Annotated in this window: 55 protein-coding genes (2 of these 55 only partly in view); 34 read left to right on the top strand and 21 right to left on the bottom strand. The window is 68.5% G+C overall.

The window, feature by feature from the left end; genetic code table 11:
- Positions 1-807 carry the 3' portion of a quinone-dependent dihydroorotate dehydrogenase gene (locus tag ACK4SC_RS01935; protein WP_409614295.1) on the top strand. 240 nt of this gene lie to the left of the window's left edge, so the window shows 807 of its 1,047 coding nt (coding positions 241-1,047); the start codon falls outside the window, past its left edge; it ends in the stop codon at positions 805-807.
- Here the strand turns inward: ACK4SC_RS01935 and ACK4SC_RS01930 are convergent.
- Positions 804-1,409 carry a DUF3043 domain-containing protein gene (locus ACK4SC_RS01930; protein WP_409614293.1) on the bottom strand — a complete coding sequence of 202 codons (606 nt, stop codon included), beginning with the start codon at positions 1,407-1,409 and terminating at the stop codon, positions 804-806. The genes ACK4SC_RS01935 and ACK4SC_RS01930 overlap by 4 nt on opposite strands.
- A 45-nt stretch (positions 1,410-1,454) precedes the next feature.
- Here ACK4SC_RS01930 and ACK4SC_RS01925 point away from each other — a divergent pair, with 45 nt between their 5' ends.
- The 7 genes from ACK4SC_RS01925 to ACK4SC_RS01895 all read left to right on the top strand — a co-directional run bounded on the left by ACK4SC_RS01925 (position 1,455) and on the right by ACK4SC_RS01895 (position 7,474).
- On the top strand, positions 1,455-2,882 hold the full coding sequence (locus tag ACK4SC_RS01925; protein WP_409614292.1) for a dipeptidase: 1,428 nt from the start codon (positions 1,455-1,457) through the stop codon (positions 2,880-2,882).
- A gap of 31 nt (positions 2,883-2,913) precedes the next feature.
- Positions 2,914-3,267, top strand: a complete 354-nt coding sequence (locus tag ACK4SC_RS01920) for a HesB/IscA family protein (protein ID WP_409614290.1) — start codon at positions 2,914-2,916, stop codon at positions 3,265-3,267.
- A 162-nt stretch (positions 3,268-3,429) separates the two neighbouring features.
- Positions 3,430-4,299, top strand: coding sequence for a cytochrome c oxidase subunit II (gene coxB / locus ACK4SC_RS01915; RefSeq protein WP_409614288.1), 870 nt, complete (start codon positions 3,430-3,432; stop codon positions 4,297-4,299).
- Positions 4,300-4,307: 8 nt separating this feature from the next.
- Positions 4,308-6,044, top strand: coding sequence for a cytochrome c oxidase subunit I (gene ctaD, locus ACK4SC_RS01910; RefSeq protein WP_409614286.1), 1,737 nt, complete (start codon positions 4,308-4,310; stop codon positions 6,042-6,044).
- Between the two features lie 4 nt (positions 6,045-6,048).
- Complete coding sequence (locus ACK4SC_RS01905) at positions 6,049-6,465, top strand: cytochrome c oxidase subunit 4 (protein WP_409614284.1); 417 nt, start codon at positions 6,049-6,051, stop codon at positions 6,463-6,465.
- Positions 6,466-6,475: 10 nt separating this feature from the next.
- Complete coding sequence (locus tag ACK4SC_RS01900) at positions 6,476-6,907, top strand: GNAT family N-acetyltransferase (protein ID WP_409614282.1); 432 nt, start codon at positions 6,476-6,478, stop codon at positions 6,905-6,907.
- Positions 6,908-6,916: 9 nt separating this feature from the next.
- Positions 6,917-7,474, top strand: coding sequence for a GNAT family N-acetyltransferase (locus ACK4SC_RS01895; RefSeq protein WP_409614280.1), 558 nt, complete (start codon positions 6,917-6,919; stop codon positions 7,472-7,474).
- Here the strand turns inward: ACK4SC_RS01895 and ACK4SC_RS01890 are convergent.
- A complete protein-coding gene (locus ACK4SC_RS01890; protein ID WP_409614278.1) occupies positions 7,471-8,187 on the bottom strand; it encodes a DUF4191 domain-containing protein in 717 nt (238 codons plus the stop codon). The genes ACK4SC_RS01895 and ACK4SC_RS01890 overlap by 4 nt on opposite strands.
- Before the next feature lie 117 nt (positions 8,188-8,304).
- On the opposite strand from ACK4SC_RS01890, the gene ACK4SC_RS01885 reads away from it, so the two are divergent.
- Positions 8,305-9,657 carry a hypothetical protein gene (locus tag ACK4SC_RS01885; protein WP_409614277.1) on the top strand — a complete coding sequence of 451 codons (1,353 nt, stop codon included), beginning with the start codon at positions 8,305-8,307 and terminating at the stop codon, positions 9,655-9,657.
- A gap of 20 nt (positions 9,658-9,677) precedes the next feature.
- On the opposite strand, the gene sucB is transcribed toward ACK4SC_RS01885, so the two are convergent.
- From sucB to ACK4SC_RS01870, 3 genes are all read right to left on the bottom strand, one after another.
- Complete coding sequence (sucB, locus tag ACK4SC_RS01880; RefSeq protein ID WP_409614275.1) at positions 9,678-11,066, bottom strand: 2-oxoglutarate dehydrogenase, E2 component, dihydrolipoamide succinyltransferase; 1,389 nt, start codon at positions 11,064-11,066, stop codon at positions 9,678-9,680.
- Between the two features lie 55 nt (positions 11,067-11,121).
- Complete coding sequence (lpdA, locus tag ACK4SC_RS01875; protein ID WP_409614273.1) at positions 11,122-12,495, bottom strand: dihydrolipoyl dehydrogenase; 1,374 nt, start codon at positions 12,493-12,495, stop codon at positions 11,122-11,124.
- 105 nt (positions 12,496-12,600) lie between these two features.
- Positions 12,601-14,097, bottom strand: a complete 1,497-nt coding sequence (locus ACK4SC_RS01870; protein ID WP_409614271.1) for a leucyl aminopeptidase — start codon at positions 14,095-14,097, stop codon at positions 12,601-12,603.
- 87 nt (positions 14,098-14,184) lie between these two features.
- On the opposite strand from ACK4SC_RS01870, the gene ACK4SC_RS01865 reads away from it, so the two are divergent.
- The 5 genes from ACK4SC_RS01865 to ACK4SC_RS01845 all read left to right on the top strand — a co-directional run bounded on the left by ACK4SC_RS01865 (position 14,185) and on the right by ACK4SC_RS01845 (position 19,035).
- Positions 14,185-15,099 carry a proteasome assembly chaperone family protein gene (locus ACK4SC_RS01865; RefSeq protein ID WP_409614269.1) on the top strand — a complete coding sequence of 305 codons (915 nt, stop codon included), beginning with the start codon at positions 14,185-14,187 and terminating at the stop codon, positions 15,097-15,099.
- Positions 15,100-15,259: 160 nt separating this feature from the next.
- Entirely contained in the window at positions 15,260-16,702 is a 1,443-nt protein-coding gene (locus ACK4SC_RS01860; RefSeq protein WP_409614267.1) for an RNA polymerase sigma factor, read from the top strand.
- Between the two features lie 43 nt (positions 16,703-16,745).
- Positions 16,746-17,444, top strand: coding sequence for a coenzyme F420-0:L-glutamate ligase (locus tag ACK4SC_RS01855; RefSeq protein ID WP_409614265.1), 699 nt, complete (start codon positions 16,746-16,748; stop codon positions 17,442-17,444).
- Between the two features lie 9 nt (positions 17,445-17,453).
- Positions 17,454-17,990, top strand: a complete 537-nt coding sequence (locus ACK4SC_RS01850; protein ID WP_409614263.1) for an alanine racemase C-terminal domain-containing protein — start codon at positions 17,454-17,456, stop codon at positions 17,988-17,990.
- A complete protein-coding gene (locus ACK4SC_RS01845; protein WP_409614262.1) occupies positions 17,980-19,035 on the top strand; it encodes an alanine racemase in 1,056 nt (351 codons plus the stop codon). Before ACK4SC_RS01850 ends, ACK4SC_RS01845 begins: the two co-directional genes overlap by 11 nt.
- Before the next feature lie 35 nt (positions 19,036-19,070).
- Here ACK4SC_RS01845 and ACK4SC_RS01840 read toward each other — a convergent pair whose 3' ends face one another.
- Together ACK4SC_RS01840 and ACK4SC_RS01835 are read right to left on the bottom strand one after the other, a co-directional pair.
- A complete protein-coding gene (locus ACK4SC_RS01840; protein WP_409614260.1) occupies positions 19,071-20,099 on the bottom strand; it encodes a sugar-transfer associated ATP-grasp domain-containing protein in 1,029 nt (342 codons plus the stop codon).
- Positions 20,100-20,108: 9 nt separating this feature from the next.
- Positions 20,109-20,336 carry a hypothetical protein gene (locus ACK4SC_RS01835; protein ID WP_409614258.1) on the bottom strand — a complete coding sequence of 76 codons (228 nt, stop codon included), beginning with the start codon at positions 20,334-20,336 and terminating at the stop codon, positions 20,109-20,111.
- A gap of 194 nt (positions 20,337-20,530) precedes the next feature.
- On the opposite strand from ACK4SC_RS01835, the gene ACK4SC_RS01830 reads away from it, so the two are divergent.
- A complete protein-coding gene (locus ACK4SC_RS01830) occupies positions 20,531-22,612 on the top strand; it encodes a type IIA DNA topoisomerase subunit B (RefSeq protein WP_409614256.1) in 2,082 nt (693 codons plus the stop codon).
- A 5-nt stretch (positions 22,613-22,617) separates the two neighbouring features.
- Here the strand turns inward: ACK4SC_RS01830 and ACK4SC_RS01825 are convergent, their stop codons facing one another.
- Positions 22,618-25,086: a DNA topoisomerase (ATP-hydrolyzing) subunit A gene (locus ACK4SC_RS01825; protein ID WP_409614255.1), complete on the bottom strand. Its 2,469-nt coding sequence runs from the start codon at positions 25,084-25,086 to the stop codon at positions 22,618-22,620.
- Positions 25,087-25,098: 12 nt separating this feature from the next.
- Between ACK4SC_RS01825 and ACK4SC_RS01820 the strand changes: the two genes are divergently transcribed.
- Positions 25,099-26,229, top strand: a complete 1,131-nt coding sequence (locus tag ACK4SC_RS01820) for an alkaline phosphatase family protein (protein WP_409614253.1) — start codon at positions 25,099-25,101, stop codon at positions 26,227-26,229.
- Here ACK4SC_RS01820 and sepH read toward each other — a convergent pair.
- Complete coding sequence (gene sepH / locus ACK4SC_RS01815; protein ID WP_409614251.1) at positions 26,226-27,347, bottom strand: septation protein SepH; 1,122 nt, start codon at positions 27,345-27,347, stop codon at positions 26,226-26,228. The two genes, ACK4SC_RS01820 and sepH, sit on opposite strands and share 4 nt — an antisense overlap.
- 163 nt (positions 27,348-27,510) lie before the next feature.
- Here sepH and ACK4SC_RS01810 point away from each other — a divergent pair, with 163 nt between their 5' ends.
- Complete coding sequence (locus ACK4SC_RS01810; protein WP_409614249.1) at positions 27,511-27,798, top strand: DUF4193 domain-containing protein; 288 nt, start codon at positions 27,511-27,513, stop codon at positions 27,796-27,798.
- A gap of 3 nt (positions 27,799-27,801) precedes the next feature.
- On the opposite strand, the gene ACK4SC_RS01805 is transcribed toward ACK4SC_RS01810, so the two are convergent.
- Complete coding sequence (locus ACK4SC_RS01805) at positions 27,802-28,263, bottom strand: DUF3093 domain-containing protein (protein ID WP_409614247.1); 462 nt, start codon at positions 28,261-28,263, stop codon at positions 27,802-27,804.
- Between the two features lie 53 nt (positions 28,264-28,316).
- Here ACK4SC_RS01805 and dut point away from each other — a divergent pair, with 53 nt between their 5' ends.
- The 5 genes from dut (at position 28,317) to dxs (ending at position 35,117) form a co-directional block, all read left to right on the top strand.
- A complete protein-coding gene (gene dut, locus ACK4SC_RS01800; RefSeq protein WP_409614327.1) occupies positions 28,317-28,757 on the top strand; it encodes a dUTP diphosphatase in 441 nt (146 codons plus the stop codon).
- A gap of 11 nt (positions 28,758-28,768) precedes the next feature.
- Positions 28,769-29,404 (top strand): DUF3710 domain-containing protein, encoded by a 636-nt coding sequence (locus ACK4SC_RS01795; RefSeq protein ID WP_409614325.1) that lies wholly within the window; start codon positions 28,769-28,771, stop codon positions 29,402-29,404.
- Entirely contained in the window at positions 29,401-30,108 is a 708-nt protein-coding gene (locus tag ACK4SC_RS01790) for a DUF3159 domain-containing protein (protein WP_409614246.1), read from the top strand. Before ACK4SC_RS01795 ends, ACK4SC_RS01790 begins: the two co-directional genes overlap by 4 nt.
- Positions 30,109-30,202: 94 nt before the next feature.
- Complete coding sequence (gene acnA, locus ACK4SC_RS01785) at positions 30,203-33,025, top strand: aconitate hydratase AcnA (RefSeq protein ID WP_409614244.1); 2,823 nt, start codon at positions 30,203-30,205, stop codon at positions 33,023-33,025.
- Positions 33,026-33,167: 142 nt separating this feature from the next.
- Complete coding sequence (gene dxs / locus ACK4SC_RS01780) at positions 33,168-35,117, top strand: 1-deoxy-D-xylulose-5-phosphate synthase (RefSeq protein WP_409614242.1); 1,950 nt, start codon at positions 33,168-33,170, stop codon at positions 35,115-35,117.
- Here the strand turns inward: dxs and ACK4SC_RS01775 are convergent.
- The 5 genes from ACK4SC_RS01775 to ACK4SC_RS01755 form a co-directional block, all read right to left on the bottom strand.
- On the bottom strand, positions 35,114-35,668 hold the full coding sequence (locus tag ACK4SC_RS01775; protein ID WP_409614240.1) for a dihydrofolate reductase family protein: 555 nt from the start codon (positions 35,666-35,668) through the stop codon (positions 35,114-35,116). The genes dxs and ACK4SC_RS01775 overlap by 4 nt on opposite strands.
- A gap of 111 nt (positions 35,669-35,779) precedes the next feature.
- On the bottom strand, positions 35,780-37,942 hold the full coding sequence (locus ACK4SC_RS01770) for a 3-hydroxyacyl-CoA dehydrogenase NAD-binding domain-containing protein (RefSeq protein WP_409614238.1): 2,163 nt from the start codon (positions 37,940-37,942) through the stop codon (positions 35,780-35,782).
- 2 nt (positions 37,943-37,944) lie between these two features.
- On the bottom strand, positions 37,945-39,144 hold the full coding sequence (locus ACK4SC_RS01765) for a thiolase family protein (protein WP_409614236.1): 1,200 nt from the start codon (positions 39,142-39,144) through the stop codon (positions 37,945-37,947).
- 77 nt (positions 39,145-39,221) lie between these two features.
- Positions 39,222-40,433, bottom strand: a complete 1,212-nt coding sequence (locus ACK4SC_RS01760) for an HRDC domain-containing protein (RefSeq protein WP_409614324.1) — start codon at positions 40,431-40,433, stop codon at positions 39,222-39,224.
- Positions 40,434-40,464: 31 nt separating this feature from the next.
- On the bottom strand, positions 40,465-41,052 hold the full coding sequence (locus tag ACK4SC_RS01755) for a DUF3000 domain-containing protein (RefSeq protein WP_409614234.1): 588 nt from the start codon (positions 41,050-41,052) through the stop codon (positions 40,465-40,467).
- A gap of 35 nt (positions 41,053-41,087) precedes the next feature.
- Here ACK4SC_RS01755 and ACK4SC_RS01750 point away from each other — a divergent pair, with 35 nt between their 5' ends.
- Complete coding sequence (locus tag ACK4SC_RS01750) at positions 41,088-42,299, top strand: alpha/beta hydrolase family protein (RefSeq protein WP_409614233.1); 1,212 nt, start codon at positions 41,088-41,090, stop codon at positions 42,297-42,299.
- Here the strand turns inward: ACK4SC_RS01750 and ACK4SC_RS01745 are convergent.
- Complete coding sequence (locus tag ACK4SC_RS01745) at positions 42,265-42,981, bottom strand: dihydrofolate reductase family protein (protein ID WP_409614231.1); 717 nt, start codon at positions 42,979-42,981, stop codon at positions 42,265-42,267. The two genes, ACK4SC_RS01750 and ACK4SC_RS01745, sit on opposite strands and share 35 nt — an antisense overlap.
- Positions 42,982-43,080: 99 nt before the next feature.
- Between ACK4SC_RS01745 and zapE the strand changes: the two genes are divergently transcribed.
- The 9 genes from zapE to ACK4SC_RS01700 all read left to right on the top strand — a co-directional run bounded on the left by zapE (position 43,081) and on the right by ACK4SC_RS01700 (position 52,629).
- Positions 43,081-44,055: a cell division protein ZapE gene (gene zapE / locus ACK4SC_RS01740; protein WP_409614323.1), complete on the top strand. Its 975-nt coding sequence runs from the start codon at positions 43,081-43,083 to the stop codon at positions 44,053-44,055.
- A 200-nt stretch (positions 44,056-44,255) separates the two neighbouring features.
- Entirely contained in the window at positions 44,256-47,111 is a 2,856-nt protein-coding gene (locus tag ACK4SC_RS01735) for a DUF4040 family protein (protein WP_409614229.1), read from the top strand.
- Positions 47,108-47,461, top strand: a complete 354-nt coding sequence (locus ACK4SC_RS01730) for a sodium:proton antiporter (RefSeq protein ID WP_409614227.1) — start codon at positions 47,108-47,110, stop codon at positions 47,459-47,461. Before ACK4SC_RS01735 ends, ACK4SC_RS01730 begins: the two co-directional genes overlap by 4 nt.
- Positions 47,458-49,089 carry a monovalent cation/H+ antiporter subunit D family protein gene (locus ACK4SC_RS01725; protein ID WP_409614226.1) on the top strand — a complete coding sequence of 544 codons (1,632 nt, stop codon included), beginning with the start codon at positions 47,458-47,460 and terminating at the stop codon, positions 49,087-49,089. Before ACK4SC_RS01730 ends, ACK4SC_RS01725 begins: the two co-directional genes overlap by 4 nt.
- A complete protein-coding gene (locus ACK4SC_RS01720) occupies positions 49,086-49,460 on the top strand; it encodes a Na+/H+ antiporter subunit E (protein ID WP_409614224.1) in 375 nt (124 codons plus the stop codon). Before ACK4SC_RS01725 ends, ACK4SC_RS01720 begins: the two co-directional genes overlap by 4 nt.
- Positions 49,457-49,723, top strand: a complete 267-nt coding sequence (locus ACK4SC_RS01715) for a monovalent cation/H+ antiporter complex subunit F (RefSeq protein ID WP_409614223.1) — start codon at positions 49,457-49,459, stop codon at positions 49,721-49,723. Before ACK4SC_RS01720 ends, ACK4SC_RS01715 begins: the two co-directional genes overlap by 4 nt.
- Complete coding sequence (locus tag ACK4SC_RS01710) at positions 49,720-50,076, top strand: cation:proton antiporter (RefSeq protein WP_409614221.1); 357 nt, start codon at positions 49,720-49,722, stop codon at positions 50,074-50,076. Before ACK4SC_RS01715 ends, ACK4SC_RS01710 begins: the two co-directional genes overlap by 4 nt.
- Positions 50,077-50,285: 209 nt before the next feature.
- On the top strand, positions 50,286-51,503 hold the full coding sequence (locus tag ACK4SC_RS01705; RefSeq protein WP_409614219.1) for an ammonium transporter: 1,218 nt from the start codon (positions 50,286-50,288) through the stop codon (positions 51,501-51,503).
- 94 nt (positions 51,504-51,597) lie between these two features.
- The gene (locus tag ACK4SC_RS01700) at positions 51,598-52,629 is read left to right on the top strand and encodes a hypothetical protein (protein WP_409614217.1); all 1,032 of its coding nucleotides are present in this window, start codon (positions 51,598-51,600) and stop codon (positions 52,627-52,629) included.
- Here ACK4SC_RS01700 and ACK4SC_RS01695 read toward each other — a convergent pair.
- Complete coding sequence (locus ACK4SC_RS01695; protein WP_409614216.1) at positions 52,626-52,841, bottom strand: hypothetical protein; 216 nt, start codon at positions 52,839-52,841, stop codon at positions 52,626-52,628. The two genes, ACK4SC_RS01700 and ACK4SC_RS01695, sit on opposite strands and share 4 nt — an antisense overlap.
- A 301-nt stretch (positions 52,842-53,142) precedes the next feature.
- Between ACK4SC_RS01695 and ACK4SC_RS01690 the strand changes: the two genes are divergently transcribed.
- A complete protein-coding gene (locus ACK4SC_RS01690) occupies positions 53,143-53,646 on the top strand; it encodes a hypothetical protein (RefSeq protein WP_409614214.1) in 504 nt (167 codons plus the stop codon).
- Complete coding sequence (locus tag ACK4SC_RS01685; protein ID WP_409614212.1) at positions 53,643-54,089, top strand: hypothetical protein; 447 nt, start codon at positions 53,643-53,645, stop codon at positions 54,087-54,089. Before ACK4SC_RS01690 ends, ACK4SC_RS01685 begins: the two co-directional genes overlap by 4 nt.
- A gap of 17 nt (positions 54,090-54,106) precedes the next feature.
- Here ACK4SC_RS01685 and ACK4SC_RS01680 read toward each other — a convergent pair whose 3' ends face one another.
- The 4 genes from ACK4SC_RS01680 to ACK4SC_RS01665 form a co-directional block, all read right to left on the bottom strand.
- Entirely contained in the window at positions 54,107-54,952 is an 846-nt protein-coding gene (locus tag ACK4SC_RS01680; protein ID WP_409614210.1) for a phage major capsid protein, read from the bottom strand.
- A 116-nt stretch (positions 54,953-55,068) separates the two neighbouring features.
- Entirely contained in the window at positions 55,069-55,500 is a 432-nt protein-coding gene (locus ACK4SC_RS01675) for a hypothetical protein (RefSeq protein ID WP_409614209.1), read from the bottom strand.
- Complete coding sequence (locus tag ACK4SC_RS01670; protein ID WP_409614207.1) at positions 55,497-56,171, bottom strand: hypothetical protein; 675 nt, start codon at positions 56,169-56,171, stop codon at positions 55,497-55,499. The genes ACK4SC_RS01675 and ACK4SC_RS01670 overlap by 4 nt, the downstream gene beginning before the upstream one ends.
- Positions 56,168-56,365 carry the 3' end of a terminase large subunit domain-containing protein gene (locus ACK4SC_RS01665; protein ID WP_409614206.1) on the bottom strand. Its footprint extends 552 nt past the window's final position, so the window shows 198 of its 750 coding nt (coding positions 553-750); its start codon lies off the right edge, out of view; its stop codon occupies positions 56,168-56,170. The genes ACK4SC_RS01670 and ACK4SC_RS01665 overlap by 4 nt, the downstream gene beginning before the upstream one ends.

Below are 56,365 nucleotides of genomic sequence, written 5' to 3'. Positions count from 1 at the left end.
GCCCTCGGGTTCGGTCACGTCGAGGTCGGCACGGTCACGGCCATCCCTCAGGACGGAAACCCCCGGCCGAGGCTGTTTCGCCTCGTCGCCGACCGCGCGGTGATCAATCGCATGGGCTTCAATAACCGCGGGGCGGCCGCCGCAGCGCAGCGGGTTGCCCGCGAGCGCCGTCGGGCACACCGCCCCGTCATCGGCGCGAACATCGGCAAGTCACGCGTCGTCGACGTCGCCGAGGCGATCGACGATTACCGCGCGAGCGCCCGGCTGATGGCGCCGGTCGCCGACTACCTTGCGGTCAACGTGTCATCGCCCAACACGCCGGGGTTGCGCGGCCTGCAAGACGACCAGTTGCTGGGCCCGCTCCTGGATGCTGTGCTCCAGGAGGCCGGCGACACCCCGGTTCTCGTGAAGATCGCCCCCGATCTCGACGACGAGGCCGTCGAGGGAATCGCCCGGTTGGCCGTCGCCAAGGGGCTCGCCGGCATCATCGCGACCAACACGACCATCCGGCGTGACGGTCTCACGAGCGACCCACGTCTCGTCGAAGCGGCGGGAGCCGGGGGCCTCAGCGGTGCCCCGGTCCGGTCCCGATCGCTCGAGGTGCTGCGCATCATCCGCGCCGCCGTGCCGTCGGACTACTGCGTCGTGTCCGTCGGCGGCATCGAAACGGCTGACGACGCTCGTGAGCGACTGGCGGCGGGCGCCACCCTGATTCAGGGTTACACCGGCTTCTTGTACCGGGGCCCCGGCTGGGCGCGGCAGATCCTGCGGGGCTTGGCCCGCGCATCCGCGCCCGAAACCGCCTAGACCGGGTACTCGCCGCGCTTGACCTGCGGCTTGGGCAGACGCAGCACGCGCAGCTGCAGCGCGCGCATGCCCGCGTACCAGCCGACGCCCTTTTCGACCTTGTCGTCGCCGAACTTCTTGCGTAGGCGGCGCTTCACGAGGTACCCGAGCAGGATGCTGTCGGCGATGGCGATGAGGAAAAAGCCCCACAGCGAGATGATCGCGATGAACTGCGCGTCAACGCTGGGCAGGAAGGTGGCGATGATCACGAGGAACATCACGGGGATCATGAACTCGCCAAAGCTTGTCCGCGCGTCGACGTAGTCGCGCACGTAGCGACGCTGGGGTCCGCGATCGCGCTGCGGGAGGTAGCGCTCTTCACCGCGGGCGAGGCCCTCGCGGGCACGCTCGCGCGCTTCGGCCATGCGCTGCCGGTTCTCGGCCCGAGCACGCTTGCGGTCGTCGGGAACGAGCGGGCGCTTGCGCGCCGCCTCGCGCTCCTTGCGCGTCGGCGTCGGGCGCCCCTTCTTGCCGGTCGAGGTCGCCTCGGCCTCCGTGACGGCGTCGGCAGCCGCGTCCTCGGCGGCGCTCGGGGTGGTGCTGGCGTCGTTCCTGCGGGCCACGGCGGCTCGTCCTTCCGTTGAATCCAAGACCACTAGGGTACCGGCATGACCCGTGACGACCGGCCCGCCCCGACCGCCCCTACGACCCTCGCCGCGCTCTCCGACGCCGTGCGCGACCGTATGCCGCAGACGATCGCCGAGTTGTCCGAGCTGGTGCGCATCCCGTCGGTGTCGTGGGACGGCTTCGATCCGGCCCACGTGGCGGCGTCCGCCGACGCCGTTGCCGGGCTGCTCCGCGGGCTCGACGTGTTCGACCGCGTCGACATCGTCAGCGCCCCCATTCCCGGCACCGAGCAGACGGGACAGCCCGCGGTTCTGGCGAGGCGCGAGCCGCGCAATGGGCGCCCGACCGTGCTCCTGTACGCGCACCACGACGTCCAGCCTCCGGGCGATGACTCCCTCTGGCAGTCGCCCCCGTTCGAGCCGACCGTGCGCGGCGACCGGCTGTACGGGCGGGGCGCCGCAGACGACAAGGCGGGTGTCATCGCGCACGTTGCCGCCATTCGCGCCCTCGTCGACACCGTGGGCGACCCCGACGTGGGCATCGTCATGTTTATCGAGGGGGAGGAGGAGTTCGGTTCTCGCTCCTTCCGGGCGCTGCTCGACGCTCATCGCGACACCCTCGCCGCCGACGTGATCATCGTCGCCGACAGTGACAACTGGACCACCGAGATCCCGTCGCTCACGATCGGGCTGCGCGGTAACGCCGCTTTCACGCTCACCATCTCGACGCTCGCTCACGCGTCGCATTCCGGGATGCTCGGGGGAGCGGCACCGGACGCCATGCTCGCCGCTGTGCGCCTGCTGGCCACCCTGCACGACGACGACGGTGCCGTTGCCGTGGCGGGGCTCACGAGCCACGACCAAGAGGTGCCGGCCGACGACCTGGAGCGCTTCCGGCACGAGGCGGGCCTGCTCGAGGGGGTGTCGCCGATCGGGCGCGGGGCGCTGCTGCACCGCGTCTGGGCGCAGCCGGCCATCACCGTGACGGGGATCGATGCGCCGAGCGTGCAGAACGCATCGAACACCCTGCAGCCGAGCGTCTCGGTGAAGATCAGCGCCCGCGTGGCGCCCGGCCAGAGCGCCGCCGACGCGTTTGAGGCGATTCGCGATCACCTCGTGGCGCACGCGCCCTTCGGCGCACACCTCGAATTCGGCCAGGTCGACCTCGGCAACCCGTTCCTCGTCGACACGAGCGGATGGGGTGCCGACGAAGCGCTGCAGTCGATGCGCGAGGCGTGGGGGGCAGAACCGCAGCTGACCGGCGTCGGAGGGTCGATTCCGTTCATCGCCGACCTTGCCGAGGTATTCCCCGACGCGCACGTGCTCGTGACCGGCGTCGAAGACCCGGAGTCGCGTGCCCACAGCCCCAATGAGTCGCTGCACCTCGGCGTGCTGCGCCGCGCGATCCTCACCGAAGCCGTGCTGCTCGCGCGGCTGACCGAGCGCGCCCAGGCGACCGACGTACACTGAGTGCGCAGTCCCCACAGCTTCGGAGGAACACATGACCGACACCGCGACCACGGCTCCCGCCCACGGCGTGACGCTCACCGACGCGGCCGCCGCCAAAGTGGCGTCGCTGCTGTCCCAGGAGGGCCGCGACGACCTGCGGCTGCGACTGGCCGTTCAGCCCGGGGGATGCTCGGGGCTCATTTACCAGCTCTACTTCGACGAGCGACTGCTCGATGGTGACGCGACCCGCGAATTCGGCGGCGTCGAGGTCGTGGTCGACAAGATGAGCGTGCCCTACCTCGAGGGTGCGTCGATCGACTTCGAAGACACGATTCAGAAGCAGGGCTTCACGATCGACAACCCCAACGCGCAGGGCTCCTGCGCGTGCGGCGACAGCTTCCACTGACGCCACCGCGGCCCACGCCCGAGCGCTCTCGATATCACATCGTTAGGGTCCCTGAATCCGCGGATTGGCAGGGATCTCGGAGCGTCGTGCGCCCGGAGCGACTCGCCGCGTAACGTAGACTGAACAGCGATTCACAACCCCCGTCTCGACGAGAGGTCACCGGTGCGTTCCAACCGACGTCTTCGATGGACGGCGATTCCCCTCGCCGTCATCACCACGATCGCCCTAGCCGGGTGCACGACCCAGATGCAACTGGGTTGGCTCCCGACCGAACCCGGAACGACCAACCAGGTCGACCGCGTGATCGGTCTGTGGGTGACCTCCTGGATCGTGCTCCTCGTGGTCGGTGTGATCACCTGGGGCCTCATCATCTGGGCGGCCGTTGTCTACCGGCGTCGCCGCGGGCAGACCGGGCTTCCGGTTCAGCTGCGGTACAACATGCCGATCGAGGTGTTCTACACCGTCGTTCCGCTGATCCTCGTCCTCGGCTTCTTCGCCTTCACCGCCCGCGACCAGGCGGCGATCGAGGCTCCGCTGGAAGACCCCGACGTGCAGATCGAGGTCTACGGCAAGCGCTGGGCGTGGGACTTCAACTACCTGACCGACAACGTCTACTACTCGGGCATCCAGGCCCAGGAGACGGGCCCCAACAACACCATCGACGTCGAGTCGCTGCCGACCCTGTACCTCCCCGTGGGGCAGAAGGTCGAAATCATCATCGAGTCGCGCGACGTCATCCACTCGTTCTGGATCATCGACTTCCTCTACAAGAAAGACATGATCCCCGGTCGCACCAACCACTGGTTCTTCATCCCCGAACGCGAGGGCAGCTTCGTCGGCAAGTGCGCCGAGCTCTGTGGCGAGTTCCACTCGCTCATGCTGTTCAACGTCGAGGTCGTGTCGGTGGAAGAGTACGAGGCGCAGATGCAGGCCCTGCGTGACCGCGGCTTCGAGGGCCGCCTCGGACCGGAGTTCAACACCGCCCCGAACCCGCCGGTCATTGCACCCGCCGGCACGAGCGAAGAGGAGTAAGCGGCCACATGACTACGACCGCACCTCGCCCCAACGTTTCCGGCAGCGCTCCGGAGGCCATTTCGCCCACCGTTCGTCGCAAGGGGAACGTGTTCGTCGGCTGGATCACCTCCACCGACCACAAGACGATCGGGTACATGTACCTGATCACGTCGTTTATCTACTTCCTGCTCGGCGGCGTGATGGCCCTCGTCATCCGTGCGCAGCTGTTCGCTCCCGGCCTCGAAATCGTGGCCACGAAAGAGCAGTACAACCAGCTGTTCACGATGCACGGCACGATCATGCTGCTCATGTTTGCGACGCCGCTCTTCGCCGGCTTTGCCAACGTGCTGATGCCGCTGCAGATTGGCGCGCCTGACGTCGCGTTCCCGCGTCTGAACGCCTTCGCCTACTGGCTGTACTCGTTCGGTTCGCTGATCGCGGTCGCCGGCTTCCTCACCCCGCAGGGAGCGGCGTCCTTCGGCTGGTTCGCGTATGCGCCACTGTCGAGTCAAACCTTCTCGCCAGGGCTCGGAGGAAACCTCTGGGTGTTCGGCCTCGCGATATCCGGCTTCGGAACAATTCTCGGCGCGGTGAACTTCATCACGACGATCATCACGATGCGTGCCCCCGGTATGACCATGTGGCGCATGCCGATCTTCACCTGGAACACCCTCGTCACGTCGCTGCTCGTGCTGATGGCCTTCCCGGTTCTGGCCGCCGCCCTGTTCGCCCTCGGCTCCGACCGGATGTTCGGATCGCACGTCTTCGATGCGGCCAACGGTGGCGCCATCCTCTGGCAGCACCTGTTCTGGTTCTTCGGGCACCCCGAGGTGTACATCATCGCGCTGCCGTTCTTCGGCATCGTCTCCGAGATCTTCCCCGTGTTCAGCCGCAAGCCGATCTTCGGCTACAAGACGCTCGTGTACGCGACGATCGCCATCGCGGCCCTGTCGATCACCGTGTGGGCCCACCACATGTACGTGACCGGCTCGGTGCTGCTGCCGTTCTTCGCGCTCATGACGATGCTCATCGCCGTTCCGACCGGCGTGAAGATCTTCAACTGGATCGGAACAATGTGGCGCGGCTCGGTGACGTTCGAGACGCCGCTGGTGTGGTCGCTCGGCTTCCTGATCACCTTCGTGTTCGGTGGTCTCACCGGTGTGATCCTCGCTTCGCCGCCGCTCGACTTCGCGGTCTCCGACTCCTACTTCGTCGTGGCGCACTTCCACTACGTGGTCTTCGGAACCGTCGTGTTCGCGATGTTCGCAGGCTTCTACTTCTGGTGGCCGAAGTGGACGGGCAAGATGCTCAACGAGCGTCTGGGCCACATCCACTTCTGGGTGCTGTTCGTCGGCTTCCACGCGACGTTCCTCGTGCAGCACTGGCTCGGTGTCGTGGGTATGCCCCGTCGCTACGCGACCTACCTCGTGGAAGACGGCTTCACCTGGATGAACCAGCTCTCGACGGTCGGTTCGTTCCTGCTCGCAGCGTCGATGATCCCGTTCCTCTTGAACGTCTACATCACCGCCCGTCGGGCTCCGAAGGTCACGGTCAACGACCCGTGGGGCTACGGCCGCTCGCTCGAGTGGGCCACCTCGTGCCCCCCGCCGCGCCACAACTTCACGTCGATCCCGCGTATCCGTTCGGAGTCGCCGGCCTTCGACCTGAACCACCCCGAGGCCGGCATCCCGATCGGCATCGGGCCGGGTAAGGATGCTCCCGACGCTCCGACGCTCGACATCGACGACAACAAGGTGAAGTGATCCCGTGAAGACCAACATCAACCTCTTCTGGGTCCTGCTTGTCTTCTTCGTCGTCCTCGACGTCATCTACATCTCGTGGGCCATCATCGACACGGGTCAGGTGGAGTGGGTCGGCGCGGTCGCGATCGGCCTCTGCGGAATCCTGTCGGCGTTCATCGCCTTCTACCTGCGCCTCGTCTACCGCAACCAGGGTGGTGAGCTGCCGGAGGACCGCCTCGATGCCGACATCGACGACGGTGACGCCGAGCAGGGCTTCTTCCCGCCGTGGAGCTGGTGGCCGATCATCCTCGCCGGTGGCGCGTCACTCGTGTTCCTCGGCCTCGCCATCGACTTCTGGATCGTCGGCTACGCAGCCGTGATCGCGTTGATCGGTCTCGTGGGCTGGGTGTACGAGTACTACCGCGGCAACTTCGGGCGCTGAGTTACCACCGATGAGCCTCGTACGGCGCGCCCGTCCCGACGACGCTGACGCGGTCTTCGCGTTGGTCCAGCAGCTCGGCGCAGCGTTTGTTCCCGTCCGTAGCGCGTTCGACGAGTCCTACCGCGATGTCGTCGCCGCGGGCGAAGACGACGCGATCTTCCTGCTCGTAGCGGAGACGAGCGAGGGCACAGTCGCCGGCTACGCGCTCACCACGGTCGCGCGCCTGCTGTCGACAAACGGTCCGTCTGCTCAGCTACAGGAAATCGTCGTCGACGCGGATGCGCGCGGTCACGATCTTGGCACCGCTCTCGTCCACGCGGTCGAGGCAGAGTGCATCCGCCGCGGGGTGCGCCAGATCACCGTTGCCTCGCGTCGGGCGGGTGGTTTCTACGACCGCCTCGGCTACTCGCAGAACGCGGAGTACATGCGCCGCGTGTTCTAGCCTGAGGGCATGAACGTCGAGACGCCCCGCCTGCGGCTCGCGCCCCTCGCTGCCGGTGACATCGACGCATTCGTTGCCTACCGCCAGCACGGCGATGTCGCGCGCTACCAGTCCTGGTCGGTGGACTACTCCCGTGCCGACGCCGAGGCACTTGTGGCGGATCAACCCCGCGGCGGCCGCCTTGCCCCGGGCGAGTGGCTGCAGCTGGCGATTCACCCGCGAGTCAGCTCGCCGGGTGTCGGCGAGCTGTGGGGCGATGTCGCAGTGGGCTGTGACCCAGTGCAACCCGACACGTATGAACTCGGCGTGACGCTCGCGCCCTCGGCCCAGGGGCGCGGCTATGCCGTAGAGGCGGTCGCGGCCGTTCGCGACGCTCTGTTCGAGGCCGGGGCGCACCGCGTCGTCATGCAGGCAGACGCGCGCAACGCATCGGTGATTCGGCTGATGCAGCGGCTGGGCCTGCGCCACGAGGGCACCCTGCTCGATGCTGACTGGTTCAAGGGGGAGTGGACGACCCTCGAGCGGTATGCGCAGTTGCGCCGAGAGTGGGCCGCGGCGACCGCCTAGCGCGGCTTGGGGGCGCGAACCTTCATCGGGTCAATGCCCTTCGGAATGGGCAGCGTGCTTGAGCGGCTGAGCGACGTCAGACGGTTGTTGACGGCCAGCACCTCGGCCTTCGTCAAGACCTTCTTGTTCTTGTTCAGGGTCTTGGCAAGGTTCTCGAGCTTCGTCGAGTCCTCGTCCGGCCCGACATACACGAAGTGGACGGGAACATTCGGCACGATGCGGTTCACGTTGCGTCGCTCGTCCTCGAGCATGCGCTTGGTCCGCGACTTCGGACCCTCGCCGATCAAGATGACGCCGGGCTTGCCGACAGCGCGATACACCGCATCCTGGTTTTTCGGACTCACAGCGACCGGCATCTCGCTCGACTGCCACGCGCGGCGCAAAGCGCTGCGCAGGACAGCGCCGACGGCGCCGGGTTGACCGGAGATCTGACGGTAGGCGACGCGCTCCGCCCGGCGACCCAGTACGACCAACGGGCCGAGGATGCCTCCCATGACGCCGGCGATGATGTACAGCACCATGCCGAGGATGCTTCCGCCCGCGATCACGATGGCGAGCACGATTCCCGCCGTCAGCGGCAGGATGAACCACAGCAGCATCCACCAGGGCGCGGCCTTGTCCATGCGGCGCGTCATCTGGAAGACCTGCCACATCTGCTTGATGCGGCCGGGTTCCTTGGGTGTCTTCGGGCTGCTGGAGTCGCGACGTGCCATACGTCAAGGATACGGGGTTCGCGCGTTGCTCCTCCCCGTCCGCCCGCGCGCAGGAGCCCGCTCACAGGGCCCGTCACATCGCGCCCGGGCGACCGTCATGGCTGGCACTCTCCCGCCATGCACGACAGCGATGGCGAGGCGTATCGGGTCGTTCGACATCGTGCGGCCGCCGGCGATGTCGAGCGCGCCGTCGTCGACGACGGAACGGGCGCGGCAGAACTCCTGATCGTCCCGGCGGCGGCCCGCGCCGCGTGGGAACATCAGGTTCGTGTCATGGCCGAGTGCGGGTCTCGACACCTGCCGGCCTTGCGCGATCTCGCGCTCGATGCCGACGGCTCCCTGCGCGTCGTTCGCTCGATTGTCTCCGGAGAGCGTCTCGACGGGCTGCTCGCTACACCGGGTTGGTGTACGCCGGGCCGTGCGGTCACCGTGCTCCACCCCGTGATCTCGACGGTTCGCGCTGCCCACGATCAGGGGGCCGTTCTCGGCGGACCGGAGGCTCACCGCATTCGGGTGAGCGCTGAGGGCTGCCCGGTGATCGCTGACCTGACGGGGGCGCACTGGGCGGCTGCGCTGCCCGCCGCCCTGCGAGCGCGCGACCCGGCGCATCTCATCGACCTCGAGGCTCTGGCGCGGTTGCGCGACGCCGTCATCCACGCACTCGACGCCTCCGGCTATGCCGACACCGCCGCCTCGTTGCCCCCCGTAACCGACGCGCTGGCCGATCCCGACGTGCTGTTGCGCTGGAGTGCGGCAGAACCGCTGGTCGGCGATGCCCGCCCCACCGCGACGCCGCGCGATGACATGCCGCGCCCTGCCGACGCCGAGCGGGTCGATGCGCCACAGGGCGACGCGGCGACGATCAGTCGGCTCCTGCGGCAGGTGGGCCTCCCCAGCGCGCTGACGGCGCGCGTTGACGACGCTGTCTCGGAGGTCACCACGCGCGCCCGCCGTGCCCGCGCCAGGGCGTCGGGGGTGTCCCGCCGAACGCTGATCATGGCGGCCGCGGGAGCGGCCGTTCTCGCCGCCGTTCTCATCACCGCGGCGGTGCCGTCGGTCTCGGGAGACCGGGCGTCCGATACCGCCGACCTCACGGGTGCGAACACCGAGGTTCGTGACGCTCCGGCCGAGGGGACGCCCGGTGGCGACGGTGACGCACCGGCCGACCCGACGCTCGCGGCCGAGCCTGACGACTGGTCGGCCGTCGTGGGCGAGCTCGTCGCTCGCTGGCGCTCGTGCGTTCGCGACCAGCGACGGCTGTGCGACGGCGCTTTGCACGGCGCATCGCGCGCTGCGGAGGCGCGCGCGATGGAGCAGGACGACGCGCTCGAGCCTCTTGCGGCACTGTTCGCGTCGAAAACCGTCGATGCCGCGGTCGTGGAACGCTCCGGCGACGCGGTCGTCGTGACGGTGGACGCGCCGGAAACGACTCCGGCCTCGCTTCTGCTGATCAGAAGCGAGGCCGGATAGCGTATTCGGGATGCCTGGACTTAGATGCCCAGGTCGGCGTCGAAGTCGGCCTCCTCCAGGCGCGCCTTCACGGCGGTCAGGAAGCGGGCAGCGTCAGCGCCGTCGACGATGCGGTGGTCGTACGACAGAGCCAGGTACACCATCGATCGAATCGCAATGACATCTTCGCCGTCGACCGTCACCACGGTCGGCTTCTTCGTCACCACGCCGGTACCGAGGATGGCGACCTGCGGCAGAAACACCACCGGCGTGTCGAACAGCGCGCCGCGCGACCCCGTGTTGGTGAGGGTGAACGTGCCGCCGGCCAGCTCGTCGGGCTTCAGCTGGTTGTCGCGCGTGCGCGCGGCGAGGTCGGCGATGTCGGTGGCGAGCTCGGCAATCGACTTGTCACCGGCGCCGCGCACGACGGGCGTGAGCAGGCCCCGCTCGGTGTCGACGGCGATCGACAGGTTCTCCGTGTCCGGGTAGACGATCGAGTCGCCGTCGACGGTCGCGTTGATGATCGGGAAGGCGCGCAGCGCCTCGGTGGCCGCCTTGGCGAAGAACGGCAGGAACGAGAGCTTCGTTCCCGTCGCCTTCTGGAAGGCATCCTTCACCGACGAGCGCAGGGCCGCCACCTTCGTCACATCGACCTCGACGACCGACGTCAGCTGGGCCGTCGACTGCATCGACACCACGGCGCGCTCGGCAATGACCTTGCGCAGTCGCGACATCGACACGGTGGTGCCGCGCAGCGGCGAGTCCTCAAGCGGCTCGCGCGTGGGCGCCGCGGGTGCGGAGGCCGATGAACCGGACGACTCGGCAGCGGCCAGCACGTCCTGCTTGCGGATCCGGCCACCGACACCCGTACCGGTGATCGACGCGAGGTCGACACCGTGCTCGGCAGCCAGCTTGCGCACGATCGGCGTGATGTAGCCGGCGTTGCTTCCGGCCTGCGCGGGAGCGTCGTGCGACCCTGCCGGAACGGCGCTCGGGGCGGGCGCTGCGCTGGGAGCGGGAGCTGCGCTGGGTGCGGGAGCCGCACTGGGAGCCGGCTCCGCCGGCGCGCTCGGTGCAGCCGCACTGGGGGCGGGCGCACTGGGGGCGGGCGCGCTCGGCTCTGCCGCAGCACTCGGCGCAGCCTCGACCTCGGCGTCCGCGCCGGGCACGTCCGTCGAGCCACCGCCTCCCGACCCGTCGCCGATGCGCACGAGCGGGGCGCCGACCTCGACGGTCTCGTCTTCCGCCACGAGGATCTCTTCGATCACTCCGGCGATCGGCGAGGGGATCTCGGTGTCTACCTTGTCGGTCGAGACCTCGAGCAAGGGCTCGTCAACCTCGACACGGTCGCCGACGTTCTTCAACCAGCGGGTGACCGTGCCCTCGGTGACGCTCTCGCCGAGCGCGGGGAGGTTGACGGATTCGCTCATCAGTGATGCTCCTTTTGAACCTTGTGGGTTGTCTCAGCCTAATCCTGGCCGGGTGTCAGATCGCGTGAAGAGGCTTGCCGGCCAGCGCCATGAATGCTTCGCCAAGCGCCTCGTGCTGCGTCGGGTGCGCGTGCAGGAGCGGAGCGACGTCCTCGGGGTGCGCATCCCAATTGACGGCCAGTTGCGCTTCGCCGATCAGTTCGCCGACGCGAGCACCGATCATGTGCACGCCGACGACGGGGCCGTCGACGACGCGGATGACCTTGATCGATCCGGCGGTCTCGAGGATGTGGCTCTTGCCGTTTCCGGCGAGGTTGTAGTCGTAGGTCTGGATGGCGTCGTCGCCGTACTGCTCTTTGGCCTTCTTCTCGCTGAGGCCAACGGAGGCGACCTCGGGCTCGGAATAGGTGACCTTCGGGATGTTCGTGTCGCTGATCACGACCGGGTTCAGCCCCGCGATTTCCTCGGCCACGAAGATGCCGTGCTGGAAGCCGCGGTGTGCGAGCTGGAGACCCGGAACGATGTCACCGACCGCCCAGACGCCGGGGATGTTGGTGCGCAGGCGTTCGTCGGTGAGGACGAAACCGCGGTCCATTTCGACGCCGACCTCTTCGAACCCGAGTCCGGCGGTGGCCGGTCCGCGACCGACAGCGACGAGCAGCAGGTCGGCCTCGATCGTCTTGCCGTCCTCGAGGGTGACGACGACTCCCTGGTCGTTCTGAGTCACGCCCTGGAACTTCACGCCGAGGCTGAACTCGATGCCGCGCTTGCGGTAGGCACGCTCGAACTGCTTCGAGATCGACTCGTCCTCTGCGGGAACGAGGTGCGGAAGCGCCTCGATGATGACGACCTCGGCGCCGAACGAGCGCCAGACGCTCGCGAACTCCACACCGATGACGCCGCCGCCCAGCACCGCGACCTTCTTCGGCACGTAGTCGAGCTGCAGGGCCTGCTCGCTCGTGATCACGCGACCGCCGATGTCGAGACCGGGAAGCGTGCGCGGGTACGAGCCGGTGGCGAGAATCACGTTCTTGCCGGTGATGGTGTGCTCGCCGACCTGCACGGTGGTGGGCGACGTCAGGCGGCCCTCACCCTCGATGGTCGTGATGCCGCGGGCCTTGATGAGGCCCTGCAGACCCTTGTGCTTGCTCGAGACGACGCTCTCGCGGTACTGGATGACGGCCGGAACGTCGACGCCCTCGAGGGTCGCGCGAACACCGAACTTGTCCGAGTCGCGCGCGGCATCGGCGATCTCCGCAGCGTGCAGCAGCGCCTTGGTCGGGATGCATCCAACGTGCAAGCAGGTGCCACCGACCTTGCTCTTCTCGATCAGACCAACGGTCATCCCCAGTTGGCTGGCACGGAGCGCGGCGGCGTAGCCACCACTTCCGGCTCCGAGGATCACGAGGTCAAAGTTGTGTGCGGTCACCGGCAGTTGCTCCCTCATCGGTCTGGCAATCGAGCGGAGGCCGGCGCCAGTCTGGTTGGCCGGCCGGGGAATTCGCGCGGGTGGTCGCGCCGATCTCCCAGCCTACTACTCTGCGCCGAAGGCTTCTGCGAGTGCTATCAGCAGGCGCGTCGCCACCCCGGACGACCCCTTGGGGGTGTACCCGAAGGGTCCTCCCGAGTTGTTGGCGGGGCCCGCGATGTCGAGGTGTGCCCACGGAATGCGCGGGGCATCCGGCTCATCCGAGGTGCGGCCGACGAACTCCTGGAGGAACACTCCGGCCAGGAGCATTCCCGCGGCGGTGTTGCCGGGCTTCGCGTTGGCGATGTCCGCCACGTCGGTCGCCAGCAGCGGCCGCAGCTCGCTCGGCAGAGGCATGGGCCAGACAAGCTCTCCCGTCGCCTCCGCCGCGCGTTGCACGGCGCTGACGAGCTCAGCGTCTCCCATGAGCCCGGCGTACCGCTCACCGAGCGCGACGCGGGCTGCGCCCGTGAGCGTCGCGACGTCGACGATCGCGTCGGGCCGTTCCTCGCTGGCGGCAACGAGACCGTCGGCCATGACGAGGCGGCCCTCGGCGTCGGTGTTGAGAACCTCGACCGTGCGCCCACCCCGGATCGTCAAAACGTCGTTCGGGCGGATCGCCGTGGCGCTCGGCATGTTTTCGGCCAGGCACAGCCACGCGGTGATGCGCACGGGGAGGCCGAGCTTGGCGGCGGCGATCGTCGCGGCGAGCGTGGTCGCTGCACCGGTCATGTCGTACTTCATGCCGACCATTGAGGCGGCGGGCTTGAGCGACAGCCCGCCCGAGTCGAACGTGATGCCCTTACCCACGAGGGCCAGGTGTGGCGCCTGCGCGTGGCGGTTGTAGCGCAGCACGACGAGCCGCGGCGGACGAGACGAGCCTTGGCCGACGCCGAGAATTCCGCCGAAGCCACCCGCGGCGAGAGCCGCTTCGTCGAGCACCTCGATCTCGAGGGGAAGGTCGGCGGCCAGCTCGCCGACGCGCTGGGCGAACGTCTCGGGGTACAGCGCGTGCGGGGGAGTGGTGACGAGGTCGCGGACCGTCCACACGGCCTCCGCAGCGATCAGGGCGCGGGCGAGGTGGGCATCCGCCTCGGGCGCCGTGGAGACGACGCGGATACGTTCGGTTCGCGCTCCCTCGTCGCCTTCGCGTGCGCGCAAGCCCTCCGCGTCAAAGCGGTACGCCCCCATGACGGCACCTTCAACGGCGGCGGCCACATCGTCATCGCTCGGCGGCACCAGGGCGATCGCGGGCGCCGTCTTGAGCGCCCGCAGGGCGGCCCCGGCTGCCCGCCGAACCGATTCCGCGTCGGGGGTGTCGCTGCCCACCCCCACCGCGAGGATGCTCGTGGCGGCGATACCGTCGGGCGCCGGGAGGCGCACGGTCTCCTCGGCCGCCCCCGACGCCGCGACCGCGCCGAGCCCCGGGCTCAGAAGCTCGGAGAGGGAGGCATCGCCGAGCACGCGCGGGCCCGTCTCGGTGCGAGCGACAAAGACGACCAGTGCGTCGGCGTCAATCGTGGTGGCGGGCTCGGTCGTGCTTGTCACGTCGGGAAGAGGCATGACAGGGATCGTATCGACGCCGCCTGTTCGCTGTCGGCACGCGTGGGGCGCAGGTGCTGTCGAGCGGCCGCTCGTACGATGGGCGGTATGCGCGAACCATCCGAGCTGTACCGCCTGCGCCGCCCGTCGCACGACGTGCCCCGCGGGCTTCCGCTCGTGGCCGCGATCACCGGGTTCACGGATGCCGGCGGTGCTGTCCAGCAGGTCACGGAATACCTGCTCGATGCGCTGGAGGCCGAAACGATCGTCGAATTCGACGGGGATGCGCTGCTCGACTACCGCGCACGACGCCCGATCCTCTTCTTCGACGAGACACACTTCACCGAGTACCGCAGGCCCGAGCTCGCCATCCGCCTGGCGCACGACGAGCTGGGTGCCCCGTTCTTGCTGATGACGGGATACGAACCGGACTTCCGCTGGGAGGGCTTCACCGACGCGATGCTCGAGCTCGTCGAACAGTTCGGGGTGTCGTCGACGACCTGGATCAACGCGATTCCGATGCCCGTGCCGCACACACGCCCCATCGGCGCCACCGTGAGTGGCAACCGGGACGAGCTCACCGACGCGCACTCCATCTGGAGGCCGCAGACGCAGGTGCCGGGCAATGCCATGCACCTGCTCGAGTACAAGCTGCAGAACGCCGGGCACCCCGTGGCCGGGTTCGTGCTGCTGATTCCGCACTACCTGGGCGACACCGAGTACCCGGCGGCGGCCGTCGCGGCGCTGGAAAGCATCACGGCGGCGACCGGGCTGCTTCTTCCCACCGACCGGTTGCGGGAAGAGGGCCGCGAGTTCTTGGCCAAGGTGGACGACCAGGTGGAGGGCAACAGCGAGCTCCAGCGGCTCGTCGGCACGCTGGAAGAGCGCCACGACAGCTACATGGAGGAAAACGCCGTGCGCTCGCCCCTGACGGGCGACGACGGCGAGGTGCCGAGCGCCGACTCGATCGCCGCGGAACTCGAAAAGTTCCTCGCTCACCGCCGGCGAACCGACGACGACTAAGCCGCGCCGCGCTGGTCAGCCGGCGCGAGCATCCGTGCAATAATGGAGGTTCGCGACCCGGTCGGTCGCCCGCCGTACACCGCCCCGAGGGCAGCGTGCGAATACGCGGGGACTTGACATGGGTCGTTGTACTGCCCGGAAGACGCGGAAGTAGGGGCCCATGGCGACACGTACGACGAGCACGAGCGACGCTCCGGCCGATAAGAAGCCCGCAGCGAAGACTGCCCCCTCGAAAGCCGCCCCGACGACGACTGCAGCGGAGAAGACGACGACCACGACGAAGAAGGGGGCGGCCACGGCCGCGTCCGCCACCACGACCACCGCGGCGAAGAAGACCCCGGCCGCGAAGAAGACCACCGCGGCGAAAAAGACCACGGCCGCGAAGAAGACGACGACCGCGACGTCGACGACCGCGAAAGCGGATACCGCCGCTGCCGAGGAAACGTCCGCGGCATCGACCGCCGCCAAGGCCACGCGCGGAAAGAAGGCAACGGCGGCGGCGTCGAGCGCCGACGAGGCGAGCGACGACGACGACCCTGTCGCAGATCTTGCTGCCGTTCCCGGCGATGATGACGTCGATGTCGACGACGAGGCCGACGCCGAGAAAGACGAGCTGCCCACCGGCGCGATCGTTCTGAGCAACACGGACGATGACGAGATTCCCGTCTACTCCACGACGATCACGGGAGCCACGGCCGACCCGGTCAAGGACTACCTGAAGCAGATCGGAAAGGTCGCGCTGCTGAACGCGGCCGAAGAGGTCGAGCTGGCGATGCGCATCGAGGCCGGTCTGTTCGCCGAAGAGAAGCTGTCGCAGATGAGCGACAAAGAGAAGCGCACGCAGCTTGGGCGCGAACTCGACTGGGTCGCTCGTGACGGCCAGCGGGCCAAGAAGCACCTGCTCGGCGCGAACCTGCGACTGGTTGTGTCGCTCGCCAAGCGCTACACGGGCCGCGGCATGCAGTTCCTTGACCTCATTCAAGAGGGAAACCTCGGCCTCATTCGCGCCGTCGAGAAGTTCGACTACACGAAGGGCTTCAAGTTCTCGACCTACGCCACCTGGTGGATTCGTCAGGCGATCACGCGCGCGATGGCCGACCAGGCACGCACCATTCGCATCCCGGTGCACATGGTCGAGGTCATCAACAAGCTGGCGCGCGTTCAGCGCCAGATGCTGCAAGACCTCGGTCGCGAGCCCACGCCGGAAGAGCTGAGCCGCGAGCTCGACATGACCCCCGAGAAGGTCATCGAGGTGCAGAAGTACGGCCGCGAGCCGATCTCGCTGCACACGCCGCTCGGTGAAGACGGCGACAGCGAATTCGGTGACCTCATCGAGGACACCGAGGCGGTCGTTCCGGCCGACGCCGTGGGCTTCACGATGCTGCAGAAGCAGCTCGAAAGCCTGCTGGACTCGCTCTCGGAGCGGGAGGCGGGCGTCATCCGCATGCGCTTTGGCCTCGGCGACGGCATGCCCAAGACCCTCGACCAGATCGGCGACACGTTCGGGGTCACCCGCGAGCGCATCCGCCAGATCGAGTCGAAGACGATGGCGAAGCTGCGCCACCCGTCGCGGTCGCAGGCGTTGCGCGACTACCTCGAGTAAAAGTCTCTGGCAGTCTGGGCGTCGACGAGCAGAAAGCAGGGCCATGACCGCGTCTCCCAATGAGGGCAAGGCGTTGACCGTTGAGGTCGACGGCGAAACCGTTCAGCGAATCCCCGTGAAAACGCACGTGGTCACGACCGACGACGACATCGTCGAGGTGGTGACGCGCTACGCCACCGAGCACCTGCGTGCCGGCGACCTGCTGTTCGTGACCGAGAAGATCGTCGCGATCAGTCAGGGGCGCTCGTATCCGGTGTCCGACATCGCACCGCGTAAGCTCGCGACCTTCCTGTCGAAGTACGTCACGAAAACGTCGCACGGCATCGGCCTCGGCATGCCCGAGACCATGGAGATGGCGCTGCGCGAATGCGGCACCCCGCGCATCCTGTTCGCCGCTGGCGTCGCTGCCGTGACGAAGGCGTTCGGGCGAACGGGCGATTTCTACCGCATCGCCGGGCCGAAGGCCCGCGGCATCGACGGCCCCACGAGCGGCACCATTCCGCCGTACAACACCCAGGTGGTGTTGGTGCCCGAGAAGCCGACGGAGGTGGCCCGCACCCTGCAGGCAGCCCTCAGCGTGCCCGTTGACGTCGCGATTGTCGACATCAACGACTTCGGTGGCAACATTCTCGGCTCCACGCTTGACGCGGCCGGCGAGAAGAGACTGGTGCGCATCCTGAAAGACAACCCGCTCGGGCAGGGCCACCAGAGCACGCCGCTCGGCATCGTTCGCCCCGTCTGACCGTCTGCCGTGACCACGCCCGAGCCCGCCCGTCTGCTCGAGCTCGATGCCGAGACGGCACGACTCGTGCGGCGGTTGCGTGGCCACGATGGTAGCGCCGACGATGTGGCGACCCTGCGGGAGCGCATTCGGCGCCGGTCGCCGCGCGTGACCGCGGTGATCCTGTCGACCTACGCGGTGCCCGCTGGCGGGGGTGTGTCGTACGGCCACACGTTCGTTGCCGATCGCGAGCGCGTCGCTGCCGACGTCGCCCTCGGGTACGGGCACGGTCTGCCCCGCCACGCCGGAAACGCCGCCACGATGGTCGCAACTACCCCGCACACGGGTCCCCGAACCGTGCCGATCGTCGGGCGCGTCGCGATGGACGACGCCGTCGTGCTCATCGACGATCTTCCGCTGATAGCGGGGGACCGGCTGTGCGTCTTCGGCCCGGGGGAGGGCGAGACGCCCCTCGAGCAGTGGAGCACCCTGGTCGACGACGATCCGGTGTCAATCCTCCTGGCCCTGGATCCGCGGGTGGTCATGGTGGTGCGCGATGAGCACTGAGCGCACAGATCCCGTGGCCACGATCGATCGCGCGGCGCTGCGGGCGAACGTCCGGGCGCTGCGAGACCGCGTGCATCCGGCGACCCTCATGGCGGTCATCAAAGACGATGCCTACGGTCACGGGCTCGACGCCGTGCTGCCGGTGCTCGCCGAGGAGGGAATCGAGTGGTTCGGAACGCTCGACCCCGCGGCGGCGGTAGACGTTCTCGAGCGGCTGCCGGGGGCGCGCGCCTTCGCCTGGCATCTCACCGCTGACAGCGATCTCGATGCCGCGGTCGGCGCGGGCGTCGACCTGGGGATCACCGACCGTGCGGCGCTCGAGCGCGTCATCGCCGCGTCGGCGGCAGCCGGGCGCCCCGCACGCGTTCACCTCCAGGTCGATACCGGGCTGCATCGCGGTGGCACATCGTCGGCCGGGTGGGCAACGCTGGTTGCCCGCGCGGCTGATGCCGAGCGATCCGGCCTACTCCGCGTCGAGGGCGTCTTCACCCACCTGGCCGAAGCGAGCGATGACGATGATTCGCGGGCCATCGCCGAGCTGCACGAAGCCGCTGACGCGGCGGAGCGGGCGCTGGGCGGCGGACCGCGCATCCGCCACATCGCGGCCAGCGCGGCCGCCTTCGATCGCGAGGATGCTCGGGCCGCGATGGTGCGCATCGGCGCGTTCCTGAGCGGCATCGCTCCCGGCAGCGGCCGCGGTCCGGCCGACCTTGGGCTGCGTCCCGTGATGACGCTCACGGCCGAGGTGGTCAGCGTCGACGAGTCCGGCGCATGGCTCGGCATCGGGGGCCGCGACGGGCTGCTGCGCCGAGCCGAGGGTACGACGGTGCTGCTCGGCGGCGCGCGGCGACGGGTGCTGCGCGTCGAACCGTTGACGACCCTGGTGGACGCGGTGGACGCGACCGTGGGTGACGTCGCCGTGCTCTGGGGACCCGCCGACCGGGGTGAGCCGACGCTGCAGGAGCTCGCCGACCAGATGGGCACGATCGGCGAGGAGCTGGTCGCCCGCCTCACCCCGCGCGTGCGACGCCGCGTCACGGGCTGACACGGCCCCGGCTGAGGTCGGGCCGGTGAGCGCGGCTAGAAGCCGATCACGTCGCGAAACCGCTGACGGCTTCCCGTTCGCACGCCGGTGACGCTCGGCTTGTTCTCGTAGACGCCCGCACCCCAGTTGCCCTCAATGAGAGCGATCGGCCGGTCGTCGGGGGTGATCACGATGTCCCAGCCCACGTACGGCACCTCGGGCACGACCCGGCCGACCTCCTGCATGAAGGCCTCCACCTCATCCCAGCGGGGCAGCTGGAAGTCGGGGATCGAGACCCCGGACTCGGGGTGCACCTCGTGCAGGCCGTGGTGTGAGTCGTAGCCGCGACCGCGCGAGTGACCGTTGTCGTCGAGCATCGTGTAGAAACCGCCAAACGACTGCTGGTCACTCGCCTGGCCGCGCCCGAATTTCTGGGCCGCAGAGAGAATGTGCGTGCGCTCGCCATCGAAGAACGCCGTAATGCGGGTCGTGTTCACGGTGCCGGGGCACACCTCCGCGAGCACGGGGTGCTGCACAAGCTGCTCTTCAACGAGCGGCTGGCCCTTCTCGAGCAGGTCGGCGTGGAACGCCTCCCAGTCGGTGACCTCCGCGGCGCTGTAGCGGGACACGCCGAGGCCGGCGCTGGAGACCGGCTGCTTGCCGAAGAGGGTTCCGTGTCGCGCGCCGAACGCCCGCAACTCATCGGGGCCAGCGACGCGCAGGTCGAGCCACTCGCGCCCGAGCAGCGCGTCGAAGCGCTCGTTGAACGCGATCTTGTCGTGGAAGAGGCCGCGGTGCTCGGGGCTCGCGGTACGCCGCGCGATCTGGTCGGAGATCGCGTGGGTCATGAACGTCTCGCGCTCGGCGCGGGTGAGGATTGCGTAGTCCCAGTCGACGTAATCCTGGAACGGCGTCTCGCGGAACGCAGCCGACCACATCATGTCGGCAAACACCTTCGGGCGGGCGACGCCGTGCTGGTCGCGCACCTCGCCAGCGCGTTGCCACACGGAGGGGAGGTCAAGCTTGCGGGCGCGACCGAGGACGTAGGAGGCGCGGTTGCGCAGTCGGCTGAGAGCGTTCGTCACGCTCAGTGATTATGCCCGCTGTTCGTCATGCAGTTTCGCCGACTCGTCGTGCCACGACAGAGCCGTCGGCTTGATGGAGTCGCGGAATCGGCTGGCGTGGTGGGCGCAGAAGAGAAGCTCGCCCGTCGCGAGGGTTGCCCGCACGTAGGCTTGCGCGCCGCATGCGTCGCAGCGATCGGTCGCGGTCAGGGGTGCCGGCGCGGTGACGCTCGGAGTGTCGGTCGTCAGCTGCGTCATGGTGGGCCTTCCTTCATCGCGTCGTGATCGGGTTCCGGATGGCCTATTGCACCACACCGCACCGACCGAACCCTGCCAGTTGGCCGCCGTTTCGCTCAGCGCATAACGGACGGGAGGTCGCTCAGCCGCAGGTCGCCCGCACGCCCGGAGTGGTGCGCGTCCGCCCGGGCTCCCCGCGTCTACGCTGGAGGATCGTGGCTCAATCCGATTACTCCGCTCGGCACCTGTCCGTTCTCGAGGGTCTCGAGGCGGTTCGCAAGCGTCCAGGCATGTACATCGGCTCGACCGACTCCCGCGGCCTCATGCACTGCCTGTGGGAGATCATCGACAACTCGGTCGACGAGGCCCTGGCCGGTCACGGTGAGACCATCGAGGTGCACCTGCACCGCGACGGCAGCGTCGAGGTTCGCGACCGCGCCCGCGGTATCCCGGTTGACATCGAGCCCAAGACGGGGCTGTCGGGTGTCGAGGTCGTCTTCACGAAGCTTCACGCCGGCGGCAAGTTCGGCAGTGGCTCCTACGCCGCCTCCGGCGGTCTGCACGGGGTCGGCGCTTCCGTTGTGAACGCCCTGTCCGAGCGCCTTGACGTCGAGGTCGACCGCGGCGGCAAGACCTGGGCGATGTCGTTTCATCGCGGAGAACCCGGCGTTTTTGATGACGGCCCCGACGGCCCCCGCCCCGATGCTCCCTTCACCCCGTTCATCTCCGGCAGCGAACTGCGCGTTGTCGGGAAGGTGGCCAAGGGCGTCACTGGTACGCGCATCCGCTACTGGGCCGACCCGCAGATCTTCACGAAGGGTGCCGAGTTCCAGCCGGATGAATTGATGGGCAGGGCCCGGCAGACGGCGTTTCTCGTGCCGGGCCTGTCGCTGTCTGTCACGGATGACCGGGGAGAGCAGGCGACTACGGAGACGTTCCACTTCTCCGGCGGCATCAGCGAGTACGTCGACTACCTCGCGCCGGACGCGCCTCTGACAGACACGTGGCGCATCACCGGCAGCGGGCACTTCACCGAAACCGTGCCGGTGCTCGACGCCCAGGGTCACATGACGCCGACCGAACTCGAACGCGAGTGCACGGTCGATATCGCCCTGCGCTGGGGTACGGGCTACGAGACGGCCGTGCGCAGCTTCGTCAACATCATCGCGACGCCGAAGGGCGGCAGCCACCTGGCCGGCTTCGAGCAGGGGCTCTTGAAGACCCTGCGGGCGGAGGTGGAGAAGAACGCGCGGCGCCTGAAGGCCGGGAGCGACAAGCTGGAGAAGGATGACGTGCTGGCTGGCCTCACCGCCGTGCTGACGGTGCGCATCCCCGAGCCGCAGTTCGAGGGTCAGACGAAAGAGGTTCTCGGCACGCCGGCCGCGCGGGCGATCGTCGCGAAGGTGCTGTCGGATGCCCTGAAGGCACGATTCGCGAGCACGAAGCGCGACGACAAGGCGCAGAGTGCGCTCGTGCTCGACAAGGTCGTTGCCGAGATGAAGAGCCGCATCTCGGCGCGCGCCCACAAAGAGACCCAGCGGCGCAAGAACGCGCTCGAGAACTCCTCCCTGCCCGCGAAGCTCGTCGACTGCCGGTCGAGCGACGTCGCCGAGAGCGAGTTGTTCATCGTCGAGGGCGACAGCGCGCTCGGCACGGCGAAGCTCGCCCGTGACAGCGAGTATCAGGCCCTGCTGCCGATTCGCGGCAAGATCCTGAACGTGCAGAAAGCATCGGTCAGCGACATGCTGTCGAACGCCGAGTGCGCCTCCATTATTCAGGTCATCGGCGCCGGCTCCGGTCGGTCATTTGACCTCGACGCGGCGCGCTACGGCAAGGTCATCATCATGTCCGACGCCGACGTCGACGGGGCGCACATTCGCACGCTCCTGCTCACCCTGTTCTTCCGCTACATGCGCCCCATGATCGACGATGGTCGCGTGTTTGCCGCCGTGCCGCCGTTGCACCGCGTCGTCGTCATGAATCCGGGGTCGAAGCCAAACGAGACGATCTACACCTACAGCGAGAAAGAGCTGCAGGGGGTTCTCGCCGCGCTGAAGAAGTCGGGCAAGCGCTATCAGGACCCCATTCAGCGCTACAAGGGGCTCGGCGAAATGGATGCCGACCAGCTGGCCGACACGACCATGAGCCGCGCCCACCGCACACTGCGTCGGGTGCGCGTGTCCGACGCCGAGGCGGCGAACCGCGTGTTCGAACTGTTGATGGGCAACGACGTCGCCCCGCGCAAAGACTTCATCATCGCCGGCCAGGGTCTCGACCGCGACCGCATCGACGTTTAGGGGCGTCAGCTCGCCCGCGTGCCGATCGTGTCGACGGCCGCGTCGAGCGGGGTGCCCGAGCCGTCGCGCTTGGCCCCGCCGTCGGGCAGCGTGCGGGCCTTGCCGTCGGCCGCGACCGCCAGCGGGTCGACCCCGACGAACGCGAGTCGCAGCGTGTCTTCGCCCTTCAAGAAGGCGTGGGCGCGCACTCCGCCCGTGGCGCGACCCTTTGCCGGGAACTCGGTGAGGAACGAGCGCTTGGCGCGCCCCGGCTCGACACCGGCCAGAGCCGCACTCGACCCCGACACGGTGACCACCTCGACCGCCTCGTCGCGGTGGGCGACGTGGAAGGCGATGACGCTCGCGCCGGCGCCCAGTTTGATTCCGGCCATGCCGCCCGCCGGCGCACCCTGCGGGCGCACGAGGTCGGCGGAAAAGCGCAGCAGTTGCGCGTCGGAGGTAACGAAGACGAGCTCACTCGCGTCGGCCGCGAGCGCGGCCCCGACGACTGAATCCCCGTCTTTCAGGCCGATGACCTCGCCGTCCGGTTTGTTGGCGTAGCTGCCCGGTGCAAGTCGCTTCACGACCCCGCTGCGCGTACCGAGCGCGAGCGGAGTCTCCGATGCCGGGTCGACGATCGTGACGATGCGCTCTCGCGGGTCGGTGAGCCCCACATACTCGGCGAGGGGAACTCCCGCGGCCAGCTGCACCGAGGTGGCGGGAACCGCCGGCAGGGCGTCGGGGCTAAATCGCACGAATCGGCCCCGGTCGGTAATCGCCAGCAGCTCTCCTCGCACCGTCGTGACCGCGGATGCGCGGATCGCGTCGTGCGCCACGCGCCGGTCCGTCGGTGGGGCGAGGAGGGCATCCTCGTCGCCGATATCAACCCGAAGAGCGCGGCCGGTCGTCGACAGCAGCACGCGGCAGGGAGTGTCGGCGATCTCGAGTGAGGCGGTTGCCTGAGCGCGGGCGCGGGAGGGCGGCGCCGTCGGCATGCCCTCGGTCAGCAGAGTGCGTCGTGGGGTGCCGAGGCGGCCCGCGACATCGTCAAGTTCGTCGCCCACGAGGGCGCGCACGCGCGCCGGGTCAGCGAGGATGGCCTCCAGCTCGTCGATCTCGGCGCGCAGCTGGTCGCGTTCCGACTCCAGTTCGATGCGGCTGAAGCGGGTGAGACGACGCAGCCGCAGCTCGAGGATGTACTCGCTCTGCACCTGGCTGAGGTCGAAGATCTCGATGAGCCGAGTGCGCGCCTGCTCGGCATCGTCGGAGGAGCGGATGACCTGAATGACCTCGTCGATGTCGAGGATGGCGATCAGCAGGCCCTCGACGAGGTGCAGGCGCTCGCGGCGCCGATCGAGGCGGTACCGGCTGCGCCTCGTCACCACCGAGGTGCGGTGGTCGAGGTAGACGCGCAGCAGCTCGACCAGCCCGAGGGTTTGCGGTCGGCCGTCGACGAGCGCGACGGCGTTGATCGAGAAGCCGTCTTCGAGCGGGGTGTAGCGGTACAGCTGCTCGAGCACGGCGTGCGGATCGAAGCCGTTCTTGATGCCCACGACGAGCCGCAGCCCGTTCTTGCGGTCGGTGAGGTCGGTGACGTCGCTGATGCCCTGCAGCTTCTTCGACTGCACGCCGTCCTTGATCTTCTCGATCACGCGCTCGGGGCCCACGAGGTACGGAAGCTCGGTGATCACGAGGCCGCGCTTGCGTGCCGTGACCTGCTCGACGCTGACGGTGGCGCGCGTCGTGAAGCGCCCGCGCCCGGTGGCGTACGCCTCCTTGATGCCATCGAGCCCCAGGATGCGGCCTCCGGTCGGCAGGTCGGGACCGGGCACGAAGGCCATCAACTCGTCGAGCGTCGCGTCGGGGTTGTCGAGCAGGTAGCGGGCTGCGGCTGCCACCTCGATGAGGTTGTGGGGCGCCATGTTCGTGGCCATGCCGACGGCGATGCCGCTCGCCCCGTTGACGAGCAGATTGGGGAAGGCTGCGGGCAGCACCTCCGGCTGTGTCAATTGGTTGTCGTAGTTGGGCACGAAGTCGACCACGTCTTCATCGAGCCCCTCGACCATGGCGAGCGCCGCCGCGCGCAGGCGCGCCTCGGTGTATCGGGCCGCGGCGGGACCGTCGTCGAGCGAGCCGAAGTTGCCGTGCCCGTCGACGAACGGCACGCGCATGGTGAAGTCTTGGGCCAGGCGCACCAGAGCGTCGTAAATCGCGCCGTCGCCGTGCGGGTGCAGCTTGCCCATGACCTCACCGACGACGCGGGCCGACTTGACGTGACCGCGCTCGGGGCGCAGCCCCATGTCGCTCATCATGTAGAGGATGCGCCGCTGCACGGGCTTCAGCCCGTCGCGCGCGTCGGGCAACGCCCGCGAGTAAATGACCGAGTAGGCGTATTCGAGGAACGACCCCTGCATCTCGTCGGCGAGGTCGACGTCGTCGATGCGCTCGGTCGGGGCGGGGGTGTCGGGAAGCTGGGGGGCGGCGGGCGGAGTCATAGGATGGCGCCCATGCTACCGGCGCCCCCCGGCTCGACCCGGACTCTCGGCGACGTGTTGTCGAGCGCGTTGTCGGCCATCCGCGGTGAGGTCAATCCGCTCGCACTGCCCGCCACGCGTTCCGCGGCTGTCGTGCTCGTTGACGGCCTGGGCGCGCACCCGCTCGCGGCGCACCGGGGGCACGCTCGTCGGCTCACGGCGGCCATCCCGAAGCGGGGCGGAACGATTCACTCGGCGTTTCCGACGACCACCGCCGCGGCGCTCGCGACGCTCACCACGGGCCGCCCCGCCGGAGAACACGGACTGGTGGGGTACTCGGCCCACGACGCCGACGGCGATCGCGTGCTCAACCTGCTGACGGGCTGGGACTCCTCCGCGCATCCCGAAGCGTGGCAGCGACACGAGACACTGTTTGAGCGCGCCGCGACCCAGGGGATCGAACCGATCGTCGTCGCGGCCCGCCGGTACGCCGACTCCGGATTCACCCGGGCCGTGTTGCGCGGGGCGCGTTTCGTCGCCGCCGAGTCGATCGCCGATCGCATGGCGCGCACGCGCGAGCTACTGGCGGGCTCAGAGCCGCGGTTGATCTACACCTACGTTCCCGAGCTCGACAAGGCCGGGCACGCGACCGGAACCGCCTCCGCGCGCTGGCTGCACCGGCTGGAGGAACTGGATGCCGCGCTCGCCCAGCCCCTCGCGCCCGCCGGCACCGGCGCGCTGCTGACGGCCGACCACGGGATGCTCGACATCGCTCCGCACGCCCGTCGCGTGATCGGCGCGGACGACGAGCTCTGGCGAGGTGTTCGCCACGTTGCGGGGGAACCGCGCTGCCTGCACCTCGTGGCCGACGACCCAGCCGAGGTCGCCGGCATTCTCGCCAGGTGGACGGCCAGGGAAGGCGCGCGCTCCTGGGTCGTCACACGCGATGAGGCGATCGACGCGGGATGGTTCGGCGGACCGGTCGAACCAGCCATCGCCTCCCGCATCGGCGACGTGATCGTGGCGGCGCGTGCCGCCGTCGTCTATTACGACGAACGCACAGCCACCGACCGCTCACTCGCGATGGTCGGCCAGCATGGCTCGTTTTCTGACGCGGAGACCCGCATCCCGCTCGCCCGCTTCGGCGCGTTCGGCGCGGCCTAGGCCGGGTCGTCGTCGGGTCGGGCGCCGAAGACGATCTCGTCCCAGCTGGGCATGGCGGCCCGGCCACGCTTCGACGACGACGGCTTTGCGGGAGGTTCGGCGGGAGAGCTCGCGCTCACCGACGCGGGGGCGGGGGTGTCGGCGAGGTCGCCGTCCATGCCGAGGAGGGTGGGAGCATCCGCCGTGTCGGCCATGTCGGTGACGTTGTCGCGGTCGAGGGGAACCTCGATGACGCGAATCGACCCGGTCGAGGGATGCGCGGCGCGCGCGGCGTCACGGTCGTCCTGCGGGGCCGCTTCGCGCTCGCCTCGGCGGCGACGCAGCGCTTCGAGCAGGTCGGCCGTCTGGCCCATCGCGGGGCGCGGCGCGTCGTCCGGATCGGTGCGGACGCCGACTCGCGGGGGAGCGGCGGGGGCGACGGCGTCCGGACCCAGCTGGAAGGCGCCCGAGTCAAAGCGGCCGGAGGTCGGCTCGTCGGCCGGGTCCGTGGTGACGGCCCGCAACCGCGGAAGTGCCGTCGCCGGGGCATCGCCCTGCTGCGACAACGACTGAGCCTCGTGGTTCGCGGGCGAGAGCGTCGACTTCTTGGGGTCGAAGCTCCACAGCGCCTCGCGCGACACCTCGCCGTCGAGGAAGGCGACCCGGATGGTCCAAAGTGCGTCTTTCTTCCAGCTCGCCCACGAAACCTCGGTCGCGCCGAGTTCGTCGAGGCGCTGGTCGATCACGCCGCCGAAGGTGTGTGCGGCAACGCCCGATTCGGTGTCGGCGGCGACCGCGACCGCGACGCTGCGCGCGGCGGTCACCACATACTCACGCTCGGCCAGCACGGGGCCCTCGAAGCGCTGCACATATTCGAGCGCTTCGCCCGTCGCGGCAACGACCTCGGCGGCCGACAGGCCGGCCCGAATCTGCGCCTGAATCTCGCGCGGTGACACGCGGTGGGCGGCGGGCTGCGCGGGGCGATTCTGACGAATCGCGGTGTGCAGGGCCTCGGTGATGGGCACCCGATAGCGGGTTCCGTCGTCGCCGACGACGACCAGTGCGCCGTTTTCGGCGCCGATGACGGTCAGTTCTTCCATGGCGTTGTCTCCCGACTGCGCGGATGCTGCGCACAGCATGCCACGCGCATCCCCGCCCGGCCGGGAATACGGCGGGCGTGCCGGAAGTTGCCCCGACACGCGCTCGACAACCGCGAACCCCGTTTGCGTTTCGGCGGGGTGTCCTGCAAACTATCGCCGCCCCCCGCGGCCCCCCGGCATAAAACACGAGAGTGGATGAGGCATGGCAACCGACTACGACGCTCCGCGCAAGACGGACGATGACACTGATTCGATCCAGGCGCTCCAGGAGCGTGTTCCCGACAAGATGTCGGGCGTCGTCGACGTCGACGATGCCGATAACCCGGGCTTTGAACTCGCCGGCCAAGACCTGGCCGACCTCGACCTCGACGTCGTCGTTTTGCCGCCGCAGGCTGACGAGTTCACCTGCGTCAGCTGCTTCCTGGTGAAGCACCGTTCACAGCTCGACCACCAAGAGAAGCTCGGCCCCGTGTGCGCCGAGTGCGCCTAACTCTCAGGACTGTGTCGTCGCCGTGTGATCGCGAGCAGTCGCGATCGCGGTGATGAGCGCCTCCGGTCGACGCGTCGACACGAGCCAGTAGGGCGTCGGATCCTCGGGGTCGGTGATGTGGAGCCGAACGACGGGGCCGACGTCGCCGCGCAGCATGAGCCATGCGCGCGCATCCAGACGGGGTCCGCGCTCGGCGCGCGCTTCGTCGCCGGAGGCCGCTTCCATCTCACCGATGAGGGCGACCGGGATGCGGGCTTTGCCGGCCTGCAGAACTCCGTCGGCCACGCGAATGGTCGGTGCGGAGCCGATGAGCATCACGAGCGAACCCACGACGAGCGCTCCCGCGGTGAGGATGCCCGCGATCAGGTTGATCGGCTCGAACACCAGCAGGGTGGCCGGCACGATCAGGGCAATGATGGGGTACCACCACAGGGCGGGCCAGAGACGCTCGCGGAACTGCTCCATACCCCTATTCGACCATGCACTAGCCTTCAGAAGTGCCCGACGTCGAGATTCTGATGACCGGTAATCGCGTACCCGCGATGGCGCACCCCGGTGACGCCGGGGCCGACCTGGTCGCCGCCGAGTCAGCGACCATCGCTCCGGGTGCCCGGGTGACCGTCGGAACGGGGCTCGCGATCGCGTTGCCCGATGGCTACGCCGCCTTCGTGCTTCCGCGCAGCGGTCTCGCCGCGAAGCACGGCATCACCGTGCTGAACGCGCCCGGAACCGTGGATGCTGGCTATCGCGGAGAAATTCGCGTCACCCTGCTGAATACGGATGCTCGTGAGCCGTACACGGTCGCGATCGGCGATCGCATCGCTCAACTCGTTATCCAGCGCGTGGAGCGGCCCGTGTTTGTGCCCGTCGACTCGTTGCCCGGATCACACCGCGGGGAGGCGGGGTTCGGGTCGAGCGGCTACCGTAGTGAGCCGTCGCCCAGTGAAGGAGTTCTGTGACTGACACCGCCATGACCGACGGGCCGCTCCCCGAAGACGCCAAGTCGGCCCCTGCCGACCGCGCCGAGAACGGGCCGTTCGACGAGTCCGAGGCGAATGCCGTCCGCCCCTACGTTGACCTCGGCGCCATCAAGTTGGTGCCCCGCCCCGAGCTGCAGCTGCGGCTGGAGGTCGAGGAGGCCACCAAGCGCGTGGTCGCCGTGGGCATCGACTACCAGGGCTCGACCCTGCAGGTCCAGGCGTTTGCCGCGCCGCGTTCCACCGGCCTGTGGCACGAGGTGCGCGGTCAGATCGAGCAGCAGATTCGCTCGCAGGGTGGCGAGATCAGCGAGCGCGACGGCGTGTTTGGCCCGGAGCTGCTCGCCCGTATTCCGGTGCAGGCTGACGGCCAAGCCTCGACGCGCATTGCCCGCTTTGTCGGCGTTGACGGCCCGCGATGGTTCCTGCGCGGGGTGATCGCGGGCAAGGGAGCCGTCGATCAGGCGGCCGCCGAAGCGATTGACGACGTGTTCCGCAGCATCGTGGTGGTTCGCGGGTCCACTCCCATGCCGCCGCGCGACCTCATTCCTCTTCAGGTGCCCGCCGGAGCGCAGGGCGCTGGCGGCGCGGGTGCCGGCTCGGGCCCACAGCCCACCGCATCGTCATGACCGAGCGAGCCGAGGAGCGGCCATCGGCCGACTCACCCGACTTCCAGGCGACGCTCGCCGAGGCGGCCCGGCGGTCGGGTTTTGGCCGCGTGCAGCCGGGGGAGCGCCCCACCGCCCAGGCGCTGTGGGGTGCCGTCGGGGGAGTGCGCGGGCTCATTGAGTCGTTGCTGCCCGGCTTCCTGTTCCTGGTCGTCTTCACGATCACCGGCGAGGTCGGCCCGTCCGTGCTCATCCCGCTGGGCGTCGCCGTTGTCTTCGTGCTGGTCCGTGCCGTGACCCGCACGCCCATCGCGCCGGCGATTATTGGGCTCGTCGGCATCGCGCTGTCGGCCGGGCTCGCCCTGTTCACCGGCCGGGCCGAAGAGAACTTTGTGCTCGGTTTTGTCATCAACAGCGTCTGGCTGGTCGCGCTCCTCATCAGCCTGGCGGTGCGTCGCCCGCTGATCGGCGTCATCACTGGCCTCCTGACCGGAGACGCCGAGTGGCGGGCAGACCCCGCCAAGCGCAGCATCCTGACCCTCACCACCTGGCTGTGGGTCGGGCTGTTTTCCCTGCGCCTGGGCGTCCAGGTGCCCTTCTACCTCGCCGAGAATGTGACCGCGCTGGCCGCTTCTCGGTTGATCATGGGTTTGCCGCTCTACGCCGCTGTGCTGTGGGTGACCTGGCTCATGATTCGTGCCGTGTACGCCCGTTCGCGGACGTGACACGAGTGCTAGCATTAAATATCTCGACATCAAGATAAATACGGGTCGCAGGTGACCGATGCGGCGGAACACCCCGTCGCGCAACCGCGAAAGGATGGACGTCGTGTCCGCAGTCAACTCTTTCTCCGCGAAAGACACCCTTACGGTCGGCGAGACCGAGTACGAGGTCTTCCGCATTGACGCCGTGGACGGCTACGAGAAGCTTCCCTTCAGCCTGAAGGTGCTGCTCGAGAACCTGCTGCGCACCGAGGACGGCAAGAACGTCACGGCCGAGCAGATTCGCGCCCTCGGCTCGTGGCAGCCCACCGCCGAGCCCGACACCGAAATCCAGTTCACGCCGGCGCGCGTCGTCATGCAGGACTTCACCGGTGTTCCCTGCATCGTTGACCTCGCCACCATGCGCGAGGCCGTCGCCGAACTCGGCGGTGACCCCAAGAAGATCAACCCGCTGGCTCCCGCCGAGCTCGTCATTGACCACTCGGTCATCGCCGACCTCTTCGGCACCCCGAACGCTCTCGAGCGCAACGTCGAAATCGAGTACGAGCGCAACGGCGAGCGCTACCAGTTCCTGCGGTGGGGCCAGACGGCGTTCGATGACTTCAAGGTCGTCCCCCCGGGCACCGGCATCGTGCACCAGGTGAACATCGAACACCTGGCGAAGGTGACGTACACCCGCACGGTCGACGGTGTGCTGCGGGCCTACCCCGACACCTGCGTCGGCACCGACTCGCACACCACGATGGTGAACGGTCTGGGCGTGCTGGGCTGGGGTGTCGGTGGCATCGAGGCCGAGGCGGCCATGCTCGGCCAGCCCGTGTCGATGCTTATCCCCAAGGTTGTGGGCTTCAAGCTCTCGGGCTCGATCCCCGCCGGCGTGACCGCGACCGACGTCGTGCTCACGATCACCGACATGCTGCGTCAGCACGGTGTCGTCGGCAAGTTCGTCGAGTTCTACGGCGAGGGCGTGGCCCAGGTGCCGCTCGCCAACCGCGCCACGATCGGCAACATGAGCCCCGAGTTCGGCTCGACCGCGGCGATGTTCCCCATCGACGACGTCACCCTCGACTACCTGCGCCTGACGGGCCGCTCGGCCGAGCAGGTCGCCCTCGTCGAGGCCTACTCCAAGCTGCAGCACCTGTGGCACGACCCGAGTGTCGAGCCCGAGTTCAGCGAGTACATGGAGCTCGACCTCTCGACGGTCGTGCCGTCGATCGCCGGGCCTCGTCGTCCGCAGGACCGCATCGAATTGACGGCGGCCAAGGAGACCTTCGAGCGTGACCTCGTCGACTACGCGGGAGCCACGCAGAGCGTCGTTGACGCCGCGATCGAGGGCACCTTCCCCGCCTCCGACCCCGTCGGCTTCACCCCCGAAGACGAAGACGCCGAGCAGCAGCGCGTGCGTCGCGAGCGCTCGAAGTCGCCGGCGGCCGCCTCGAAGCCCGTCGACGTCACGGTGGGCGACACGGAATTCACGATTGACCACGGCGCCGTCACAATCGCGGCCATCACCTCCTGCACGAACACGTCGAACCCGTCGGTCATGCTCGCCGCGGGCCTGCTCGCCCGCAACGCGGCGAAGAAGGGCCTCACGGCGAAGCCGTGGGTCAAGACCACCCTCGCGCCCGGGTCGAAGGTCGTCACCGACTACTACGAGAAGGCCGGCCTCACCGACGACCTCGAAGCCCTCGGCTTCTACACGGTTGGTTACGGCTGCACGACGTGCATCGGTAACTCGGGGCCGCTCGCCGAGGAGATTTCGGAGGCGATCAACACCAACGACCTCGCCGTCACGGCGGTGCTCTCGGGAAACCGTAACTTCGAGGGGCGCATCAACCCCGACGTGAAGATGAACTACCTCGCCAGCCCGCCGCTCGTCATCGCCTATGCGCTGGCCGGGTCAATGAACTTCGACTTCGAGAACGACCCGCTCGGCACCGACAGCGACGGCAACGATGTCTATCTGCGCGACATCTGGCCGGACGCCGACGAGGTGCAGAAGACGATCGACTCGTCGATCGACACCGACATGTTCAACAAGCAGTACTCATCGGTGTTCGACGGCGACGAGCGCTGGCGGTCGCTGCCGACGCCGTCTGGAGCGACCTTTGAGTGGGACGCGGAGTCGACCTACGTGCGCAAGCCCCCGTACTTCGAGGGTTTGACGCGTGAGCCGAGCCCGGTGGTCGACATTTCCGGCGCCCGCGTGCTGGCAAAGCTGGGCGATTCGGTCACGACCGACCACATCAGCCCGGCCGGGTCGATCAAGGCCGACACGCCTGCCGGCCGGTACCTCACCGAGCACGGCGTTGAGCGGAAGGACTTCAATTCCTACGGATCGCGTCGGGGCAACCACGAGGTCATGATTCGCGGAACCTTCGCGAACATCCGCCTGAAGAATCAGCTCCTCGATGGCGTTGAGGGCGGCTACACCCGCGACTTCACGACCGAGGACGGCGCCCAGTCGTTCATCTACGACGCCAGCCAGAACTACGCGGCCGCGGGTGTCCCGCTCGTCGTCCTGGCGGGTAAGGAGTACGGTTCGGGCTCCAGCCGTGACTGGGCCGCGAAGGGCACGAGCCTGCTCGGCGTCCGCGCGGTCATCGCCGAAAGCTTCGAGCGCATTCACCGGTCGAACCTCATCGGCATGGGCGTCGTGCCGCTGCAGTTCCCGGCCGGTGAGTCGGCCGAGAGCCTCGGCCTGGACGGCACTGAAGAGATCGCGATCTCGGGCATCACCGAGCTGAACGAGGGCCGCACGCCCCGCACGGTGCGCGTCGTTGCCACGCCGACGGCGCACTCGCCGGAGGGGAAGCAGCCGGTGGAGTTCGACGCGGTCGTCCGCATCGACACGCCGGGTGAAGCCGACTACTACCGCAACGGCGGCATCCTGCAGTACGTGCTGCGCAGCCTCGTCTAGGCGCGTTCCACGCTCGAACGGCCCCGCGAATCCACGCCGATTCGCGGGGCCGTTCGCCGTGTTCCCGGGCATACAGCAAACAGTCAGAAAACGGCGGCCGTCACACGGCGCGCACTCTGCTCGAACCCCGTATCGTGAAGGGATGGAGCTGCTGTCCACGATCCGCGAACCGCGCGACCTCGATGACCTGAGCCACGCGCAACTCGAGCAGCTGGCTGACGAGATCCGGCGGTTCCTCGTCGCTGAGGTGTCGAAGACCGGCGGCCACCTGGGTCCGAACCTGGGCGTTGTCGAACTCACCCTCGGGATCCACCGCATCTTCGATTCCCCGCGCGACGCGATCGTGTGGGACACGGGCCACCAGTCGTACGTGCACAAGCTCGTCACCGGCCGTCACGACTTCTCGCGACTGCGTCAAAAGGACGGTCTGGCCGGGTATCCCCAGCGCTCCGAATCGCCGCACGACATCGTCGAAAGCTCGCACGCCTCCAGCTCGCTCAGCTGGGCCGACGGCATTTCTCGCGCCTACGAGATGACGGGTCAGGGTGACCGTCACGTCGTCGCGGTCGTCGGGGATGGCGCTCTCACCGGCGGCATGACCTGGGAGGCACTCAACAACATCACCGACGACAACAGTCGCAACCTGGTGATCATCGTGAACGACAACGGGCGTTCGTACGCGCCCACGATCGGTGGCATGGCGCGCTTCCTGTCGACCGTGCGCACACGCCGCTCGTACCGCACGTTCCGCCGCCGCACCGAGACGCTGTTCGACCACCTCGGCTCGCCCGGCCGGGCGTTCTATCGCGGCGTTCGCGGCGGCCTGCACGGCTTCCTGTCGCGGTTCAGCAATAACGAGGCGCTGTACTCGAATCTCGACATCAAGTACATCGGCCCGATCGACGGCCACGACATTCGCGATGTCGAGCGCGCGCTGCGCCAGGCGAAAGAGTACGAGGCGCCCGTCATCGTGCACGCGATCACTCAGAAGGGCAAGGGCTACGAGCCGGCGTTGGCCGACGTGGCCGACCAGTTCCACGCCGTGGGGCAGATCGATCCCGAGACGGGTGAGTCGATCGAGGCGGCGAGCGCGCCGTCGTGGACGAGCGTGTTCGCCGACGAACTGGTGCGCCTGGCCGACCGCGACGACCGGCTCGTCGGCATCACCGCGGCGATGCTGCGCCCGACGGGGCTCCACAAGCTGGCCGAGAAGCACCCGCATCGGGTGTTCGACGTCGGCATCGCTGAGCAACACGCGGTCGCCTCGGCTGCCGGTCTCGCGTACGGAGGCCTGCACCCCGTCGTCGCCGTCTACGCGACCTTCATCAACCGGGCGTTCGACCAGGTGCTCATGGACGTCGCCCTGCACAAGGCCGGCGTGACCTTCGTTCTCGACCGCGCGGGCGTCACCGGCCCCGACGGGGCGAGCCACCACGGCGTGTGGGACCTGTCGATTCTGCAGGTCGTGCCCGGTATTCGCCTCGCCGCTCCGCGGGATGCGACCCGACTGCGCGAGGAGCTCGCCGAGGCGGTGTCCGTCGACGACGCGCCCACGGTCATCCGATTCTCAAAGGGCAGCGTCGGAACGGAATTTGACGCGGTGCGCCGCACCGACGACGGTGTCGACGTCTTGCGCGAGGCGCCGCACAAGGACGTGTTGATCGTGACGGTCGGCCCCATGGCGAAGCTCGGCCTGGAGGTCGCTGACCGGCTCGCCGCCCAGGGCATCGGCGCCACGGTCGTCGACCCGCGCTGGGTCGTCCCCGTCGCCGGCAGCATCATCGACCTGGCCCGCGACCACCGCATCGTCGTCTCGATCGAAGACGGGGTGCGCGTCGGTGGCATCGGCACCCGCATTCGGCAAGATCTGCGCGCCGCCGGCGTCGATACGGCCGTCGACGAGCTGGGCCTTCCCGACGAGTTCCTGGAGCACGCGAGCCGTGCCGAGATCCTCGAGCGCGTCGGGCTCACGGCTCAGGCGATCGCCCGCGACCTGGTCGCGCAGGTGCTCGGCACCCGGATTCCCGTCGCCCGTCCGCTGCCCGACGACGCGACCATCGACACCGACGCGAGCGACCGCAGCGCCCGCTAGTCGCGGGCGGCGCGGTACACGAGCTCAACGGCCGCCGAGCCCAGGGCGCGCGACGATATGAGCGTCCACCGCGCGAGGAGCGCCCGGTGGGGGAGCAGCCGCGCGCCCTCGCCGAGGGTGACCGGCATGACGGTGAGGCGCAACTCGTCGAGCAGCCCCTCGTCGGCGAACTGAGCGGCGGTAGCGCCGCCGCCGACGAGCCACACCGCTCGCTCGCCTGCCGCCTCCCGTGCCGCGCGTGCGACCTCCGCGACGGACGACCCGGTCGACACCCCGCGCGCCGTCGGATAGTCGGGCAGCGGGCCATGTGTGAGCACCCAGCTCGGCAGCTCGGCGTACGGCCACGGCTCGCCGGATGCCTGCAGCCAGCGGAACGTGCCGGCGCCCATCACGATCGCGCCGACACCGCGAAAGAAGTCGGCGTACTGCTCGTCGAAGTCGGCCATGCCGAAGGCCAGAAGCCAGTCGAGCGCGTCATGGCGGTCGGCGATGAAGCCGTCGAGGCTCTGGGCGACGTAGTAGACGATGTCGCCCCCGGTGTTCGTCGTCATGGTCGACCACGGTAGTGGGGACCGCCGACACGACCGCGGAGCGCGCGAAACGGCCCCCGGGTCCTCGCAGCGAGAGGATCCCGGGGGCCGCGGCCTCGTGACCCAGTGTCGCTAGGCGACCCCGGCGATGCGCGGGTCGTGGAAGGTTCCGCCGAAGGCGCGCTCCGACGCTCCGACGCGGTCGAGGAACGGCGTGACGCCGCCCATCTGGAACGGCCACCCGGCACCGAGGATCATGCACAGGTCGATGTCCTCGGGCGCCTCTACGACGCCGTCCTCGAGCATCCGGTGAATCTCGTCGGCGAGGCCGTCTTCGAGGCGGGCGGTGAGTTCCGCGACCGTATAGGGGCGAGCATCCGCCGGGCGGTGCTTCTCGACGATCGCGATGGCCTTCTTGTCGATGCCCTTGGCCTGCCCCTTGCTGTCCTTCTCGAGCAACACGCCCGCATCGGCCAGCTCGTGCAGAGCCTTCGACTCGAAGAACCGGTCGGGGAACGCGCCGTGGTGCGTGTCGAGCACGTGGGCGCCCACCTTGAGGCCCACGAGGTCGAGCAGCACGAAGGGGTCCATCGGCAGGCCGAAGTGCTTCTGCGCGGCCACAACGTCCTCGAACGGTGTGCCCTGCTCAACAGCGTGCATCGCCTCACCGAGCAGCTTCGCGAGGATGCGGTTGACGACGAAGCCGGGGGTGTCGGCGGTGATAACCGCGTTCTTACGCAGCTTCGCCGCCGTCGCCATCGCCGTGGCGAGCGTCGCCTCGTCGGTGTGCGGCGTCTTCACGACCTCGATGAGCGGCATCACCGCGACGGGGTTGAAGAAGTGGAACCCGACGACGCGCTCGGGGTGCGAGAGCTTCGCCCCGATCTGCTCGACCGACAGCGACGAGGTGTTCGTGGCGAGGATCGCCTCGTCCGAGATGATTCCCTCCATCTCGGCGAACAGGTTCTGCTTGATTGTGAGCTCTTCGAAGACGGCCTCGATGACCCAGTCGCAGTCGGCGAAGTCGTTCTTGTCGACCGTGCCGGTCACGAGCGCCCGCAACTGGTTGGCCTCGTCAGCGTCGAGACGACCCTTCTGCTCGAGCTCGGTGATCTCGCCGCGGATGTAGTCGAGCCCCTTGTCGACGCGGGCCTGGTCGAGGTCGGTGATGATCACGGGAACCTTGAGGCGCCGCACGAACAGCAGCGCGAACTGGCTGGCCATGAGGCCCGCGCCGAGCACGCCGACCTTCGTGACCGGCTTCGCGTGCTCTTTGTCGGGGGCTCCCGCCGGCTTCTTCGCGCGCTTCTGCACGAGGTTGAAGGCGTAGATCGACGCGGCGAACTGGTCGCCAGACACGAGGTCGGCAAGCGCCTCGTCTTCGGCGGCGAATCCGGTGGCCTTGTCGCTTGACTTCGCGGCCTTCAGGAGGTCGAGCGCCGCGTACGGCGACTTCGCGACCGTGCCGATGCGCTTTTCCAGCATCTTGCGCGCGATGCCGATCGCCGCATCCCACTTCACCGCGCGCTCCAGCTTGCCGGGCGCGTTCGGCCGCTTCACCGTGATGGCGCCGCTCACGACGCCGTCCGCCCAGCGAATCGAGTCTTCGAGGAAGCTCGCCGGCGAGAACATGACGTCGGCGATGCCCAGCTCGAGCGCCTGCGCGGGTTTCAGGGTGCGGTTGTTCTTGAGCGGGTTCTCGACGACCACCTTGAGGGCGTTCTCAATGCCGATGAGGTTCGGCAGCAGCCACGCGCCACCCCAGCCCGGGATGATGCCGAGGAACACCTCGGGGAGCGCGAGCGCCGCGGCGCTCGAGTCGAGCGTGCGGTAATCGCAGTTCAGCGCCACCTCGACGCCGCCGCCCAGGGCGAGACCGTTGATGAAGCAGAACGAGGGCACGCCAAGCTCGCCGAGCTTGCCGAGCGCGTAGTGCCCCAGCTGGGCCATCTTGAGCCCCGCCTCACGGTTCGGCAGGTCGCCGACCTTCGACAGGTCGGCGCCGGCCGCAAGGATGAACGGCTTGCCGGTGATGGCCACCGCCTGGATCTCGCCAGCGGATGCACGCTGGCTCAGCTCGTCGAGGACCCCGGCGAGCTCGAGCAGCCCCTGCGGGCCGAGCGTGCTCGGCCGCGTGTGGTCGCGCCCGTTGTCGAGCGTGATGAGGGCGAGGGTTCCGCCGCTCGGCAGAGCCACGTCGCGCACGTAAGAGTGCGTGACGACCTCGTCGTCGCTGAGGGCGAGGAGGGAGTCGAACTGCTCGCGGGTGTACTGGCTGACGGCACTCTTCGCCACGGTCACTTCTTCTTTCCGTCGTAGTGGGGGTTTTCCCAGATCACGCTGCCGCCCTGGCCGAGCCCGACGCACATCGCGGTAAGTCCGTAGCGCACCTCGGGGTGCTGCTCGAACTGGCGGGCGAGCTGAATCATGAGCCGCACACCGGAGCTGGCGAGGGGGTGTCCGACGGCAATGGCGCCACCCCAGGGGTTCACGCGCGGGTCGTCGTCGTCGATGCCGAAGTGGTCGAGCAGGCTCAGCACCTGGACGGCGAAGGCTTCGTTCAGCTCAAACAGACCGATGTCGTCGATCGTGAGGCCGGCCTTCTTCAGCGCCTTCTCGGTGGAGGGGATCGGTCCGATACCCATGACCTCCGGCTGCACGCCCGCGAAGGCGAAGCTCACGAGGCGCATCTTCGTGGTCAACCCCAGCTCGCGCGCGGCATCGGCGCTGGCGAGCAGGCTCACGGTTGCCCCGTCGGTGAGCGGAGAGGCGTTACCCGCCGTCACGCGCCCGTGAGGGCGGAACGGCGTGCGCAGTCCGGCGAGACCCTCCATGGTCGTGTCGGGGCGCAAGCCCTCGTCCTGGGTGGCGAGGCCCCAGCCCTGTTCGCTGCGGATCGCGACGGGAACCAGGTCGGGCTGGATGTGCCCGGCCTCGTAGGCGGCGGCCACCTTCTGCTGACTGCGCATGCCAAAGCGGTCGCTGCGCTCTTTGGTCAGCTGCGGGAACCGGTCGTGCAGTCGCTCGGCGGTGATGCCCATGTTGAGGGCGTCGGCGCTCACGAGCTTCTCGGCCAAGAACCGCGGGTTGGGGTCGGCGTTGCCTCCCATGGGGTGGCGACCCATGTGCTCGACACCACCGGCGATCGCCACGTCGTAGGCGCCGAAGGCGATGGAGCCGGCCGCGGTCGTGACCGCCGTCATCGCGCCAGCGCACATTCGGTCGATCGCGTATCCGGGAACACTGAGCGGAAGACCGGCAAGAATCGCCGATGTGCGGCCGAGCGTCAGCCCCTGGTCGCCTTCCTGCGTGGTCGCCGCGATCGCGACCTCGTCTACCCGGTCTTTCGGCAGCTCTGGGTTGCGCTCGAGCATGCCGATCATGGCCTTGACGATCAGATCGTCAGCTCGGGTGTTCCAGTACATGCCTTTTTCGCCGGCTCGTCCAAACGGGGTGCGAACCCCATCGACGAAGACGACATCGGCTCGTTCGGCCACAGTGCCTCCCAGTTCGGTAACGGTGTCCGCCCAGCCTAGGAACGGGGGCGGCACCGGCGATAACCGCTTGGGTGAACCTACGAATCGCTTGCGACGTCCCCGTCGACCGCTTGGTCAGCATCCACAAAAGCTGAAGCGATTGTTAGTGCCGTTGCGTCAATCTGCCAGGGGCGGGCGCCCCAGCCGACGAGCGCCTGCGCGATGGCGTCGGCCGTGAGACTCTCCGGCGGAGTCCACGCCACCCGGCGCAGGATCTCGGGCGTCAGCAGGTTCTCAAGGGGAATCTCGAGCTCGTCGGCGAGCACCGACAGTGCCTCGCGCGCGGCGCGCAGCCGGCGGTCTGCCTCGGGGTTTCTGTCAGACCATGAGCGCGGGGGCGGCAGCGTCGCTTCCTCGCGGACCCGCAGGGCCGGGAGGTCGTCGGTGGTGCGCCCCACCTCGATGGCCGCCCACCAGCGGTCCAGCTGCGAGCGGGATGCCCGGCCATGGAAACTCGACAGGCTCGCCAGTTCGCGCTTCGACTCGGGCATCGCCCGTGCGGCGGCAACGATGGAGGCATCGGGAATCAACCGCCCGGGGGCAACGTCGCTCGCCTGCGCCGCGGCGTCGCGCGCGAGCCACAACTCGCGGGCCACTGCGAGCGATCGTTGGCCGCGCACCGAGTGCAGGCCCGACAAGCGACGCCACGGTTCTGCTCGCGGCTCCGGGGAGGGTTTGGCGAGCACCGCCGCGAACTCCTGCTCGGCGGCGACCAGCTTGCCAGCGCTTGACAACCGCGCGTGGATGCGGTCGCGCACGTCGACGAGGAGCTCCACGTCGAGCGCCGCATACGTCAGCCACGATTCGGGAAGGGGACGGGTCGACCAGTCGGCCGCTGAGTGCTCTTTTTTCAGGTGCAGGCCGAGCGTCTCCTCGACGACGGCGGCGAGACCCACGCGGGGGAGCCCGGCCAGTCGCGCTCCGAGCTCGGTGTCGAACAGGGTGGCCGGTTCCAGGCCGACCTCGCGGAGGCAGGGCAGGTCTTGGCTCGCCGCGTGCAGCACCCACTCGGCGCCGCCGATCGCCTCCTGCAGTTCGCCGAATCCGTCCAGCGCGATGGGGTCAAACAACGCGGTTCGTGAGCCGCGCCGGTAGACCTGAATGAGGTAGGCGCGCTGGGAGTAACGGAATCCGCTCGCTCGCTCGGCGTCGACCGCGACCGGCCCCTCGCCGGCGGCGAGAGACTCCACGGCGCGCAGGTAGTCGTCGCGACTCTCAATGACCCGCGGGGGCTCAGCGGGTCGCGCGATGGGGAGCGGTTCGGGAGTCTCGTCGGGGGTATCAGCCACGGCTTCTCCGCAGAGCGGTAATCGGGGTCACGCCCTCCTGCGTCGGCGGGTACCCGGCGAGCATGCACAGCAGCTCGGTCCATCCCTCGACGTGTGGGGCGAGATCGTCACTGGTCGGGCTCCACGACGCGCGCAGCTCGAGCTGCGCACCCGAGCCCTGGGCGGCCAGGCTTCCGAAGCCGGTCGACAGCACCTTCGTCGCGGTGCCGCTTTCTGCCGTGAACTGCGCATCACGCACGGCAAGACCGTCCATCAGCCACGACCAGGCCACATCGGCCACGAAAGGGTCGACGCCAATGTCGTGTTCGAGCGGCGCCTGCGCGAAGCAGATGATGCGAATCGCGCCCTCCCAGGCCTCGGGCTCGTCGGGGTCAAACAGCACGATCAGTCGCCCCGTGCCGAGGTCGGAATCGTCGGCGTGGTGGGCAGGGTTGACGTCGGCCGCGAGCGCGTGCGTGTACGGGGCGAGCCCCGATGGCGCAGGGATCTCGCTGACAACCAGTTCGTCGCGCGGTGTCGCGCGGGCGATCGACGCGACGATGGCGTCGAACCGGTCGGCAGGGGAGACGGTCGCGGTCACGCCTTGAGGCTAGGCCGAGTTGATACGGTCGGCGCGTGAGACTCGCCGCAGGACCGCGCCCGGGGGCCGTACGCACGGTGTTCCGGATGCTCGGGGGCGCCACCGCGGCGCTCGGCGCGATGGCGGCGACCACCGGCGCAGCCGCCCTCGCGATCGCCGCGAGCGCGGCGCGCGCGGTCGTGACCCCGCCGGGGGAGCGGCCGGAGGAGGTCGTCCTGCACGGCGTGGACCGCGCATCCCGAACCGTGACGGTCTCGTCGACGCCCGAGACCGAGCTCCCTGGCCGCTACAGCCTGTGGTTCGATCGCGGACGCGGGCACGCCCGGGTCGGCACGATCGTTGGACGCGGGCCAGGCGTCGTCATGCGCGAACTGCTGTCGGTCGAGCGCGGTCAGCTGGAGTCGGCGACGCACGCGCGCTGGGGCGCCTGGTACTACCTGACACCGGCCGACCTTGGGGTGCCCTACGAGGAGGTCGCCGTCGCAACCGAGCTCGGTGCGGCCCCCGCCTGGCTGGTCGCGCCGCCTCGACCGAGCACGCGCTGGATCATCCAGGTGCACGGTCGCGGTGTGACGCGCGCGGAGGGCTTGCGCGTCGTTCCCACCGCGCGCGACGGCGGCTGGATGACCCTGCTGATCAGTTACCGCAACGACGGCGACGCCCCATCGTCACCCGATGGGCGCTATGGCCTCGGCGACGACGAGTGGCGCGACGTTGCCGCCGCGATCCGCTTCGCCCGCGACCGCGGTGCCGAGCAGATCGTGCTGATGGGGTGGTCGATGGGGGGCGCGACGGTGCTGCAGACCGTGCTGCGCGCATCCGAAGCCCGCTTCGTCGACGGGGTGATCCTCGAGTCGGCGGCGGTCGACTGGCGGGCGGTGCTCGCGCGCCAGGCGCAGCGCCGCGGGCTGCCGCGCGCCATCCAGACCCTCGCGACGCGGGTGTTGACCGAACCGTGGGGCGTGCGCCTGACCGGACGGGCGGCGCCCATCGATCTGGACCGGCTCGACGCGACCACGCGCGCGGCCGAACTGGGGGTGCCGTTGCTCGTGCTGCACAGTGATGACGACCCGGACGTGCCCATCGAGCCGATTCTGCGCCTGGTCTCGGCGGCGCCGGGCGACGTGCACCTCGAGCGATTCACCGTCGCCGGCCACACCCGCCTGTGGAATTACGACCCGCGGCGCTTCGAGCGGGCGATCGCGACCTGGCTCAGCCGGCTGCCGACACCCAGCGGCCGTAGCTGAACCCCTCCTCGTCGACGAGGAGCTGCCGCGGGATGAGCCGCGCCGTGGCGTCGTCGTCGGCCGCCAGGGGAGCGCCGCCGCCGAGGACGGGCGCGGTCGTCAGGCAGAACTCGTCGACGAGGCGGGATGCGCGGAGCTGGTTCGCGAGCGAGGGACCACCCTCGCAGACCAGCTGGTCATAGCCGCGCCCGCGAATCGCGTCGACGACGGCGGCGACCGGGAGACGCCCCTGTGCCGAGGGCGGCACGGGAAGCACCGTGTGGGGCAGCGCCGTGAGGGCAGCCCGGGCTCGTTCTGCGCCCTCCGGCGTCGTCACGACGATGAGTTCTCGCTCGGTGGCCGACAGCGTGAGGCGGTGTCCGTCGAGCGCGCCGGTGCCGGACACGACGACGATCGCCGCGTTCTGCGCCGGCCCGATCGCCTCGCGACGCACAGTCTCTGCGCCAACGATGATTGCGTCAGCGTGCGAGCGCACGGCCCGCAGTACGCGCCGGTCGGTGTCGGAGCTGATCGACGCTGAGGTGTCGTCGTCGCCAACCGTCTTGCCGTCCAGGGTGGTGACCATCATGAGCCTCAGCCCCGCAGACACCGGGCGGTACCAGTCGTGCAGCCGGTCGTCGGCGTCGGCGGAGTCGAGGTCAACCTCGCCGCCATCGACGGGGAGTACGCGGCGCAGAAGCATCCCGCCACGCTAGTAGAATTGGGCGTTCCCCGTCGCCGACCTAACGAGAATCCGGTGCCCCTCTCCACTGCGCTCAGCCTGTGCGACCGCCGTCCCGGTATGGGGCCCGATGAACTCATCGGCCACCTCGTGCCGCCGCCCCAGTTCGCGGCGGCGAGCCTCGAATCGTACGTTCCCGACCCCGAGCATCCCAGCCAGCAGGAGGCGGTGGATGCAGTGCGCGAATTCGTCGACGGCGCGCCCGCCGCGAAGGGCGGCCTCTTTCGCCGCAAGCCGGCCGCCGCGCCGACGCGACCGGGCATTTACCTCGACGGCGGATTCGGGGTCGGCAAGACGCACCTTTTGGCGTCGCTGTGGCACCGCACCCGCGGTCGCAAGTACTTCGGCACATTCATCGAGTACACGGCGATTGTCGGGGCGCTTGGCTACCGCGAGGCGGTGCAGCACTTCCGGGGCGCCCAGCTGATCGCGATCGACGAGTTCGAGCTCGACGACCCGGGCGACACGATGGTCATGTCGCGGTTGCTCGGCGAGCTGGTCGCGAGTGGCTCGCGCATCGCGGCGACCTCGAACACACCGCCGCACGCGCTCGGGGAGGGTCGGTTCGCCGCACAAGACTTCCTGCGCGAGATTCATGCCCTCGCCGACCGGTTCCGCACCGTGCGCATCGACGGGGTCGACTACCGCAAGCGCGACATCGAAGGAACCGCGGTCACGGTCGACGAGGCCGATCTCGCCCGCACGATCGACGCGGTGTCGGGTGCGGTCACGCTCGACGCTTTCGACGATGTGCTGCGCCACCTTGCCACGGTTCACCCGAGCCGGTACGTCGGGCTCATCGACGGGCTCGCCGCTGTCGCCGTCACGGGCGTTCGCACCCTTGAGAACCAGACGGATGCGCTGCGACTCGTCGCGCTCGTCGATCGCCTCTACGACGCGCAGGTACGCATCATCGCCACCGGTGTGCCGCTCGACCGCGTGTTCGGCGAGGAGATGCTGGCCGGCGGCTATCGCAAGAAATACCTGCGCGCCGTGTCGCGAATGATCGCGCTGACGTCGATGACGGGGAGCTAATTCCCGCATTCCTCTGGGGGAATGCTGAAAGCTAGCGGTGTGCGCGACCGATAGACTGGGCTCCGGTGTGCCGGGAAGTCTGGTCGGCGTGCGGAGCGCTCAGTGCGCGCCGCGGCACCGTCAGGCGACGGTGCGAAGCCGCGACGACCTGCACCTGAGGAGCCCATGACCCCTGCACGCCCTGCCCGGACGGACGAGCCGTGAGCCTGGTCGCCATTCTCGCCGCGACACTCGGCGTCGTCGTGGTCACCATGCTCGTGACCCGGCTGGTTGGCCGCGCCGGCGGCTGGGTTGCCGCCATCGGTCTTGCGGTGCTCGCGGTCATCGTCGTCCTCCGCGTGCCCGAGGTGCTCGCGCCCGGCTCGGTCGTCACCGAGAGCGTGCCGTGGATGCCGACGCTCGACATTGCGTTGCGGCTGCGCTTGGACGGCCTCTCGGCGCTGTTCCTCATCATCGTGCTGGGTGTGGGGGCGCTCGTGATGGCGTACTCCGCCCGCTACCTATCTGAGCGCGCCGTGCACCGTCACACCGGCTACTTCGCCTGGATGCTCCTGTTCGCGTTCGCGATGACGGGTCTCGTTCTCGCCGACGACCTCGTGCTGCTGTTCGTGTTTTGGGAACTGACGACGCTGTGCTCGTTCTTCCTCATCAACCGTTCGGGTCGCCGCGCGAGCGCCCCGGCCGTGCGCACCCTGCTCGTGACCGCGATGGGCGGGCTAGCGCTGCTGTTCGCCGTCGTGCTGACGATCGCCCGCACCGGCACCACGGTGCTGAGCGAGGCGCTCGCGAGCGATGTGTGGCAGACCGACCTCGGGTTCACCGCGGCGGTGTCGGTGCTCGTCGCGCTCGCCGCCATGACAAAGTCGGCGCAGTTCCCGTTCCACATGTGGCTGCCCGACGCAATGGTCGCCCCCACCCCGGTGAGCGCGTACCTGCACGCCGCCGCGATGGTTAAGGCGGGTATCTTCCTGCTCCTGCTGTTCTCGCCCGCGCTCGCTGGCACGGTCGTGTGGCAGTCGATCCTCGTGTCGACCGGCCTCATCACCGCCGTGATGGGCGCCGTGTTTGCCCTGCGCCGTTTCGATCTGAAAGAGATCATGGCGTACTCGACGGTCAGCCAGCTCGGCTTCATCGTCGCGGTCATCGGCATCGGCACCCCGAGCGCGTTGACGACCGCGGCGCTCTACACCCTGGCCCACGCGCTGTTCAAGGCGGCGCTGTTCATGGTGGTGGGCATCATCGACCAGCAGGCCGGTACCCGCGACATTCGCCTGCTGCAGGGCCTGCGTCGGCGCATGCCGATCACCTTCCTCACCACCGTCCTGGCCGGGTTGTCGATGGCGGGGATCTTCCCCCTGCTCGGCTTCATCTCCAAGGAGTACCTGCTCGGCCAATTCGCCGAGCCCGGCGGCCCGCTGTGGCTCGGTATCGCCCTCGCGGCGACCGCCGTCATCGGCGCGACCGCGACGTTTGCCTACACGGCGCGCATCATCCTCGGCGGCTTCACCGCGTACCGCGGCACGGAGCGCGACGACGAGACTCTCGACACCCATCGGATGCCGCAGGAGATTCGCGAGGGAGCACCCGCCTTCCTCGCCCCCGCGCTGCTTCCGGCTCTCATCGGCCTCGTTCTCGGCCCCGGAATCGCGTGGCTGCACCCGCTCACGGGTGCCGCCGGCAGCGCAGCCGCGGGGGAGGCCTACACGGCGACCTTCGCGCTGTTCGGCGGATTCACGCTCGAACTCGTGCTCTCGCTGACGATCATCGCGCTCGGCCTTGTCGTCGTCAGCCAGCGTCGCCGACTCGACCGCCTGTTCGAGCGCCGCATCCTGTCGTTCACGGCCATCGACGTCGTCGAGAAGCTGCGTACCGGCTCGATCGCTCTCGGCGCCCGAGTCGGTGACGTCACGCGAACCGATGGTCAAGGCCTGCACCTGGGTGCGCCGTGGCTCCTCCTCGGAACCCTTGCCGTTGTTGCCGTCATCGCCGCACCAACGGCCGGCGAGCTGATCAACTCGAGTGAGCCCTGGACGGACGCCCTGCTGCTCGCACTCGTCATCGTCACGGTGGTTCCTGCCGTGCTGGTGCGGTCGCGCTTGGTCGCGCTGATTCTCGTTGGCGGAGCGGGATTCGCGGTCGCGCTGTGGTTCTTCGCTCTCGGCGCGATTGATGTCGGCCTGACGCAGCTGCTCGTCGAGCTGCTCACCGTCGTCGCGCTCGTGCTCATCCTGCGACGCCTGCCTCACCGGTTCCACCGTGTCGCACGCTCCCGCACCATCGTGACCGCGAGCATCGCTGTCGCCGCCGGTGTTGCCGCAACGCTCGCCACCCTCGCCTTCACGGGCCGGCGAGACATCTCGACCGTCGGCCAGTACTTCCTCGACGAGGTGTACGTCGACACCGGAGGCACGAACATCGTCAACACGATCCTTGTTGACTACCGCGCGCTCGACACCTTCGGTGAGCTGACGGTCGTCGCTATCGCCGGCATCGTGCTGATGGGCGTGCTCGGAACCCGTCGCCTGCTGCCCGAGTACGCACCGTCGTTCGCCGTCGCATCCACGGCACCGCTTCTGCGCAGCGCCGACAACACGCTCCCCATCCGCGTGGTGGCTCGCTGGGCTGCGCCCGTCATCATCGTGCTGTCGCTCTACCTTCTGCTGCGCGGCCACTATGAGGTCGGGGGCGGCTTCATTTCTGCCCTGGTTGGCGGAACGGGCTTCGCGCTTGCGTACCTGGGCGCCTCCGCCGACGGGCGCGCGCCCGTTCGCTGGCCGTACCGCGGGCTGCTGTCGGCGGGGGTCGTCGTCGCCGTCGTGACCGGAATCGCGGGCTATGCGGTCGGATCGTTCCTGCGCCCGATCCGCGCCGACATCCCTCTGCCGTGGGGCGGTGAGTACGGCTTCACGAGCGCCATCATCTTCGACCTGGGGGTCTACTTCGCCGTGGTCGCCATCATCATCGCCCTGCTCAACGAGCTCGGCGGCGTTCGCACCAGCCACGGTGAGATCGTCGACAGGCCGCGCCGCCGCGATCGCGAGGAGGTGACGGCATGAGTCTCGCTTTGACGATCGGAATCCTGCTCGCCGCCGGGGTCTACCTCGTGCTGCAGCGCGGCATGATTCGCATCATTCTGGGGTTCGTGCTGCTCACGCACGCCGTGAACCTCCTCATCATTGCGGCCGGTGGCGTCGCTCGGCGTGATGCACCGTTCTTCGGCGGTGACACGTCGAACGCCGCGGACGCCCTGCCACAGGCGTTCGTGCTGACCGCGATCGTGATCGCCTTCTCGATCACCGTGGTCATGGCGACCTTCGCGGTCGTCGGGCGGCGTGACGACGACACCGAGCCAGACTCGGCCACGCCCGCTGACCTGGGTGACGACCACGAGGGGGTGACCCGGTGACCGCGGTGATCGAAGCGCTCATGCCGATGTTCGTCGGCGCGCCCCTGCTCGTCGGCGGCGCACTCCTCGCGGTGCCTAGGGCTCACGCGCTGCGCAGCGTGCTCGGTATGGTCTCGCTGCTCGCTCTTCTCGGCGGTGCGATCACCCTCGTTGTCCTCACCGCCGACGGCACGGTACTCGCCCATCAGATCGCGTTGTGGCCGGGTGGGGTCGCGATTCCGTTTGTAGCCGACGCCTTCGCCGCCCTCGTCTTGACCGTGACGGCGATCCTCGCCGTCGTGTGCTTCCAGTACATGATCGCCAGTGGCGAGGCGAAGAGCCCGTCGATCACTTCGCTCGTGCTGATCCTGTCCGGCGGCGTCTCCGGTGCCCTGCTGACGGGCGATCTGTTCAACCTGTTCGTGTTCATCGAGGTCATGCTGTTGCCCTCGTACGGACTGCTCGTCATCTTGAGCCGCCGCGGCGACATGAACGGCTCGCGCCTGTACGTCACGGTCAACCTGCTGGCCTCAACGCTTTTCTTGGCCGGCGTGGGATTGATCTACGCCGTCGAAGGCACGGTGAACCTCGCCGAGCTCGCGGGTGCCGCTGTCGACAACCCGGCAACGGCTGTCGCGGCAGCCGTGTGTCTCGGCGCGATCGCCGTGAAGGCCGCGGTGTTCCCCGTGCACGGATGGCTTGCGCGCACCTACACGGTGACGTCGCCGGCCGTCACCGCCCTCTTCTCTGGCCTGCACACGAAGGTCGCCATCTACGTGATCTACCGCATCTACGCGGTGGTGTTCGACGGTGACGCCACCTGGCTCGTTGTCGCCCTCGTCATCACCTCGCTCACGATGGTCATCGGTGTCTTCGGAGCAATGGGCGAACCGACGATGCGCGCCATCTTGGTGTTCCACATGGTGAGCCAGATCGGCTACATCCTCGTTGGGGTGGGCCTGTTCACCCAGCTAGGGCTCACGGCGGGAATCTTCTACCTGCTACACCACATGATCGTGAAGGCGTCGCTGTTTCTCTCGACCGGCGCGATCGAGCAGACCTACGGCAGTGGGCGGCTGGACGATCTGGGCGGGCTGCGCACGCGTGAACCGCTCATTACGGCAGCCTTCGGTATCGCGGCCCTCTCGCTCGCCGGGCTCCCGCCGTTCTCGGGTTTCGTGGCGAAGTTCAGCCTGATTCTCGCCACGATCGACGCGGGCGCGCTCGCTGTCGGCATCGTCGCGCTTGCGGTGAGCCTGTTCACCCTGCTGTCGATGATGAAGATCTGGGCCGCCGTCTTCAACGGCAAGCGTCCCGCCCACATCGAGGAGCAGGCTGCCGAGGCGCGCGTGCGGGCCCGCGAGGGCTTGCTCGACGACGAGGCGGTCAACACCGAGGAGGTGGCCGAGGAGGCCGCCGCCGCGATCGAACGGCACGATCCGCCGCGGGGCGTGAGCCCGAGCGAGGACGACCCGCACGACCACCGCGGTACGCGCATCCCGTTGCGCCTGGCGCTGCCCGCCTTGCAGCTCGCCGCGATCACGGTCGGGCTGGGTCTCGGGGGAGAGCTGCTCCTCGGGCTCTCCGAGACGGCGGCCGCGGGCCTGATCGACACGAGCGCTTACGTGCAGGCGGTGATTGGCCGATGACCTCACCGTGGAGCCTTCCCGTGCGCTTCGTCGGCTTCGTTGCCTGGTTCGCTTGGCAGGTCGTCGTGACGAGCGCGAAGGTCAGCGCGCTGATTCTCACGCCGGGCAGGACGCCCCAGCCCGGCATCGTGCGTGTCGAACTTGACGACCTCAGTGAGAGCGAGCTGACTCTGCTTGTCGCGCTCATCACGATCACGCCGGACACGCTCGTCATCGCGCTCAATCGCGATGCGCGCACCATGTACGTGCACGGGATGTTCGTGGCCGGCGACGCGGACAGCTTCCGCGCCGGCCTGCTCGACACAGAGCGCCGTCTGCTGCGCGGCGTGCGCCGCCGGCCTCCCGGCGCGACGGAAAGGAGTGCCTCGTGATTCCCGACATCGTCGCGATCATCGTGATCGCGCTGCTCGCCATCGCGGCCGCGCTCGCCGTCGTCCGCGTCGTGGTCGGTCCGACCGGTGGCGACCGCGCCGTCGCCGGCGACCTCATCTTCTTCGGCTTTATCGGCTTCGTTGCCATCTTTGGCCTGATGTTCGCGATCGACGCGGTGCTCGACATCATCCTCGTGGCGGCGATCCTCGGGTTCCTGTCGGTGCTCTCGCTCGCGCGACTGTTGCAGGGGAAGCAGCGATGATCGCCACCGTCATCGGCAGCGCCTTCCTGATCCTGGGCGCCGTCATCATCGCGAGCGCCGCGATCGGGCTCGTCAAGCTTCCTGACCTGTACACCCGCACGAGTGCGATCGGTACGGCAGCTGGTCTCGGCGTCGCCCTCATGATCGTGGGCGTCGTGGTCATCGACTTTTCCTGGCTGAGCCTGCTGAAGGGCGTGATCGCCGTCACCGCGCAGCTGCTGACCAGCGCGATCGGCAGTTTCGCCCTCGCCCGCGCCGGGTACTTGAGCGGCAGTCGGCCAGCGCCCATCACGGTGCCGGACGAGCTCGCCCACGACTCGATGCGCGAGCCGGGCCCCGTCAGCGAGTCCTGATGAGGAGCACGGACCCCGTGCGGGTTCGCGAAATCTGATGTTTACCTGCCGCCGCTCCGCGTAACACCGGAGAAACACAGCGACACCTCTCGTGAAACGTCGGCCGTCGACACTGGCCACTGTGACCGCGGCGACCCCCGCCGGGTGCGGGGTCTCGTCATCCCGCGGGTCACGTTCTCCCGCATTCCGAACTCGAGAGGTACTACCTGATGGATACCGGCGAACTTGCATGGGCCGTAACGGCCACCGCCCTCGTTCTGCTCATGACCCCGGGCGTCGCGTTCTTCTACGGCGGCCTCGTCAAGGCCAAGAGCGTCGTCAGCATGATGATGATGAGCTTCGGCTCGCTCGGCCTCGTGAGCGTGCTGTGGATCTTGTACGGCTACTCGATGTCGGCTGTTGACAGCCCCCTGCAGTTCGCCGGCAACCCCTTCGCTGACTTCGCGCTCGCGAGCATGGTCGACGACAACGACGGCCTGGTGGGCGTCACCTTTGGTGCGACCTTCGCCATCATCACCGTCGCGCTCGTGTCGGGTGCGATCGCCGACCGCGCCAAGTTCGGCGCGTGGATGATCTTCGTCGGTCTCTTCTCGACGCTCGTGTACTTCCCCGTTGCCGCGTGGGTGTGGGGTGGCGGCTGGGCGTACTCGCTCGGTGAGCTGATGGGCCTGCCCGAGGTCATCGACTACGCCGGCGGTACCGCCGTGCACATCAATGCCGGTGCTGCTGCTCTGGCTCTCGCCCTCGTGCTCGGCCGCCGCGTCGTGTTCGAGAAGGGCGCCCACAATCCCCACAACGTGCCGCTCGTGCTGCTGGGCGCCTCGCTGCTGTGGTTCGGCTGGTTCGGCTTCAACGCCGGCGCTGAGGCGTTCGGTGCGCAGAACGGCCTCGTGGGCCTCATCATCGTCAACACGCTGGGCGCCACGGCTGCCTCGATCCTCGGCTGGCTGCTCGTCGAGAAGTTCAAGGATGGCAAGCCGACGGCCGTCGGTGCCGCCTCGGGTGCCGTCGCCGGTCTCGTCGCGATCACGCCGGCCTGTGCGAACCTCGCCCCCGGCTGGGCCCTCGTGCTCGGTGTCCTCGCCGGTGTTGTCAGCGCCTTCGCGATCGAGCTGAAGTTCAAGCTGGGCTTCGACGACTCGCTCGACGTGGTCGGCCTCCACCTGGTCGCCGGTCTCATCGGAACGCTGTACCTCGGCTTCTTCGCCATCGACACCGGCCTGTTCACCGGTGGCGACTTCGGCCAGCTGATCGTTCAGACGATCGCCGCCTTCGGTGTGCTGATCTACTCGTTCGTCGTCGCCTTCATCCTGGGCCTCGCGATCGAGAAGACGATCGGCTTCCGCGTCAAGAACGAGGACGAGGTCGCCGGCATCGACACCGTGATCCACGGTGGCGAGGCGTACGACTTCGTCGAGACCAAGTAACCCTTCGCATCACCCCTTCGGCGGGGCGCTACTCTCACTCACGGGAGGGCGCCCCGCCGTCGTGTGTGCCCCCGTCCGAGGGAGGACGACCGTCGTGAGTGCTCTGTCATCCGTCTCCGTGGTGACCCCGGTCGCATCTCTCGCTGCCGCACTGCTCCTCGTCGCGGCGGTCCTGGTGGTGAGCGATCCCCGTGGCCGCGCCCGGCGGTCGGTCGCCGTGGCGGCGGTGGTCGCCGTTCTTGCCGGCGCGATCGCGACGCTCGCTCTTGCCGGAACCCTTGACGTCGCGCGAACCACCTCCGCCGCGGCCGCGGCCTCCGGCGGGGGAGTCGCAATCGCGCTGCTGCTGCCGTATCGGGTTGGCTCCGTGGCGAGAAGCGTCTGCGCTGGCCTGGGGGCGGCGCTCGTTATTGCACCCGTCGCAGTCGTGCAGATGGTCGCCGTGCCGCCCCTGCTGGAATCGTCGCTGGGCGCTGTCGACCTGGCGGGCGCCGTGCCTCGCCTCGCCGCGCCCGCCGGCGTCGTTGTCGGCGCGCTGCTGGTCCGTCCCGAGCGCGAGGCCGCCGTCGCACGCACCGCTGTCGGACGCATCATCGCTGCGTGCGTGCTCGGCGTAGCGTCCGTGGCAGCGTCCGTCGTCGCCGCCGAAGGTCGCGTCGATGACGTGACAGCGAGCATCCTCGGTGCGGTCGTGGTGGGCGCGGTCGTCGGGGCCGCCGGCTGGATGCTCGTGGTGCGCATCGCCGGACGCAGCGCGCACCCCGCCGATGCTGTCGCGGGCTCCGTGGTCGGCTCCGCCGCCGTCGCCCTCGCGGCTGTGGCTCTGGTGCCCGTCGCAGTGGTCGCGGTGGGCGTCGCAGCCGGCGTCGTCGGGGGAGCGCTGCGCGGGGCTCGACGGCCCGTGCGCGGCACCGCTGTGGGCGTTCTCGCCGGGCTGAGCGCCGGCGGCGTGGTCATGGCGCTGCTCGCCGAAGGAATCGGTTTCGCCGCGACCGGTTCGCTCGGCCAAGCGGGTGCTCAGGTCGCGGCCGTCGCACTGGTCGCCATCAGCGGTGTCGTCGTGGGCGCCGTGTGCGCGCTGGGAATTCCGTCGAGGCGTCGACAGACCGAGCGACCCCGCGGCTAGGCGGAGTCCTCGCGATCGTCGTCGGCACCCTCCGCGGGTTCGTCGGGCCGCGTGTTGTGGGGCCGAGAGGGCCCCGCGTCCTGGTCGGGAGCAACCTTGCCCTCGTCGAGTACCTGCTCGCCCGCGACGATGTCGCCCGAATCGGGGTTGCGCGATTCGATGTCATCGGCGACAGGGTCTGTGGCGTGATGGTGGTCGTGGTGCTCAGACATGCTGGTCGTCCTTCCCGTGTGACAGCGCCACTTCAGCGCGTAACGGCCGCGACGACAAGGGGGTGGACACCGGCGTGGTGGCACGGCTATGGCGCACCCATCGCAAAAGCGGAGAGGAGAGAAAGAACGTGGTGGGCGATACCAGACTCGAACTGATGACCTCTTCCGTGTGAAGGACGTCACGCCCATCACTCAGAGTCCCGGCAGTGCCTAGAATCCCCGGAAAGTCGGGGGTTTCTGCTGGTGTCGGTGACGTCGTGTCCCGACTAGAAACGCATCATCCCTGCGATCCTGTCCACATATGGTCCACACCGTCCGGCAATATGAGGGGGTGACAGACCATTCACCCGAGCGGAAAGCACGATCGCCACGCAAGATCGGAGGCTGGCTGATTGGTGGCGCATTCGCGTTGACGGTGGCGCTGGCTTTTCTTCCGACCGGCGAAGCTTGGGCTGTGACGGTGGCCGCTATTCTCGTGCTCGTCGCGGGTGGCCTCCAATTCGGTGGCGCGATGATGTTCGACAAATCCGGACGAGCCGACCCCGCGCACGCGAAGGCCGCGGTTTCGCGCCTAGTGCTACTCAATATGCAAGCGAAGAGAGCGCGACTCCGGGCAGGTCGAGCATTCGCCGACCAATCCGGATCAGCGTTGAAGGCTTCGACCGGTCAGCTCAGTGTCGATCTGGCGTACATCGAGGAAGGGATCGCGTTGGCGGCGCGTGACTGGGAATTGTTCCACCCTGACGTGATCGCGGGGCTGGCGGAGGAAGTTCAGAAGCAAGACCAAGAAGAGGAGACGATGTGAGCCGGATCGAGGGCAAAGTAGCGTCAATCCTGAATGAGCGTGAAGTGGTGCTCACTGTCGGGGATGAGCACGGCGTTCAGATTGGGATGCAATTCAACATTCTCTATCCGGGCGGGCTCGAAATTCCCGATCCAGATAGACCAGGAATCATCATCGATTCGATCGAATGGCCCAAGACCCAGGTGAAGGTTGTGCAGGTCTACCCGCAGCTCGCTGTCGCACGGACTTTCCGAACTTTGACCACTCCATCGAAGGGGTTCAATATGCTCGCCGCTGTCAGCGGGTTCGATTACGAGCCGTCGAAGACAGTAGTGGAGACGCTAAGGACTGACGGTTCATTCGCGGAACGAGAGATCGACGCAGCAGAATCAGTTGTGAAGGTCGGTGACCCAGCGGTTCAAGTGAGCACGCACCCGCGATCCAAAGACGAAGGCGAACACTAAACTGAGCCGCTGGGGTTCTAATCTGCGGCGAGTGAGATCTTCTGGATCGCGACCGGGTGGGGGAACCCGAACCCGACCCGCATCGTCGCCCGAATCGCCGTCCGATCCGACGTGAAGTACGCCGACCGGTCGACAGCGAGCTCGACGAGCTGACGGCGCACCATCACCGCGCGCACGCGGGGAATGCCCCACACGGTTCCCGCAGTGACCGCAGGGGACGTGCGCAGCTCGACGCCCTGAAGGGTGCGGCGCGTCGGCGACGACGGGTCGGAGCCGAGCAGCGGCTTGTTCGAACCGGTCGTTTCCTTCAGCTGCGCGAGCAGCAGCGCGTCGGCAGGGTTCGCGACGAAGCTGTCGACCGTCAGGCCGAGCCCTTCAGCGTTTGCGATCGCTTCAGCGAACGGGTCAAGGTTCGCCCACGCTGCGCCCGCGTCGACGTCGGTGACGCCGGTCAGGTCTTCCAGTCCCGCGGGCTGGATCAGGCTCGCACCCTTCGAGCCGAAGAATGCGGCGTCGATCTTCCGGGCAATGTCACGCGACAAACCGTCGCCGACGATGCCGATCGCTGCCGGGGACGAGTCAGCGGCGAGCTCGTTCGTGATGATCGTCAACCCTGCAACCTTCGACGGGGTGACGATGATGTCGTCGACGGTCGGGTCGGACGGGCCGATCTCGTCGCCCTCAGCGACCCACGCGGCGGACGGGTCGGCGGTGATCATCGGGAGTTGCGTGCGCGTCGCACTCGTCTCCATGAGGGTCGACACCTGAGCGGCGACAGATGCCGCCTGCACTGGCAGGGTGATCAGCTGGGTGATCTGATCCGGGGTGATGCTCTTCACATCGGACGTGGTGGTGGTGAACATGCGAAACGCCTCCAATAGCGGCAGTCAGTGATCGTGGATGACTGCCCCGCAGGGAGGCGTTCAGGGGCGCATGGCCTACCCATATTGTACCAGGGTTTGTGCCATGCGCCCCAGTGTTAGATCACGTCAGCCCACGACGTCGCCGCCTTCGACTCGCCCGCCCCGTCGAAGTTCGGTGCGCCCGTCGTCGCCGGAACGTGCGGCTGCTGGAACAGGTGCGGACGCTCAGCCCTCAGCGCGTCCAATGCCGTCTCAACCTTCGCCGTGTCGAGTAGGCCGTCGTCGCCGACGACAGCCTCCAATGGCACATGCGTCGGCACATCCGACAGGGCAGTGTCGGCCACGCCAGCGGCGGCGGCGAGCTTCGCCAGCTCCGACCCTTGCCAGCCCGTTACCGTCTCCCGCACGCGCTCCAGCTCAGCCTCCACGTCCCTCAGTCGGGTGCGGTACGTCGCCTCCGACTTCCGCTTATCGCGCACCATCCGCGCCAGCTCAGCCGGTGACAGCCGCTCCAGCTCGTCATCCTTCACCGTGTCCTGCTCACTCATTCCGAAGCCCTCCCTATCTGCTCGGCGTTCTCGACGACATCGGGTCGCCGATACGTGTTCGGCTGAAACAGAGCCAGGGCGAGCGCTGTCGCCAGGTCGCCGTGCCCCTCCCCGTCACGCCGTGGAATGTCGTACGTGTCGCGCCCGCTGGCGCTGATCTTCTGCCGGAACCCGACGAGTTCCCGCTCCAGAACGTCGCCGAGCGCCAGCCTGGGCGCGATCTTCAGCCGACCCTGCTGGAGCGGCACCTGAATCGCCGCCATCAGATCGGACTTCGGGACATGCCAGCCGTGACGGTGCTGCCCTCCAGTGACCGTCACGGCGATCGGCATCCACACGCCGAACGCACCCGCATGCCACTCGTCGCGGAACATGTCACGCACCGCCCTCCCGACGCCTGTGCCGTCGATCAGCAGCAGCGCGTCGTCCATCTGCGGGGCGCGCATCATCCCCACAACGTCCGCCACGATCGACGGGTACGGGGTGCCGAGCTCCCACCTACGCAAGTGCCTGACGCGCAGCTGCTCCACCAGCTCGGGGAACGCCTGCGGGCGTCGATGAAAGTCGCCCAGAGTCGCCCCTGCGGGGAGCACAAGCACCCGCTCCACCACGGCGAGCGCCGAATAATCCAGCCCCTGCCCCAGATCGAGCCCAACAGTGAATGACGTCATGGAAGCTCCAAAGGTTCGACGGCGGGCGAGAACGCCGCACGCACAAGCTCCGTGCCGAACAACTGGGAATCGGTGTCGCCGAACTCGCACAAGTAGTCAGACGCGAACGCGAAGCTCCCGACCGTCGCGCGCATCTCCGCGATCCGCTCAGCGTCGTACTGGCCCGACTCGTACACAGTCACCTTGTGGCGCTC

This window comes from Microcella sp. (assembly GCF_046293215.1).
In the GTDB taxonomy this organism is placed as follows: Bacteria; Actinomycetota; Actinomycetes; order Actinomycetales; family Microbacteriaceae; genus Microcella.
This window is presented reverse-complemented; position numbering and strand designations above follow the sequence as displayed.

What these genes read in the sequence shown, in the direction of transcription:
- ACK4SC_RS01855 (WP_409614265.1), top strand. Translation starts at nt 16,746, where the DNA reads ATGACCGCGTCTCCCAATGAGGGCAAGGCGTTGACCGTTGAGGTCGAC.
- sucB (WP_409614275.1), bottom strand. Translation starts at nt 11,066, where the DNA reads ATGAGCGAATCCGTCAACCTCCCCGCGCTCGGCGAGAGCGTCACCGAG.
- ACK4SC_RS01795 (WP_409614325.1), top strand. Translation starts at nt 28,769, where the DNA reads ATGACCGACGGGCCGCTCCCCGAAGACGCCAAGTCGGCCCCTGCCGAC.
- ACK4SC_RS01825 (WP_409614255.1), bottom strand. Translation starts at nt 25,086, where the DNA reads ATGACTCCGCCCGCCGCCCCCCAGCTTCCCGACACCCCCGCCCCGACC.
- ACK4SC_RS01885 (WP_409614277.1), top strand. Translation starts at nt 8,305, where the DNA reads ATGCACGACAGCGATGGCGAGGCGTATCGGGTCGTTCGACATCGTGCG.
- ACK4SC_RS01835 (WP_409614258.1), bottom strand. Translation starts at nt 20,336, where the DNA reads ATGACGCAGCTGACGACCGACACTCCGAGCGTCACCGCGCCGGCACCC.
- sepH (WP_409614251.1), bottom strand. Translation starts at nt 27,347, where the DNA reads ATGCTGTGCGCAGCATCCGCGCAGTCGGGAGACAACGCCATGGAAGAA.
- ACK4SC_RS01790 (WP_409614246.1), top strand. Translation starts at nt 29,401, where the DNA reads ATGACCGAGCGAGCCGAGGAGCGGCCATCGGCCGACTCACCCGACTTC.
- ACK4SC_RS01845 (WP_409614262.1), top strand. Translation starts at nt 17,980, where the DNA reads ATGAGCACTGAGCGCACAGATCCCGTGGCCACGATCGATCGCGCGGCG.
- ACK4SC_RS01820 (WP_409614253.1), top strand. Translation starts at nt 25,099, where the DNA reads ATGCTACCGGCGCCCCCCGGCTCGACCCGGACTCTCGGCGACGTGTTG.
- acnA (WP_409614244.1), top strand. Translation starts at nt 30,203, where the DNA reads ATGGACGTCGTGTCCGCAGTCAACTCTTTCTCCGCGAAAGACACCCTT.
- ctaD (WP_409614286.1), top strand. Translation starts at nt 4,308, where the DNA reads ATGACTACGACCGCACCTCGCCCCAACGTTTCCGGCAGCGCTCCGGAG.
- ACK4SC_RS01745 (WP_409614231.1), bottom strand. Translation starts at nt 42,981, where the DNA reads ATGCTTCTGCGCCGCGTACTCCCCGTCGATGGCGGCGAGGTTGACCTC.
- ACK4SC_RS01890 (WP_409614278.1), bottom strand. Translation starts at nt 8,187, where the DNA reads ATGGCACGTCGCGACTCCAGCAGCCCGAAGACACCCAAGGAACCCGGC.
- ACK4SC_RS01775 (WP_409614240.1), bottom strand. Translation starts at nt 35,668, where the DNA reads ATGACGACGAACACCGGGGGCGACATCGTCTACTACGTCGCCCAGAGC.
- dut (WP_409614327.1), top strand. Translation starts at nt 28,317, where the DNA reads ATGACCGGTAATCGCGTACCCGCGATGGCGCACCCCGGTGACGCCGGG.
- ACK4SC_RS01920 (WP_409614290.1), top strand. Translation starts at nt 2,914, where the DNA reads ATGACCGACACCGCGACCACGGCTCCCGCCCACGGCGTGACGCTCACC.
- ACK4SC_RS01690 (WP_409614214.1), top strand. Translation starts at nt 53,143, where the DNA reads ATGGTCCACACCGTCCGGCAATATGAGGGGGTGACAGACCATTCACCC.
- ACK4SC_RS01730 (WP_409614227.1), top strand. Translation starts at nt 47,108, where the DNA reads ATGAGTCTCGCTTTGACGATCGGAATCCTGCTCGCCGCCGGGGTCTAC.
- ACK4SC_RS01705 (WP_409614219.1), top strand. Translation starts at nt 50,286, where the DNA reads ATGGATACCGGCGAACTTGCATGGGCCGTAACGGCCACCGCCCTCGTT.
- ACK4SC_RS01680 (WP_409614210.1), bottom strand. Translation starts at nt 54,952, where the DNA reads ATGTTCACCACCACCACGTCCGATGTGAAGAGCATCACCCCGGATCAG.
- ACK4SC_RS01710 (WP_409614221.1), top strand. Translation starts at nt 49,720, where the DNA reads ATGATCGCCACCGTCATCGGCAGCGCCTTCCTGATCCTGGGCGCCGTC.
- ACK4SC_RS01675 (WP_409614209.1), bottom strand. Translation starts at nt 55,500, where the DNA reads ATGAGTGAGCAGGACACGGTGAAGGATGACGAGCTGGAGCGGCTGTCA.
- ACK4SC_RS01900 (WP_409614282.1), top strand. Translation starts at nt 6,476, where the DNA reads ATGAGCCTCGTACGGCGCGCCCGTCCCGACGACGCTGACGCGGTCTTC.
- dxs (WP_409614242.1), top strand. Translation starts at nt 33,168, where the DNA reads ATGGAGCTGCTGTCCACGATCCGCGAACCGCGCGACCTCGATGACCTG.
- ACK4SC_RS01670 (WP_409614207.1), bottom strand. Translation starts at nt 56,171, where the DNA reads ATGACGTCATTCACTGTTGGGCTCGATCTGGGGCAGGGGCTGGATTAT.
- zapE (WP_409614323.1), top strand. Translation starts at nt 43,081, where the DNA reads ATGGGGCCCGATGAACTCATCGGCCACCTCGTGCCGCCGCCCCAGTTC.
- ACK4SC_RS01695 (WP_409614216.1), bottom strand. Translation starts at nt 52,841, where the DNA reads ATGTCTGAGCACCACGACCACCATCACGCCACAGACCCTGTCGCCGAT.
- ACK4SC_RS01810 (WP_409614249.1), top strand. Translation starts at nt 27,511, where the DNA reads ATGGCAACCGACTACGACGCTCCGCGCAAGACGGACGATGACACTGAT.
- ACK4SC_RS01720 (WP_409614224.1), top strand. Translation starts at nt 49,086, where the DNA reads ATGACCTCACCGTGGAGCCTTCCCGTGCGCTTCGTCGGCTTCGTTGCC.
- ACK4SC_RS01860 (WP_409614267.1), top strand. Translation starts at nt 15,260, where the DNA reads ATGGCGACACGTACGACGAGCACGAGCGACGCTCCGGCCGATAAGAAG.
- ACK4SC_RS01895 (WP_409614280.1), top strand. Translation starts at nt 6,917, where the DNA reads ATGAACGTCGAGACGCCCCGCCTGCGGCTCGCGCCCCTCGCTGCCGGT.
- ACK4SC_RS01925 (WP_409614292.1), top strand. Translation starts at nt 1,455, where the DNA reads ATGACCCGTGACGACCGGCCCGCCCCGACCGCCCCTACGACCCTCGCC.
- ACK4SC_RS01805 (WP_409614247.1), bottom strand. Translation starts at nt 28,263, where the DNA reads ATGGAGCAGTTCCGCGAGCGTCTCTGGCCCGCCCTGTGGTGGTACCCC.
- ACK4SC_RS01865 (WP_409614269.1), top strand. Translation starts at nt 14,185, where the DNA reads ATGCGCGAACCATCCGAGCTGTACCGCCTGCGCCGCCCGTCGCACGAC.
- ACK4SC_RS01870 (WP_409614271.1), bottom strand. Translation starts at nt 14,097, where the DNA reads ATGCCTCTTCCCGACGTGACAAGCACGACCGAGCCCGCCACCACGATT.